Raw genomic sequence first — 57,671 nt, 5'->3', positions numbered from 1 at the left:
ACCAGCAGGCGACACTTTTTCTTAAATTCCTTAATAAAAAAGCAAAATTTGAGATCTATGCTGAATACGGAAGAAGAGACCATGCCTTGAATTGGCGAGATGCAATTTTAAATCCAGAACACTCGAGAGCCTATTTAATGGGATTTCAAAAATTGTTCTCTTTAAACAAAGAGAACAGCTACCTTCAAATCCGAAGTGAAATTCTTCACCAACAGGAATCTGTGAACAGGTACATACGCTATGAAGCTCTAGGAGGAAGAACTTCCTGGGCGACCCATTACCAAGTAAGAGGTTTTACCAACAGAGGCAAAGCCCTTGGCTCAGGAATTGGAACTGGAAGTAATAGTCAGACTTTCGAAGTTGCTGTTGTTGAGGGTTTCAACAAATTGGGGATAATGGTGGAACGGATCGCCAATCATCAAGATTTTTATTATAGGGCATTTGGGCAGGATGAAGAAATGCTCCCTTGGGTCGATCTTACTATTGGCGTGTTGGCAAACAAACAATGGAAGAACTTTTTATTAGGTTCCCAATTTCAATTAGTGAATGGAACAAATTACCAGTGGCAAAGCGATCCCGCAAGCACTGCATCTTTCCCCAAAGGAAAAGACTTAATGTCTTTTCATGGAACAATTAATTTGGTGTATTTATTGGGTGTAAATAAGTAAGACACCCTTTTCTTAATTTTAATAACAAGAAAGTATAATGAGAATTTTGGTTACGGGGACCGCAGGTTTTATTGGCATGCATTTGGCGAAAAAGCTGTTGGACAGGGGTGACGAGGTTGTAGGCTTAGATAGTATTAACGATTATTACGATGTAAGTTTAAAGAATGATCGGTTAAGAGTGACTGGGATAGAGCCAAATAACATTAGTTATGGAAAACCTATTGTTAGTATAAAATACCCGAATTACACCTTCGTTCAGCTAAAACTTGAAGATAAAGAGGGTTTATTCCAACTATTTAAAGAACAAAAAATTGATAAAGTAGTCAATTTGGCAGCGCAGGCTGGGGTTCGGTATTCATTGACAAACCCTGATGTGTATATACAATCCAATATAGTTGGATTTGGCAATATTTTGGAAGCTTGCCGGCATCATGAAATCCAGCACCTGGCCTATGCTTCCTCCAGTTCCATTTATGGCCTGAATACCGACATGCCTTTTTCTACCAGTCAAAATGTAGATCATCCTGTTTCTGTTTACGCTGCGTCTAAGAAGTCAAATGAGTTAATGGCGCATACTTACAGTCATCTTTTTGGACTACCTACAACCGGATTACGTTTTTTTACAGTGTATGGTCCATGGGGTAGACCAGATATGGCACTATTTCTGTTTACTAAAGCTATAATTGAAGGGAAACCTATTCAGGTTTTTAATTATGGAGAGATGCGCCGGGACTTTACCTATGTAGGAGACATCGTAGATGGAGTATTGAATGTGTTGGATAATCCTCCAAAACCTAATTTGAATTGGAACTTGGAAACAGGGGATGTTAGTAAATCTAAAGCTCCTTATGCAATTTACAACATAGGAAACTCAAACCCTGTTCGATTAATGGATTTTATTAAGGAAATAGAGGATTGTTTGGGGTTAAAGGCAAATGTTAATTTGCTTCCATTACAACCGGGAGATGTGCCAGCTACTTACGCAGATACAACACCTCTTGAGGAAGAGCTTGGTTATAAGCCGAATACGCCTCTAAGCTATGGTGTTGGGCAATTTGTTGAATGGTATAGAAGTTATTATAAAGTTTAAGGATTTATGGTGTTTATGAAATTTTATCGCAAAATTTTAATATTGTAAGGTCCTAATGTGTATTTTTGTGAAAATCTTTTACCTATGAATATTTTTCTGGCAACAGTTACTTCATTTTTCTTTGGTTTTTTAATGACGCCAGTCCTGATTTTGATTCTTAAAAAAATCAAATTTACTGAGGCCCCTGGAGGAAGGAGAATCCATGCTGGAAGTATCCCTTCAATGGGTGGGATTGCCATAGTTTTCGCCACCTTTGTGGGCTTATTTGCTTGGCTTAGTTTTGATCAAATAGTTGAAACGCGCTATTTTTTAGTTGGACTTGCAATTATGTTTTCAGTAGGCTTAAGAGATGATCTTATCGAGTTAACGGCTCTTCAAAAACTGGTTGGACAATCAATTCCAGCTTTTTTTGTTATCGTTATGGCTGATATCAGGATTTCTAGCTTGTATGGTTTTATGGGCGTTTATGAAATCCCATACCTTATCAGTGTTGCGGTTACTTTCTTTGCAATTTTAGTGCTAACCAATTCATTTAACCTCATAGATGGAGCAGATGGATTAGCAGGATCCTTAAGTTTGGTTACCCTAAGTATTCTCGGCTTTTGGTTTTATACAGCAGGGATGATTTCCTATAGCCTAATCTCTTTCACTTTAGTAGGTGGGATTTTTAGCATTTTTAGTATTTAATTGGCACCCTGCAAAAATCTTTATGGGGGATACCGGGTCACTAAGTGTGGGGTTTAGCCTTACCGTATTAGTGATTTTATTTGTAGATAAAACTGGTTTGATGGCTCCTTGGGAAGGATTGAAATTAAACGCTCCCTTTTCTGCCGGACTTGCTTTTTTGATTGTTCCTGTATATGATACCGTTAGGATATTTATTAAGAGGACAATGAATGGTAGGTCTCCTCTTAAACCAGACAAAAGCCATGTTCATCACTTTTTAATTAGAATGGGTTTACATCATGACCAGGTTTCTTTGGTTTTGGTGGTTGTCAAACTGTCATTTATTTCCATTGTGTTTTTTGGATATTCACTTAGTGATCATATTTTGCTACCTACCATTGCTATCATTGCTACTGTGTTAGGTATATGGATGGACAGGAAGACCTTGGAAAAAGTGAAAATTAATTGTAAAAATTCTCCTTCAGTTTCTGGCAAAAATGCCGACCGGGTTAAGAGACGTCAAAACAAACGCAAACCATCTATTGCGAAAAATATGTTTTCCAATAATAAGATTAATATGAATTGAATCTGAAATTTGCTTTTAGACTGATTCAAAAAAAGGCGTTGAGTATTCAACGCCTTTTTTTGTGCATAAGCCTTAATGTTAGGTTCGAGACCTTAGATATGTGGAAATGATTGCTTCTGCAATAGCCCCTTTGTCTAACCCCGCGAATTAAATATCACATATTTCAACACCTTGCTTTAAAGATGCAATTTTATCCGTTCTTTTTGGGATAAATTCCTGACCGATAAAGCCAGTATATCCGGTGTCCAAAATTGCCTTCACAATTGCGGGATAGTATAATTCCTGACTCTCATCTATTTCATTTCGACCAGGTACTCCTCCTGTATGGTAATGGGAAATATATGGGTGGAATTCTTTTATCGTAGCTATTACATCGCCTTCCATAATTTGCATGTGGTAGATGTCATACAGTAATTTCAAGTTTTCAGAGCCGACAGCCTTACACAATTCAACTCCCCAAGCAGTGTGATCAGCCTGATAATCTTTGTGATTCACTTTACTATTGAGCAGTTCCATGCACATTATTATGCCATGTTCTTCTGCAATAGGCATGATCTTTTTCAAACCCATAGCGCAGTTGGTTATGCCAATATTATCGTTCAAACCATTCCTATTGCCTGAAAAGCAAATGATTTGCTTGTAACCAGCAGCAGCCACTTTCGGGATTTCTTCTGCATAACTTTGGATCAATTCATCATGTAGCTCTGGATTATTCCACCCTTTCTCTATGCCTAATCCGGCTCCCCAAGGCATGGCACAATAAAGTCCGTATTTGGATAAAATTGGCCATTCTTCAGGTCCCGCCAATTCTATGGATTTCAATCCAATCTCTACAGCAGCCTTACACAAATCTTCAAATTCAATGTCATTGTAACACCATCGACAAACGGAATGGTTTACATTTCCTTTTAATTCAACTGGTAAATGAGATTCTGCTGCAGATAGCCGGTGAGACAATGAAGGCACTAGCATACTTGCCAGTCCTGTTCCTGCAATTTTTTTCAACACCTTTCTTCTATTGTTAAGATTTTTCATTGCTTTTTGTTTAGAATAAGCCAACCATGATTTTTTTTGATTCAAGTCGATTTTGTCCGATTTTTTCTTTTTACTTTGAAGTATTTTCGATACTTAGCTGGCCTTCTTTAATGACATTAAATAGGCTACCAAGTCTACCAATTCCTGAGTACTCATCGATTTCTCTAAACCGGTTGGCATCATGGAATTTTCAATTTGTTTCATCGAAGACATGTCACTTGTTTTGATGGCCATAGTGCTGCCTCCGGGTAGTTTCAAATCAATATCAGTTTCTGTTTGACTGCTAATGATACCGCCCAAAGTACTTCCATCTTTCATATGGATAAGGTATCCCTCATAGCCAAAACTAATTCCAGCATCAGGATGGATAATAGAAATGAATTGAGCCTCTTTAGATAGTTTACTGCCAATTTCAGATAACTTAGGGCCGAAATCCATGCCTGTGCTTCCTACCTGATGGCAAACAGCGCAATTGTTTTTAAAAACAACAAGCCCTTTTTCTCCGCTTCCTTCCATAGCCATCAATTCGCTCATGGAAGGAAGTGGGTTGTCTTCATCTTTCGAGTTGTCTAAATAACTAGCCGCTTCAGACCTGATATTTCTCCTCCAGGCACGGCTTACTCCCGAAACAGCTGATGCGATTAGTTTTGTTGGTAGCTTGTCTTCCTTTAGTAATTCCAACACCCGATCTTCTCCGCTATAACTCCCGCCAATTGCAGAGGCAGCTTCTTTTCTGACATTAATGGGTAATTTAGAATTGAATGTGATCTCTTCCAAAATAGCAATCGATTCATTGTTTCCTATTCCTTTTAAGGACGTCAATGTCGGATATATCCTTTTTTCATCTTTGCTGTAAAGTTCCTTAAGGATTATCTCTTTTCCTCCTTGATTTAGAAGTAAACTAATTGCAGTTTTCCCCATGTTATTGTCATTTTCATTGATAGCCATTTCCAGTAAACGCTGATTCTCTGAAGAATCTTTGAATTTATGAACCAACTCTAAATAGGCTTCAGTGCCATAGGTTTCGTTCAATGTGTTTCTCAAAGCTTCTTGTGCAAGAGGTGATCCCTTTAAATAAGGAGAGGGGAGATGGGTCAAAACCAGTCTTGTTAATCGTTTATTCGATTCCTGACTTTCTTTAGCCAATTGTTCTTTTTCAAGCATTTTTAATAAAGCACTTGATTTCCTTTTTGGTCAGGATTAAAGTCAAAGGCCCTAAAGTACCTCAACCTGTCGTCCATTGCTATTTTAGCATCTGAAGCCAAAATAGCTAGTTCAGGAATTGCTTCTCCGGTTCTGGATCTCCAAATGATATCTTGGCCAGCTTTACTGTTAATTACTTCCTTCCCTGCTTTTTTTAGCCATGTAGTATAGTATTTATCCCAATTACCTGTAGCGCCTATCCCCAATGCTTCCAGGTTCCACCTGTCTTCCCCGTCATGTTGCATGGCCAAAGTGGTCCAAAAAGAAGCTGCCTGTTCCCCATTATAATTTCTCAAAGCTATCGCTACTTCTCTTCTTACTTGAGGGGCTTTATCAGTAACTAATTTTTGAATTACTGGCTCCAGGTCAATGTCAGTTTGCCTGGCTGCTCGGAAAGCAGTAATCCGAATGTTTGGATTGTCATTTTCGAGCGCTTTTTCTATATACTTCTTGCTGTTGTCCTCTATTTTAGTAAGTAACCACAATGCTCTGGCCTTGAGTCTTGGGTTTTTGTTTTCATTAAAGACTTGCTCTAAGGCTGGTGCAGCATCATTGCCCATGGCTTTTAAGTTTTTCCAACCCTGATAGCGCATAGATAGATTAGGGTTTAATAAAGCTTCAATTGCTCCTTCCAATGTGTTTAAGTCATAGGTAGGGACCTTATAAGCCTCGCCTGGGCTGGAAACTCTAAATATTCTTCCCCTGTTTAAATCACCAGCCTGATGTCCACCAACTCCTGGATCATACCAATCAGCCACCATTAAAGATCCATCGGGGGCCACACAGACATCTGAAGGTCTAAACCATTGGTCCTTGCCTCCTTCCATGATGTTTTCTATAGTGGCTTTATAGCCAGCGCCATCATTTTGTACAGGGTAAGCCCTTACCACGTTTGGCCCTGCATCAGTATGGATCATTTGGTCCCAAAATACCTCTGGTAAAGCCCTACCTTCATATACCACCATGCCTGTCGGAGAACCTGCTCCTGTTTGTAAAAGATTAGGCACTACTCCGGGGTCATTTAAATGCCAATGTTGTAAGGGGATTTCTTTTTCCAAATTGGTTCTGTTGGCTTGCCAGCCTGCATTGGTGATTTCATCCTTATAACCAAAATTGCCATATTCCATTACATAATTGATCCGTACACCTTTATTGCCATCGTCATCATTGTCCGACTGCCACATGGTGCCATAAGAGTCCACAGCTACTTCATAATTATTCCTGAAATTTTGACCAAGAACTTCTATCTCTGAAAAATCAGTATTACTCCTGAAGACAAGCCCTTGTTTATAATTTTCAGGATTTATAGCTTTGCCGTTTTTATCTTTTAAAATAGCACCATTTTTGTCAGTGATGGTTCCTCCGGCATTTCCGAAATTAAAGTAGAATTTCCCATCAGGCCCAAATACAAATGCATGCATGCCATGGTCATGTTGTTCTCCACCAATTCCCTTAAAAATCACCTCTTTTTTATCTGCTTTATCATCCCCATCCGTATCCGTTAGAAGCCATACGTAAGGACTTTGGGAAACAATTACCTGATTACCCATTACCCATATGCCCAAAGGCGCGTTTAATTCTGGAGATTGGTAGAAGACAGTGCTTTTGTCTGAAACACCATCTCCATCAGTATCTTCTAGGATCAATATTCGATCCCCTTCTGGTTTGGTTTCATTTCCTGTTAATGCAGGTCTGTAATTGTAAGCCTCACAAATCCACACCCGACCTTTATGGTCAATGTCAATATTTGTGGGATTCGTAAGCGTAGGCTCAGCAGCAAAGAGAGTAACCTCTAATTGTTCGTTCACTGTAATACCTAGCAGCGCATTTTCTGGGTTTCGTTTTTCTTCTTCTGTTAACAGATCGAAAGAATGGATTGATTCTGGTTCTTTTTGTTTTCCTTACAGGAAACCCCCAATAGGAGGAATAGAAACAGCCCTAATGATTTTATTTGGAGTTTTTTGGCTATCATTATCAAAGTGGGATTGTCTATTGTTAATTATAATCTTTTAATAAAAAGAAATTTACATTATTTACCCAATAATAACAGCAATTTTTTTGCAGTTGGTTTACCATTTACACAAAACGTTGTTTGGCTTTCAATTGTCTTTGTTATTTTTAAAATTGGATTATAAAATAGATTCCCAATTTACTGTATTGGCCTTTTGTAGGAAGTGATTTTATCAGGATGTAGTTTATCTACCGCCTATTTTAGGTTAAATTCTAAAGAACAAGATGGTTCGAACCTATATTTGAGGTTTTTTTTTAAAAATAAATATCCGGTTTCTTGAAATAGAGAGCCGTGTTTTAATCAATTAACATTTTACCCATTTCACTGTGAAAAGAAGAAAATTTATTCAACAAGCAGGTATTATAACAGGGTTGGCTGGGATTGCGCCAATCCATGCCTTTTCTAATGATTTATTAGTTGCTAAAAAAGTACGAATAGGAATAGTTGGCGGGAGATTCGGTGCCTCATTCTTTTTTCATGAGCAGCCTAACTGCATTGTAGAGGCTGTAAGTGACCTAAGGGAGGATCGTAGAAATCACCTTAAGAAAACCTACAAATGTGAAAAAAGCTATAATTCCCTGGATGAGTTATTAAAAGACCCTAAAATTGATGCTGTTTTTCTAGCAACACCAGCTCCTGATCATGCCAGACATACAATTGCAAGCTTAAAAGCAGGGAAACATGTGCTGTGTGCAGTTCCCTTAGGTATGACCATTGAGGAATGTCAGGAAATAAAGGAAACAGTATTGAAAACTGGGAAAAACTTTATGATGGCAGAAACCAGTGTCTACATGCAGGGGACAATTTCAGCCAGGAAGTTTTATAAGGAGGGTCGTTTTGGAGAAATCTTTAGCGCAGCAGCAGAATACAACCATCCTGGTTTAGAAGTACTTTGGTTTGAAGATGGAAAGCCTACATGGAGACATGGTCTGGCGCCGATGAATTATCCTACGCATTGCACGGCTTTGCTGATAAGTGTTACAGGTGAAAGGTTAAAGAAAGTAAGCTGTCTAGGTTATGGCAAAGGAGAGGGTTTGTTGAAAAATAATCCCTACAACAATCCATTTTGGAATGAAACAGCTTTTTTTCAAACAGACCGAGGTCATCCTTTTAGGGTAGAAGTCAACTGGAAAGGGGCATTAAGGAATGCTGAAAGAGGAGAATGGAGAGGAGAGAAGATGAGTTTCTACCTTCCTACAGGGCACTCCAGTGAGCCCACTTTGGTAACCAACGCATCTGAAATGGGAAAAGATGATGCTGGCTTTGAACATACAAGGAATAAGGTAGAGCCTTATGAGATTCCTGAATGGTGGCAAACGGATATGCTTCCCGAGTCTATGAGGCATAAAAGTGGACATGATGGATCCCATACTTTTATTACCCATGAATTTATCCAGTCAATTGTGGAGGAACGGATGCCGGAAGTGAATATTTATGAAGCGCTTGCCTATACGGTTCCAGGTATTGTTGCCCATCAATCCTCTTTGAAAGGTGGTGAATTATTAACGATTCCTGACTTTGATGATTGATTAAAAAAGGAGAAGGAAATGACTTGAAAATTCCTCGATGGTGGTAACCGGATAGGCTATGCCTAGCTGTTTGGCTGCCAATTGATAAATGGCTTCTTTTTTCATCCCGGCATTGCGCATTTGCTGAATGGAATAGCTCCCGTTGGATTTGGAAAGTTTTTTTCCTTCTTCTTTAAATAATTGGTGATGGTAAAATGAGCTGTTGCCGAAACTGTTTTCTTTTAACTTGTTTGAAAGGTATACCTGCGCTATTGAAGAGGGCAATAGGTCCATGCCTCTAACAACTAGGTCAACACCATAGCTTAAATCATCCATCAAGGAAGCCAATTGGTAGCTTGCAAAGCTATCTTTTTTTTGAAGCATGAAGAATTCCATCGCACCTGGTAAGTGATATGTTGTTTGGCCTTTTGAATAAAGGTTTAATGAGATTGAATCGTCCTTTTGGGTTACCAATCTTAATGAAGTATGATTTTTCTTAAAAGGTAAGTTGCGTTGAATACAGGTTCCTGTACACCATCTCTTTGGGTGTCTTTTTAACAGCGTTTTTCGAGAACAATCACAGGCGAAAACCAAGTTGTTCTCCTTTAATTCTTCGATAGCGGCGCTGTACAATGCCTGCCTATGAATTTGAGAATAGTCTTGTTTAAATTCCTTTAAATTTCTTGGGCCCTCGTCGTAAGGTATTTCTAAAAAATCGATGGTGTCAAAAATATCCTGTATGTATTCTGATTTGACACGTTTCTGATCTAAATCATCGATGCGGAGAAGTATTTTGGCCCCATGCTTTTTGGCCAGGCTAACTGTGATGAAAAAAGAAATAACATTTCCCAAGTGAAGGTAACCACTAGGAGTAGGAGCCAATCTGGTTTTATTGAATTCGGTTGGATCCCTATTCATGGGTTTCGTTTAAGTTAACAGGGATAAACCTCGCAAACAATTCTTCTTTATACCAGCCTTCATCCTTAACTTTTTTAACAACCTCTCTATGATCAGAGTTGTAGGCATAATTTTCCATTTGCTCGCGACTGTTCCAATAACTGAATGTGGCTTGTTCTATTATTGGCCATTCTCCTATACCTTTGGTATATATCAATCCCTTGGCTTTTTCTATGGCAAGACTCGTTTTAGGGACAAAATTTAAAAATCTGAAAACTTTTTTAAATTTTACCCGAGCTCTGGTAATCACCATTATTGGCCCATCAGTTGTTTCATTTGAGGGAGTAAATGGTTTGGCTCCATACCAGGTGCCATGGCTTTGAATGCAATGCATCCAATAAGTAAAATTGCTTGAACATTGCTGGTTAAATCTGAGGTAACTTTCAGACAAGCTAAAGTTTTTAGCTGCATCCAGATCTTCCCATACCATTAATAATGCATAAGTTGAAAGGTCCGGTTTTAATGAAAAGCCAAAACCTCCGCCTGTCCCCATCAATTTAAAGAACTTTTTACCCTTGGCTTTTTTTAAAGGAGAGAGGGCCAGTTGCATTTGATTAAATGCCCACCAGCGGTTTTTTTCAGGATATTGAAAAAAGGTAATGGATACGATTTCCTTTGGTGCATTCATGGCATGGATAGGTCGAATTAATTCGATGCTGCATTCATTTTTACAAGTATAATCAAGCACTTTTGCATAACCATAAGCATCAATCAAAAACTTTTTTAATAATAACCCTAATTAAAAGGATGGCCATGGCGATGGTGGTGCCTGCAATTACGAATTCCATGTTGCATTTTGGTTTTTAGGTCCGTGATGAGGTAGCAATTGAATTGCGTGAGTAGCGTCGCAGAAATCCAATGGGCAACCAATTAACTAATGTTGTAACCCCAAAATAGTAATTATGGTTTATTTAAAGCTTCACAAAAAGTTAAATTTGACCTTTGCAATTCATTCGGTTTCTATATTACCTTTGTGAATTATTTAGAATCCATGGTGCAATTAAAAACAAGAAGAATTTCAGCAGGCGCTTTCTTTTTCCTTACAGGATTATGCTTTTCATCCTGGGCGTCCAGGATTCCCGATTTTCAGCAAAAATTTTCTTTGAGTGAAGGACAACTTGGCTCAGTGCTATTGGGTCTTCCTCTTGGTTCTTTACTTGCCTTACCTCTCGCCGCATGGGCAGTAGTGAAATTTGGCAGCAGGTCGGTAGTGATGGTCGGCTTGTCCTTGTATATTTTGGTATTGGTTGGAATTGGATTTTCAATGGATGCCTTTTTTCTAAGTGTGATGGTGTTTATTTTTGGCATGATAGGTAACATGATGAATATATCATTGAATACCCAGGCCTTAAACCTGGAAAAGGATTATGGTAGAAATATTTTAGGATCCTTACACGGTTTATGGAGTTTGGCCGGTTTTGCTGGGGCAGGTATCGGTGGACTTATGGTTTATTTTAAATTGTCTCCATTTCATCACTATTCAATTGTTTCTTTGATAGGTGTTTTTGTGATTTTTACTTTTCGGAATGGGTTTGTGCCTGAAGTTCAGGATAAATCAAATTCAGTAAAGGGGATGGTTTGGAGAAAGCCAGATAAAACACTTCTTAGACTCGGTATGGTAGGGTTTTGCGGGATGATGTGTGAAGGGTGTATGTTTGATTGGTCTGGGGTCTACATGAACAAAGTGGTGATGGCGCCAGCCTATTTGGTCCCGACGGGATACATTGCTTACATGGGATCTATGGCCATTGGTAGATTTGCTGCAGATAAATTAGCCCATCGTTTTGGGATGATAAGTGTATTACAAGGTTCTGGAATTTTGATTTTCTCTGGACTGGTACTGTCTATAGCATACCCTTTTGTTTATACGGTTATAATAGGATTTTTAATGGTAGGGCTTGGGACAGCAGCCATAGTGCCGCTTTGTTTTAGTCTGGCAGCCAATTCTACTTCATTGCCGACTGGCATTGCCATAGCTATGGTTTCCACGATTTCTTTTTTGGGTTTTTGCTAGGTCCTCCATTGATTGGTTTCATTGCCGAGTTGACAGGTTTAAAGGCTTCTTTCGCCTTGATGTCTTTGGTAGGCTTAATGGTTTCAATTTTAGTTTATTTAAGCAAAAAAAGTTTTATGCCTAAAGCTGCCTTATAAGATCCTTTTATATTTAAAATTAAGGCTATTGCATTTTAGAATTTAATCACTATTTTTACCAAAATTTAATACCATACCAAATCGGTAGGTTTTGTAGAATAATAAAAACACCTGGCATGCAGGAATCCTTGATTTCAAAAAAACTTTATTCAAAGGAAGAGATAAAAGTCCTCAACGAAAAGTACCGGGATTTATCGGTAGAGGAGCGCGTGGTACAGTTATACAAAGATTTTGATGCTGGCGATGTGATGCTCACAAGCTCTTTTGCGGCTACTTCAGCATTGTTATTGAGTGTATTCTCTAAAGGCAATTCAGAGCAAAAGATTTATTTCATTGATACGGGGTACCATTTCTCTGAAACCCTCGAGTATCGAGAAAAATTAACAGAATTGTACGGTTTAAATGTGGAATCTGTCAGTGCTGGTAAAGAAGATCATGAATTTACAAGTAAGAATACTACATGGAAAACTGATCCGGAATTGTGTTGCTCTATTAATAAAGTGAAACCACTTGAATTAATTAAAAGTAGATTTTCAGTTTGGGTTTCTGGTTTAATGAGTTGGCAAAGTGACCACCGATCCACGTTGGATATCTTTGAAGAACGAGGAGGGATTCTTAAGTTTTATCCTTTATTGGATGTTACTGAAGAGGAAAGAGATGCTTACATTAAAAAGCATGATCTCCCCTTTCATCCACTAATCGCTTTTGGATATCACTCTATTGGGTGTAAACATTGTACCGTTCCAGGAGCAGATAGAAGTGGCCGATGGAACAATAGCCCGAAAACGGAATGTGGGCTTCACCTTTAAGTATCGGATTTTTAATAGCTTCTGTGTAATATTAATAAATGAGTTTTTTAAAACAAAGCCTATCTTAACTTTTGGATGGGCTTTGCTTTTTGTATAGTTTTGGCGCTATAATAAACTTTAAACCCAATGAAAAAATCCCTGTTCTTACTTTCCCTCGTGGTTGTCTTTTTTGCCTGTAAACCTGAAAAGAAGGTTGAAATTATAGAATCACAAACGTCTCCATCTTTAGACTCCCTGAGTCAAGCTTTAGGTTGGCCTGAAGATTTGGCCATTCAGTATTTTTCTGGTCCGGACATAACGCCAAGTCCAGCCTGTTTAGCCGTATCTCCTTATGGGGAAGTATATGTAGGAGTGGATGCCATTGGCTCTCTTGGTAAAACGCCAGGAAAAGGGAGTATCGTGAAATTAATAGACAGTGACAACGATGGTCAGGCCGATATACATACTGTTTTTGCGACCGTAGACAATCCAAGAGGGATTATTTCACTAGGTGATAAATTGTTTGTACTTCATACGGTGTTTTCAAAGCAAGACAGTTTAGCTACTGGTATGGACTTGGTAGTGTTTGAAGACAAAGATGGCGATGGAATTGCAGATGGTCCATCAAAACCTTTAATACAGCACATTAGCTCACCTAAATTCTTACAAAGCAGAGGGACAGATCATGCTACCAACGGAATTCGTCTTGGTATAGATGGATGGATTTATATTGCAGTTGGAGATTTTGGTTTTCATGGGGCAGTAGATAGGGATGGAACCGAATTAACCATGTTAGGTGGTGGCGTTTTAAGGGTTCGCCCTGATGGTACCGAAATGGAAGTATATACCCATGGGTTAAGGAACATATACGATGTTGCCATTGATCCCTACATGAATATGTTTACCCGAGGCAATACCAATGACGGGGGTGGCTGGAACATTCGTTTTATTCATCAAATCCAGTCAGGTGAATATGGATACCCTGTCTTGTTTAAAAATTTTACGGAAGAGATTATTCCAGCCCTTATAGATGTTGGAGGTGGTTCAGGTACAGGAGCTTTATATCTTCAGGATGATCACTGGCCTACCAAATACAACAATAACCCACTGATGGCAGATTGGGGCAGAAGTCAAGTGTTTATTCACAAAGTGACCGAAGATGGCCCTTCTTATACACAGGCTGAAGAACCATTTTTCAAATTGCCTCAGGTTACAGACCTGGACATTGATGGATCTGGTAGAATGTTTATGGCCGCTTGGGATGGAGCTGGATATTCAGGGAATGTTGGTAAAGGTTATGTGGTCAGGGTTGTTCCCAAGGTGTTGGAATACAGTGAAGTGCCAAACCTCCCTACTTTAGATATTGATGATTTAGTGGATTTGCTTAGAGAGAATAGTGCCACCCTTAGGATTTATGCCCAACAGGAGCTGATAAAAAGAGGTTCTGAAGGTGCAGCGAATGAGGTTTGGGAATTGGCTACAGATGAAGATGCTGCTGATTATTCCAGAGTAGCAGCCATGTATGCTTATACTCAGATCAAAGGAGTAGAGGCAGTTCCTCAGTTGTTGACTTTAATGAATGATGCTCAACTCAAAGAATATGTAATTAGAGCGATTACTGATCGCAAAGATTTTATAGAGAAGCTAACCATTGCTCCCTTTGTGGAGGCATTGGAAGATCCGTCTGTAAGGGTAAAAGCGGCAGCCATCATTGCCCTGGGCCGAATTGGAGACAAGGCTGCTATACCTCAATTGTTAGCCACACATGTTCCTGACTCCTTCCAGGCTCCCAAATATGGGGAAGAAGGGCCTCATGCCACACCTAATGCTGATATAATATTGCCGCATTTGGCCGTAAGGGCATTAGTTAATTTGGAGGCGGACGAAGAAAGTTTAGCGGCAGTAGGTTCAGGGAATTCTAAATTAGGACTATGGGCTTTGCGTTACCTGCATTCCAAGGCTGCTGTAACTGGTTTGATCGCCAAATTCAATGGTGCTGGCACGGAGGAGCTTGAATTGAAGCAAGGGATATTGACTACTTTGGCAAGACTGTATACTCAAGAAGCACCCTACAATGGTTCTTGGTGGTGGGGAACCAGGCCTGATACACATGGACCCTATTATAAATCAGTATTGTGGTCTGAGTCTGCACAAATTAAAGACCTATTCAAGAAGCTTTGGGACAATGGATCTCAAAGTGAAAAAGATTTGATTGCAATGCTCAACGAGAAAAACAGAATGGGAATCACTGAATTTGGGGGCGATTTTTCTGTCACTGAAATTATTGAGGAATCAGAGGTGGATTTAGAGAAAATCAAAAATCAAAAAGGGCAAGTTGGAGCATCCTCAATAGAGGACATTCTTTTGGCGATGCAAGAGGTGAAGGGAGAAGCCATTAAAGGAGAAGCAATCTTTCAACAACAAGGTTGTAAAGCCTGCCATAGTATTTCTGCTGATGAGCAAATGAAGGGGCCTTTTATGGGGCAAATTGGGAGTATCATGAGCAGAGAGCAAATCGCTGAATCCATTTTAAAACCCAATGCTTCAATTTCTCAAGGATTTGCGACCGTCATGATATCAACTAAGGATGATAAGTCTTATGTAGGCTTCGTAACTGCCGAAAGTGCAGCACGTATTGTTATCCGAAACATTGCAGGACAAGCGTTTACTATTTTGACGGATAATATAAAGGAACGCACGGAGCTTGAGAATTCTATGATGCCAGTGGGATTGGCCAATGCGCTTTCTTACGAAGAATTTGCTTCCTTGATAACCTATCTCTCAGAGCAGAAATAAAGCATACCCATAAGCTGGGAAAACATAAACCCAATCAAAATCCTGACTAAATTTTCAGGATTTTGATTGGGTTAAATTTTAATATTTTTCTGAAGAATATTAGACAGCTATAAAACTTCAGATTAAAATTTGTTCTTAATCTTAGAAAACCAAGAGGGTGAATTACTTTCCTTATCATTGAATTGATCATCTCCTAATAACATGCCTAGAGGTTGGAGTGGTTCGTAATGATCACACACCACCTTAAGCATCGCAGCGAAAGGAAGAAACAAGATCATACCAGCCACACCCCAGACAGAGGCACCTATTATTAAGCTCAAAATAGCTGCAAGGGCATTGATGTTAACACTATTCCCTACTACTTTTGGACTTAAGAAATTACTTTCGATGACCTGAATAAGCCAAAACATTATCGCGACAGCTAGAGGTACCCAAAGTTCGTCTTTGGACATAAATGCATAAAGAACTGGGATACTTGCTCCAATTGTAGTACCTACATATGGGATGATGGATAGTGAGGCCGCGAGAAAACCAAAGAGGAAGGGATTGTCAAGACCAATGATCCATAAGCCGGTACTATTGGCAAACCCAAGAATGATGATTAAGGTAAGCATTCCGGACAAATACTTTTGACCAACCAATTGGATTTTTTTAAGCATGTTGTGGAATTCTGATTTATGGTTTTCTGGAGCAAAACGCTTGAAAGCAGCCACTAACCCTTCTTTATAAATCAAGAATAAAAACGTGTAAATAATCGTGGTAAAAAGACCAGTGAAAAAACTAGTGGTACTGCTAAAAGTAGAACCTAACATTTCTGAAGCACCGTCTTTTGCCCAGGCTTTCGCGTCATCAAGAATTTTTTCTTTTTCAAGGTTTCCTAAAAAGCTCACGTTTTCATTAAGGTAACCTATTGAATCGGTAAATAACTTCATCAATTTGTCTCCGAAATTGGTCAATTCATCAGAAAGTGAAATGATTTCTGCAGAGAAAAACGTAAATACCCCAATTATCACCAGAAAGAAAGTAATCAGGACCAAAAATGCAGAAAGAATAATGGGTATTCCCTTGCGCATGAGTATATTATGCAAGGGATGGAGGATGAAAGAGAGCAAAAGGGCAAAACATAAAGATATTAAAACACTCTTTGCCAACACCATGGCAAATAAAAGGAGGAAAACGAAAGCAAGCGGATAAAAGGCTTTTTGAAAGGAGAGTTGCATAAGTATCTTTATTACAATTTAAAGTTAAATAGTTTATATTTGTAATGAGAAAGAATTTAAAACTGAAAAAATATTTTTTCAGTTATTATATTTCGTGAAATCGACACATTTACTTAAGTTTACTTCTAATTGAAAGGATAACAAGAGTGTACGCTATTATTTTAGCTCGAAATTTGAAATTAGTCATGTAATTCTATTACTTAGGTTTCAAACGGATATCTAAGAAGTTTAAATATCATCTTAATTTCTTTATTCAAAGCCTCTTGTTTGCCATCTAAGGGTACAACCATTTTAAATTTTTAAGACTTTTTAGCTGAACTTTAATCAAAATGTTATTTAATTCTTTTGAATTTCTTTTAGGATTTTTACCAATTACCCTATTTGTATTTTATTTCTTTGGCCCAAAACTAAAGCCCCCTTTTACAGGTCTTTGGTTACTGCTATGTTCCCTCTTTTTTTATGGTTGGTGGAATCCTGCCTACCTGGCATTGATTCTATTTTCAATAGGCTTCAATTATTTCATTTCTAAAAGAATTTACCCGGGAAAGAAGAAAACACTTATCTTAGGTATAACTGTCAACTTACTAGGCATTGTATTTTTCAAATACACCGACTTTGTCATTTATAACCTAAACTTTATACCTGATCTTTCCTTAGGTTACCTTAACCTGGTACTTCCTCTGGGAATATCTTTTTATACTTTCCAACAAATTGCCTACCTGGTAGACAGTTATAAAGGGACACAGAAAGAGAAAAATTTATTTTCATATGGATTATTCGTATCCTTCTTTCCCCAATTAATAGCCGGCCCTATTGTTCATCATTCTGAAATGATGGGGCAGTTCCGAAAGCCAAACCTTACCAAGCTTAATTACGACCACCTTTCAAGAGGTTTGTTCATATTCATGATGGGCTTGGCCAAGAAAATAATTATAGCAGATAGTTTTGCTATAATAGCTAACAAAGGATATGCCAATATTAACTCTTTGGGTTCAGCAGAAGCCTGGGCTTCCTCTCTGGCTTATTCCCTGCAGCTTTATTTTGATTTTAGCGGGTATTCCGCTATGGCTATCGGGCTTGGACTTTTGTTTAATATTAAGCTTCCCCAAAATTTTAATTCTCCATACAAGTCCTTAAGCATAAAGGAGTTTTGGAGAAATTGGCACATGACTTTAAGTAGGTTTTTAAGGGATTATGTATACATCCCCCTAGGAGGAAACAAGAAAGGGAATTTTAGAACGGGCTTAAACCTTATGGCTACATTTCTCCTGGGAGGTATTTGGCATGGAGCCGGATGGACTTTTGTTTTCTGGGGATTCCTGCATGGGGCAGCATTGGTAATTCATAGAGAATGGTCGAAATTGGGTTTGAATTTACCCAAAGTTTTAGCGCTTTTTCTGACCTTTTTATTTGTGAACATTACTTGGGTATTTTTCAGAGCTGACTCCTGGGGTGGTTCATTAGAGATGTTACAAAGGATGTTTTATATTGTTCCAGCAAGAGAAGATTTTTTCTTGGTGAGTAATTTTTACGACCTGCCAGTTTGGATAGCAGGAGTAATATTGCTTTTTATGCCCAATGCCATCGAATTTGGAAGAAGGCTGAAGCCTACTTTTACTTATCTGGTGTTAAATCTCCTGTTATTTTTGATCAATGTGATTTATCTCAATTCCATTGTTAAGAATGACTTTTTATATTTTGACTTTTAGTCTATGGAAAAACAATTCAAAAAATATTTTCAGGTTTTACTCCTAGGTTTCGCTGGCATTTTACTGGTTTTTGGTTTTCTAAACTTTTTCTTGGATGTTTTTGGCTTGTTTGGTTTTAAGGACAAAGACAAAGTAAGGGTATATGGAGAAGAAAGGTTTTCGAAATACCTGATGACATTTGAATATGTTCCTCAAAACTTTGAAGGCATGATCTTGGGCCCGTCCCTATCTGCTAACCTAAACCCCAGTCATATTCAGGATAAAAATTATTTTAATGTAAGCCTTATGGGAGCCAGAATGGATAATATTCTGGCCTTAGCTTCCAATGTTATTGAAAACAATGGTACAATTAAGGAAGCGATTGTTTGTATTCATCCTTACGTTACGACCAATACAGGTGAGGAAGACTCGGACTTAATGAGCCCTGATACTTACTGGAAAGCGTTGGGTTCGGTAAATCTGCTAAGGGTATATGGCTTGGGAATTATTAGGAATTTCAACCTTTGGCCCAACAAATATCCAAAAAATCAGTATAACACAAATGGAAGCAATTCCTTTGAAGCATTATTCAGAGTAGCAGATGTGGCGGATAGAATAACGAAAGAAGTAAACAATGTGGATGTAAGCGAGTTTGAGATAGGTATCAGTCAAAGAAAGGATTTCGAGAAATTAATGACCTTGTTTCAAACAAATAACATCCGCACTTTCGTTTATTATCACCCGGTACCTTATCCCATTTACAAAGCTCATAGTGAGAGTATGGATAAATATTGGGAGGATATCCTCTCTGGGGTTAACAGCGACGGAGAGGGAATGTTGCGTTTTTATAATTTCAATAACCCTGAATTTTTGGTTTTCTAAAGAAGTAACCAATTACATTGACCACGGTCATTTAAGTAAAAAAGGTCAAGCGTTGTTGATTCAGGAAATCATGGTCAAGTGGGGGCAATTGGATTAAAAAGTAAACGTTTTAGTATTTATAAACCCATTGCCAGATTAATACAACTTTCCCAAAATGCAAAACATTGAGAATGGCAATTGCTATCCTTAATTTCTAAAGTATACATTTAAACAAAAAATAAAAAATGAAACGATTATCCAATATACTTTTTGCCCTATTTGTCTTTACTATGGTAGGTTGTACAACGGCAGATGTGAATAAGTTCTTGGCAGCAGCCAGTGAGTCCTCGGCTGCACTTACAGAAAGTGAAGTCGGAAATGGGTTAAAGGAAGCTTTGATAAAAGGAGTGACCGAAGGAGCAAATCTAGCATCAACCGAAGATGGGTTTTTTAAAAATGACCTGATAAGAATAGCGCTTCCTGAAGATGTTCAACGGGTAGAGTCTACGTTGAGAAATATTGGCCTTGGGTCTGAAGTAGACAAGGTGATTATGACGATCAATAGGGGTGCGGAAAGTGCTGCCAAGGAGGCAAAACCTATCTTTATTGCAGCGATCAAGCAGATGACCATTACGGATGCCTGGAATATATTGAAAGGGCAAGATGATGCTGCAACCCAATACTTACAAAGAACAACTACAGAGAAATTAACGGCCTTGTTTCAGCCACATGTTCAGGAATCCCTGGATCAGGTAGGTGCCACTAAATATTATGGAGACCTGGTAGGTAGGTACAATTCCTTTCCTACTACCTCCAAGAAATTAGATCCGGATTTGAATGCCTATGTTACGCAGATGGCTATTAATGGCCTTTTCCAGCTTGTGGCCCAGGAAGAAAAAGCCATACGTGAAAACCCTGCAGAAAGAACTACTGCATTGCTTAAGAGAGTATTCTCTGCCCAAGACAGTGCTGGGGAGTAAATGTAAACGAGTTAGAAGCGATCTCGCTTTTCAAGTAATCAGGGGTATCAATGCTGTTTAAACAACATTGATACCCCTGATTGTTTTTGGAGGCCAAAAATAGATTGGCAAGAGCTTTAAAAGAAGTAATTTAATTATTCCAGCTTACTAAACCGGTCATCTAAGAGTTTTAACCTTGTTATAGTTTTATCCCCATACTCATGGATTTTCGATTCAAAAGTGATCTTGCCCCAGTTGGCATCGATATGCTTCACAATTGAAGTGTATTGTCTACCGCCCTCCCAGGCAATCTGTAACTCTCCACTGTTATTGTCAAATGCCCAATTCCCATATAATTTGGTACTGGCTTTTCCATTGATAAGCGCATAGACTTTTCCGTCTGGCCTAAACTGAAAATCAATATAGCTTCCATACCTACTTTGCCAGTAGAAATTCGTTGCTGTTAATTTGGATTCAAAACTTTCCAATTGCTCTGAAGACAGGTTACTTGACCCATTGCAAGCCATTGTTGCAAATAGTATCAAAAAAAGGCAAAATGTACTTAGGTCTTTCATGCTTTAATTTTATTTAAATGATACAGGAATCATTCCGTTTGCAATATTGAAAGAAAATCATGAAACATCCTTTATGTGAGCTTAAAATTTGATGGGCCGGTAGTTGGGGTTTAGGTTGTCTTGTTAGTAGCGATGTCTTTGTGATCTTAGAGAACTTATGTATTGATGGTACTTTTGTATTAATTAGGAATACTAATTTTGTTATAAATAAGCGACTATCTTATACAAGTCACTTTTTGGTTTTTTTTAAATGTTTTAATGTCACAGTTTAAAATTGTAATGAAATATGAGATTTTTAAAGAATTGACTGAATTTGTGTAAAATTAGAATATTTTTGTTTGAAAATAAAAGGAACACCTTTAGCTAAAACTGAAATAAATGGGATCTTTAACAAGAGAGGACGTAATAAATCGTATTAATTCGCATTCACGTCCAGTAAATTTTAATGGATTGAACTTAGTCAGACTTGATCTAGAAAAGCTGAATTTTAAAGAAGCGGATTTGAGATGCGTGGATTTATGGCGAGCAATACTAAACGAAGCAGATTTAGAGGGAGCAGATTTAAGAAAAGCACACCTAAGAGAGGCGGATATGAGGAGTGTGGATTTACAAGATGCAGATTTACAAGATGCAGATTTAGGATTAGTGAATTTAGAGAAAGGGATTTTAGTAGGTGCTAAATTAATTGGTGCAGATTTAAGAGGGGCTAAGTTAATTGGTGCCAATCTTTCAGGAGCCAATTTAAGCGGAGCTAAATTATGTGGAGCAGATTTAAGCAATGCGAATTTAAATGATACCAATTTAGAAGATGTGGATTTGCGAGGTGCAATTTTGGAGAATGCAAGCTTAATAAGAGCAAATTTAAGGGGAGCAAACTTGGAGCTGGCAAAGTTGAAATCCGCGGATCTTAGAAAAACGAATTTAGAGAACTCTAACTTTTCAGGTTCAGATTTATCTTTTGTTAAGTTAATGAGGTCAAATGTAAAAGGGGCTAACTTCAAGAGAGCCAATTTAGAATCAGCTGAATTAGAAACAGTGGAGTATTTAAATACAGTCAATTTTGAGGGGGTATATTTGAGATGGGCAAAACTAAAAGGAATGAATTTGAGTGGTGTAAATATGTGTAAAGCAAATTTGGAGTCGGCAAATTTAATGAATACGATTTTATTGAAAGCTAACTTAGAAGGTGCATTTTTGAAACAAGCCAATTTGACTGGTGCAAATTTAAAAGGCGCTAATCTAAAAAGCGCCGACCTGAGGGCTGCTGATTTAGATAATGTAGACCTAACGGATGCTAATTTGGAGGGGGTTCAGAAATAGTATTTATATCTTTACGTCAACAGTACACAGCACGCTACCCGTAGAAAAGCGTCTCAGGGTGTGCCTTTTGCTTTTATAAGGGTTTTGTCTTATTTTTTAATCATGTTTTATAAAAGACTCACTACTTTAGAAAAAAAGCTGGCTTGGCTTAGAATGATATAAGACCATATCGCTTCTAGCTTTTAATTAGGATTGGATGATTTGGGTTTAACACTTTTGGATACAGAAGATGGAAAAAGAAGATGTGAGAAATGTATGGGGCGGATATGGAAAGTGTAACTAATAAAATGAACCAAGTGTTAACGACTTAACATTTGACTGTATATTTGTAATATGTATTATAGAAGAAAAATAGGGCTTTCAATTCTCGAACTATTTGGGGATCAACTGGAAAAGCTTCAGTTACAAAAGTTGCTATTTATTTTGTCCCAAAAACAAAATGAGCCAAGTTATTACTTCGTCCCTTATAAGTTTGGGTGCTTTTCGTTTCAAGCAAATGCCGATTTAGGCACTTTGAAAAAATATGGGTTGGTCACCGAAACAGAGAAAAATTGGAAGAATACGTCTGCCAAAAGTTATTTGAATGAACTCAAAAAAGAAGATTATGTAAACCTTTTTAAATTAAAGAAAGAGTTTGAAGGTAAAAGCTCAAGTGAATTGATACGTTATACCTATTTAAATTTTCCTTATTTCGCTACCAAGAGTCAAGTAGCCGGGACACACTTAAATCTTGATGAAGTATCAATTGTAAATTCCTATAAACCCACTTCGAATAAAAAGGGCCTTTTCACTATCGGTTATGAAGGTATATCTTTGGAGGAATACCTCAATAAACTCTTGATTGAAGATGTTAAGGTGCTTTGTGATGTTCGTAAAAATTCCAGAAGCATGAAGTTTGGTTTTAGCAAAAATCAATTAAAATCAGCTTGTGAAGGGTTGGGGATTCAGTTTATACATATTCCGGAAGTTGGTATTAATTCTGACAAACGAAAAGAACTTCATGTTCAGGCTGATTATGATGCCCTTTTTGAAGAATATAATCAAACTGTCATTCAAGAAACATTTGAGCAGCAAGATTTTTTAATTGATCTGATTCATAAAAACCAACGAGTGGCAATAACATGTTTTGAGGCAGATATATGCCAATGCCATAGATTGCACTTGGCAAATGCAGTGATGGCGAGACCTGAAGTAGATTTTGATCTTTTTCATATTTAATATTTTTCGACATGCCTAGAGAACGGATTTTATTAACAGTCACTACCTATCCGCTTCCCTCTAAAAGCTATGATGAACTAGTATGCACAGCTGGATTGCGGGAAGATGGCTCTTGGATCAGGGTTTATCCTATGCCCTTGAGTTTTCTCAAAGGACTTAAAAGCACAGGAAAAGTAAAATCAAGAAAATATACCTGGATAGAACTGAATTTGGACAAAAGATTGGATGATTTTCGCCCGGAAAGCCATTCGCTTACAGATTATGGGTTTAAGGACTTGAAAGTTGGAGAATCGCTTGATACAAAGCTTAATTGGGCTAAAAGAAAGGCGTTTGTTTAAAAAAAGTCTATACGAATCTAAACCGGTTGATAGAAGATTCTAAAGCTCCAAAAAATCTTTCCTTAGCTACTTTTAAACCCACTAAAATAAGACGATTAATTATAGAAAAAGATGAGGCAGATTGGAAGCCTATTTGGAAAGCCCTACAAGATCAGATAGATCTATTTCACGAACCGAATGAAGAGGCCAAAGAAATGTTTCCCAAAGTGCCCTGGAAATTCAAATATGAATTTGAAGATGATGAGGGTAGAGTTTCCAAGCTTATGATTGAAGACTGGGAGATTGGACAGCTGTATTGGAACTGTCTAAGAGATGCTAATGGAAACCCAGAGATAGCCAAGGAAAAAGTGAGAATGAAATATGAAACCGACTTTCTAGCAAATAAAGATATTTATTTTTTTATGGGGACGACCAAAGAATGGCATATGAGAAGAGCTAAAAATCCATTTGTAATTATTGGAGTTTTTTATCCGAAGCTTGAAATCCAAATATCACTTTTTGGATAATTATGTCAGATAACCCAAAAGAAATGCTTTATATAAAAGAATACCTTTTCTTGCAATTTGCTGGTTCAATAAATTGGTTTTCAGATTATCACTGTAGGAAACTAAGGCTTTGATCTGTAGATTGATTCTACATATTTTATTTTGTTAAATGGGATTGTTTTATATATAAAATTTTCTGCTACTGATATGTGTCAGTGGGTCAAATAAGATAAGGAATATTGATACTATCTTATTTTTTAAAAAAAAAATTGAATAGTAACACTTCTGAATAGACTTAAATCTAAACTTTATCTAAATCTGGGTAAATAATTAATTTATAATTGATTACGACGAATTGACCAAGAGTCAACATTTGGTATGGTTTATTAGTTTCGAACTTTCAATATTTAGAAAAAATCACCAACTTTACAGAGTTGGAAGGTCTAACAGAGAAAAGCCGATATTATATATCGGCTTTTCAAAAATCATCTATTTAAAATCATTATTTATGCTAGACACGATAATAAAAGTGTCCGAATGGTTTTTCTTATTAATTGGGACAATTTACCACATCATCCAATTAATACGATCACCCAAAGATTAACAGATGAAATCCTGCCTGCTTTGCTGGCAGGATTTTACTTTTCAAAGGTATCTTCTTTTGATTTTACTTCAAATAGAATTATAGTATTTTTTCTTATAAAGACAATTTTTTTCTTAAAACACTTGTAACTACGTTTCGTTTTGTTTGATTTATTTTGTGGTTCTGGAGGATTATAATTAATGGTATTGGTGTTTTATGTCATTGCATTTGCTTGACGGCAGGTTGACCAGTTCCGCCACCTGGCATTTGTCTTACGCCCAAAAGGGAACTCATAATAGATATTTTTGAATTTCTTGATTTCTCCAGACCGCAGAAAGCTACTATTTAAAAACGGTTTACCAAAAAACGCAAAAACCCCTTCAGATTTGCATCTAAAGGGGTTTTGTGTACCCAGGGCCGGAATCGAACCGGCACGCCCGAAGGCATTGGTGTTTGAGACCAACGCGTCTACCAGTTCCGCCACCTGGGCATTTCCATTCCTTGCTGAATGGGATGCAAATATGTGCAAAGAATTTTTCACAAACAAATATTTTACCTGCTTGCAACCGTGATTTTTTCGCTTTTTTATAGCCTGTCTTGGCTACCTGCTGATTTTTAAAGGTTTAATTAATCAGAAATTAGAAAAATTAAACTTCAAAATTGATCAAAATAGGACTGTCATACCGCATCCCTAATAAATCTGCCCCATGGCCATGGTTAATTCCAATTTCCAATAAACCCAAACTATTGAAGAATGCCCAGCAATCCCCAGGTTCTACTTCATTGTAATTGGTTTGGAGTTTTTGGACGGATTCTCTGCCAAAAACGATCTCAAATTTTCCGGGATTTAATTTTTCAAAGACTTCCTTAGGAATGTTGGTGATCAAATTGCCGTAAATGTCTACCCGAAGAACATAACCCACGATTTGTTTTTTACTAGCTTTGAAGTGGCGCCCCATCATTTTTTTAATGGCCTGCAAAGGACCTCCGAAATCATGTATGGCTGCTCCACTGGCCACTTTAGCAGCTATTGGCGCAAGAATATCTTTGGCAGGAAAGGAACTGTTCTTAACGTGGATGTCCGAAAATTTCACAATTATCCCCGGGTCATGGTCGGCCAACATACTTAGCACCCCATTGTTAGGTCCTATGAATATATGTTCGTTAAGCTTGATGCCTATATAACCATCAGTAATACTACTAGTGGTATTTAGTGCAACAAGGTGAACAGTTCCCTTGGGGAAATCGTTAAAGGTAGAGCGAAGTAAAAATGCAGCATGCGCAATGTCGTATAAGGCAATTTCATGACTTATGTCTACAATTGACAATTGGGGATTAATGGATAGCATTTTAGCCTTGACTACTGGTACATAGTAGTCTGAGTTTCCAAAATCCGAAATGAATGTTACCAAAGCCATATAAGTAAGTCAATTAAAAATTCGTACTTTTGCGTTAAGGATGCACAAAAATAGGTATTTTTAATTTGTTATTAGAATTAGCTAAACAGAAGAAAATATATTGGTAGAAAAAGTCATAACATTGGAAAATATTTCCCTCCTGGACTTCTTAGGATCGGAAAATGAAAATATCAGGCAGATTTCTGCGGCCTTTCCCCAAAGTAAAATTGTTTCCCGGGGCAATGAAATAAGAATCAAAGGTCGAGCACCTGAGATTCTTAAAATTAACGACATCTTAAACATGCTCCTGGAGCATTTTAGCCGTTATGGTCAAGTCACTCCTGAGAATGTAAAAGAATACATTGAACTAGAAGGTAACCCTCAAGTTAAGGCTGAAAGCAATAACTCCATCATTCTCTACGGAAACAAAGGAGTGATCGTTAGGCCGAAATCACCCAATCAGAAAAAACTTGTAGACTCCTCTTTTAAAAATGATCTTGTCTTTGCGCTAGGACCTGCAGGAACAGGTAAAACCTATATTGCTGTGGCGCTAGCTGTCAGGGCATTGAAAAATAGAGAGGTGAAGCGTATTATTATCACCAGACCTGCTGTAGAAGCTGGGGAAAACCTTGGGTTTCTTCCTGGTGATCTGCAGGAAAAACTTGATCCTTACTTAAGACCCATCTATGATGCCTTAGCAGATATGGTGCCTACTGAGAAGCTTAGGTTTTACCAGGAAAACAGGGTGATTGAAATAGCACCATTGGCTTATATGAGAGGAAGGACGCTTCATGATGCCTTCGTTCTGTTGGATGAAGCGCAGAATACTACTTCGGAACAAATTAAGATGTTCTTGACCAGAATGGGGCCTAATTCCAAGGTGATTATCACAGGAGATCAATCGCAAGTGGATTTACCTTCACGTCAAAAATCAGGTCTTCGGGAATCGCTTAGGATTCTTAAAGGGGTGAAAGGCATAGGTGTGGTGAATCTTTCAGGCAATGATGTGGTAAGGCATAAGCTTGTGAAGTCTATCATTGAAGCTTACGAGAAAAATGAGGTCGAAGTACAGCCTTCCAAATGAGTTTAACAGTCAGCAAAATCAATGATGCGCTTTCCTTAGAGAAAGCCTTTTATATCCGTGAACAGGTTTTTGTAAAAGAACAAAATGTAGTGGCGGAGGAGGAGTATGATGAATTTGAAACCATAGCTACCCACTTTATTGTTCAGGATGCTGAGCAGGGAGTGGGGACAGCCAGGTGGAGGTTTACAAATTCTGGCATTAAACTTGAAAGGTTTGCTGTATTAAAGACCTACAGAAGTCATGGTGTTGGTAGTATGTTAGTGAAAGCTGTACTAGAAGATGTTTTGTCCAACCCTTCAAATAAAATAAAACGATATATTTGCATGGTCAAGTTACTGCGCTAGGCTTGTATGAGAAATTTGGATTTGAGAAAAAGGGCGAACTTTTTGTAGAATGCAACATCGAGCATTACCTGATGCAGTATAAATCAGGAGAGAAATTTTAAACAGAGTTATTTACTTTTAAGCAAACAGTTTTTTTATGAAAAATTTTATAGGTGCGCTGATATTGGTAGTGATTGTAGGTTTGGGCAGTTTTCAAGCCAAGGCACAGTCAATTGAAGACCCGGTAATTCCAGAAAATGAAGTGAAATTAAACATTTTTAATACTATTTTTATTGGCTCTCTGGAGCTAGGGTACGAGCATTTTCTGGATAGAAATCAATCCATTGGTTTCGGGATGACTTTTATGGATCGATTTGCTTATGTTTCTGATACAGGAGATGGACAGGATTTTAAATCGACAAGTGCTACGATAGCATACAATTACTATTTTGTCACAGAATCGAATCCTTCAGGATTTTATGTTTTTCCTTTTTTAAAATATAGAACCGGTTCATTTACTGAGGTGTTTGATAATGATCAAATTATTGAAACATCTCTAAATAGTTTTATTATTGGTTTTGGTGGTGGTTATAAATGGGTTCACAATGATAAATTTGCGTTGGGACCTTATGTTAGCATTGCCAGAGGATTTAATAGTGAAGTGTCTGACAGATTTGACCCTGTTGAGTTCAATGCTGGGTTTACAGTTGGATTCAGGTTTTAATTAGTTGATTTTCAGGTGTCAAACGCCTGATTTTTTTTGTTTCGTTGATTTTATGATCAAAGTTGGTTAAATTAATTTCTGATTCCTTGGGTTGAATTTTTTGATCAAGGTGAAGGGGAGTGGCAAGTACAATTGTTTTTTTGTCCCTGTTGTCACAAATAGTGCCAACGATTTAACCAAAATTGTACTGTTTTCAATTGCTTCCAATGGATTTGGTCCTATTATACCCCACCCTTAATTAGGGCAGGTAGATAGGTAGGGTTTCTGAATTGGTGTTTCAGAGGAAATTGTATGCAGTAGGGTTTTAAGCAGTTTTGGTTTTCAATCATGAAATTCAATGAATTCCCCTTTATTAGGTATACTGTCTTTTTCGTTTTGGGGGTTCTTCTATATCCTTTAACGAAGGAGTTTTTGAGTGCTTTGCTTTTGCCAGGTTTGTTGTTTTGCTTGGGAGCATATTTCATTTTAGCAATTGTTTACAGCCCGGAAAGAAAGTGGTTTTTTCAAGTTTCGCTTCCTGTTTTAGCTTACTTAAGTTTGATTTTTTCAGGCATGTTTGTGGCCTCTTCCAGAGATGTCGACTTAATGCCTGAGCACTTGGTTCATTTTCCTAAAATAAAAACTATTTAGCAGAAGTGCAGGAGGCTGATCAAATCAAGCCAAATAGCAAGGGGAATTTGGTTTTTGTATATGCCATAGAAAATAGTGAGGGTTGGAAGCCCGCCAGTGGTCAAGTTCAAATTTATCATCAATCCTCAAAACCACTACTACCAGGGACGACCATTCTAATAAAAGGGGCACCACAATTAATTCCGACGCCCACTAATCCATCTATGTTTGATTATTCGACTTATATGGAAAGAAAAGGAGTGTATTTCACCCATTTTATTGGAGAGAAGTTCAGCGTTTTATCAACGCCCCAAAAGGCTTCCTGGTCGTCAACAGTGATAGCCTGGAGACAATACCTGGCAGATAAAATTGGTACCTATATTGAAAATCCCCATGCTGTTCAGATTTCAACAGCCTTGTTGCTCGGGCAAAAAAATGACATGGATACCAATTTAAAGGATGCCTATGCTACTGCTGGCGCCATGCATATTTTAGCCGTTTCTGGTTTGCATGTAGGGATTATTTATGGTTTTTTCTTCCTCATTTTTAAGCCAAGTCAAAAGAAAGGATTTAAAAGAGTATTCTATTTAAGTTTGATAATGGTGATTATCTGGTTTTATGCGATTCTGACCGGGCTTTCACCCTCAGTGCTAAGATCTGCCACCATGTTCACTTTTATCTGCTTCGCACAAATGAAGTCCCGAAGCCCTTCCATATTCAATCCTTTGGCCCTGTCGGCTTTGGTATTGTTGCTTTATGACCCCTTTTTGATTTACGCTGTAGGGTTCCAATTAAGTTATGCAGCCTTAATGGGGATATTGCTGTTTCAGCCTCTGATTAGGAAACTATGGCATCCTGAAAAGAAATGGCTAAGGTATCTTTGGGACATTACCAGTGTTGGTCTAGCGGCTCAGTTAACCACTTTCCCTCTTGCGGTGTATTATTTCCACATTTTCCCTACCTATTTTATCCTTACCAATTTACTGGCCATACCTGCCGCATTTGTTATCATGTCTATTGGTGTTCCTTTTTTGTTGTTTGCTGCTATACCCTATTTGGCTTCAATCCTGGGTTGGCTGATGGAGATGGCTATTCGCCTATTGAATTATGGGATTTTTGGACTGCAAGCGCTTCCCTTCGCTAAAATGGATAATCTTTACTTGTACTTGCCTGAAATGATCCTGTTTTGGAGCTTTCTCTTCTTTCTTTTTCATTGGATAGATGGAAGGAAAAGTATCAGCTGACAGCTATGATTGTTTTGGTTTTTGCATTCGGGATTTATAGACTTTATGTTGGGATTGAAAGGGTTTCTAAAGATTATTTGATCATTTACAACCTTAAAAAAGGGGGTGTTTTCGATTACCTTCACAAAGGGCAATTGTTTGCAATGGAAAGTGAGGTTGATGCTGCTGAATTAAAGTACAGTATTACTCCCCACAGAATCAAGGAAATGGGGATGCCTGTAAATCGTCTTGCTTTTTCGGAAGAGACTGGAAATTATAAAATTGCCCTACCAGGAAGAAGGGATGTCCTTTTAGATAAAAAGACTTTTCTTCCTGTTGATTTATCAGGGATTGAATTGCTTTTTTGGAAAGATGGAAAGTGGTGGCGCAAGGAAGAATTTCCTTTGCAAGGTGCTATTTCTGAGGGAGCCATTAAAATAACTTTCAACAATAAGGAATCCCCCTTGTGATTGGGTCTGATGAAGCGTAATTTGGATAAAAATTACATTCATGCTAAAGGACTCATTGCCACAATATGGATAAGCTAGATACTTCAGCACTGGCAATTTTAAAAAAGTATTTTGGGTACCAAGACTTTCGTCCCCTTCAAGGGGAGATAGTTGACGCTATCGCGGAAGGAAAGGATGCCTTGGTTTTGCTGCCTACTGGTGGAGGGAAATCCATTTGTTTTCAGGTTCCAGCCTTGATGAAAGAAGGTTTGTGTCTGGTGATAAGTCCTTTGATTGCCTTAATGAAAGATCAGGTTGACCAGTTGAAAGGCAGGGGAATTAAAGCCATGGCAATTCATTCTGGCCTTAGAAAAAGGGAAATAGATACCCTTCTTGACAATTGCGTTTATGGTGATTATAAATTTTTATATGTTTCTCCTGAAAGGCTTAAAACTGAAATTTTTTTAGAACGGTTTAAAAAAATGAATATTAACCTCATAGCGGTGGATGAAGCCCATTGCATTTCTCAATGGGGATATGATTTCAGGCCGTCCTATTTGGAAATAGTTGCCATTAGAGCAATTTTCCCAAAGGTGCCCGTGGTTGCATTAACTGCTTCTGCTACAATGAATGTGAGAACAGATATAATCGAAAAACTTGAGCTTAAAGAACCTTCCGTTTTTGTTAAATCATTTAGGAGAGATAATTTATCTTATGCGGTTAGGTGGGTTGAAAATAAATTAGAGAAAGCAGTCGAGATTCTTCAAAAGGTGCCTGGGAGTGCTATTATTTACACCAGAAGTAGAAAGGGAACTAAAGAAACTGCCCAGTACCTACAACAACTAGGAGTGTCAGCGACCTACTATCATGCGGGTTTGGATCAGAATATCAGGAATGAGCGCCAAATGGATTGGATAAGGGGAGAGGTAAGAGTAATGGTCGCCACCAATGCATTTGGAATGGGGATAGATAAGTCCGATGTGCGAGCAGTGATCCACCTTGACCTTCCTGAAAACCTTGAAAATTACTATCAGGAAGCTGGAAGAGCAGGGCGAGATGGGATCAAGGCTTTTGCTGTACTCTTGGTAAGGGAACAAGACTGTATAACATTGGAAGAAATGGCCGAGATAGCCTATCCGCCAGAGGAGATGCTGAAAAAGGTTTATCAATGCCTGGCAAATTATTACAGGTTAGCTGTGGGTAGCGCTCAAATGACAAGTTTTGATTTTGACTTTCTGGATTTTACCAGGTCGTATAATTTGGCTATTCCTCTCACTTACAATTCCATAAAAGTACTGCAGGAAGAAGCCTTTCTTCTTTTTTCAGAAAGCGTATTTCTTCCTTCTTCTTTACATTTTTTGGTTTCGCAAAGCAAATTGTATGAAGCGCAAATTGCTTATGCAAAGTTAGACCCTTTGATAAAGCTATTGCTAAGATTGCATGGAGGAGAATTGTTTGTGAGTTATATCAGAATCAAGGAAAGCAAGATTGCACAATTGTTAAATACCTCTGAGAAAGAAGTGGTTGGCATGTTGAAGAAAATGGATGAACTTGGCTTGGTGGATTTTTCCGGAAAAAAGGACCAGCCCCAAATTACCTTTATTACACCAAGACTTGACGCAGGATCTTTACCATTAAATAAAAAGAGAATTAAAGAAAGAAGACTACAAGCAATTGGAAAAGCTCAGAAAATAATTGAATATGCTAAAAATAATAAAATTTGCCGAACGCTTCAGATTGTAAATTATTTTGGAGAAGAAAGTGATTTTTACTGTGGTATTTGTGACAATTGCATTCAAAACAAAAAGAAAATAATAGAGCGATAATTAGTAAAAATCTCATTCAAAAAATACTTAAAACTTTAGAACAGGGAGAGGCGTTTTCATTAGAGGAATTGTTTTGTGAGATCGATGAAACTTTAGATGATTTTTCTGTAGGTTTGATTAGAGAAATGGAAGATGAAGGTTTGATTTCCAGCGAAAAGAATGGCGTAATCAAAAAGAAATGAAATTTATTGACAACTTATTAGATAAACTATTCACAGGTAATAGCAATCGGGCAGTTATCAGGGAGAATTTTACCCGCTCAGAAAGTGAAGAGCAGGAGGTGTCCTTGTGGTTGACTGGAGAAGAGGGTGAGGAAGTTTTGAAAATGATTTACGACAACTATCATTTTAAACGTGCTGGAATTAATAAAGACCCCGAAGTTCACGTATACCATACTTCCTATGCCAATGGTTTTGCGGTTACCTATTCACAGCCATTCAATACGGATACTTTCACTAAACTCTTTTTGGTTTAGGCCAGCAGATGCTTGGGATGGGCTATAGAATGGTAAGTATGGACCGTAAAATTGATGAAATAAATGACCAGGTAAGAACTACTGAAAAGTTGTATTTTAAACCGCTAATTTCAGTGGATGACTTATCAGATAAAATAAATCAGCTATTTGGCAATGTAAGTATAGAGAAGATTTCCCTTGACAATAAACCCAACTATCTTAAAGTTCTGGTTACATTGTATTCCGACAGGCAATACCATGAAGCCAAATCTTTTGACCAGTTTATGGATAAATTATTCAAAGCAGATTAGTATATGGACAGAGAAAATCTAAAGTGCTTGATAGAGAATTACAGGACACCATTTGAGGAAGAAAAAGCCATGGTGCCTGCCTTTTTGGATCTTTTAAATGACCCTGACGCATTTAAAAGAGAAAGAATTAATGGGCATTTTACGGCCTCAGCATGGATAGTCAATAAACGACGCACCCATACCTTGTTAACCTTGCATAAGAAACTTCAGCGTTGGTTACAGTTGGGAGGGCATGCAGACGGAAATGAAAACCTTGTTGAAGTGGCACTTAAAGAAGCCGAGGAAGAAAGTGGCTTGCAGTCCATTCGATTGGTGGACAAGTCTATTTTTGACCTGGACAGGCACGTAATCCCAGCAAGTAAGAAAGATGAAAGACATTTTCATTATGACGTTAGGTTTCTTATCGAGGCAGAAATGGATGAGCCTCTTATTATAAGCCCTGAAAGTAAGGACCTTGCTTGGGTAGGGTTTGACCTGACGGCAGAATTAGTAGGTTTTAATGAATCGATATTAAGAATGTTAGAAAAGACCAGTAAATCTGAAATCCTCATTTAGGATACTCGGATGTACTTGTATTTTGTTCAATCCTTATGTGGGTTGTGGTCTAAGTAATTCTTATCTTTGCAAAAAAAATGAAATGTATAAAAATATATGGAGTAGCATCATAGCCCTGTTTTTACTTGTTTCCTGTCAGCCATCTTCAGAAGAATTGTTTGAAGCTGGTATAGGAGCTTTAGATAAACAGGATTTTGATACCGCAATTGAGCATCTTAATAGACTAGTAGAAAAAGATACGGCACATGCACCTGCATGGAATGCCAGAGGAGTGATTTTTTTCCAAACAGGTAAATTAGATGATGCTGTTGAGTCCTTTTCCCGCTCTATCGAAGTGGATGAAAACAATTACAAGCCCTTTTTTAACAGGGGGAATGTATACATGGAAAAGGAGGAATACAAAAAAGCACTAATTGATTATAATCGTGCCAATGGACTCGATTTCAATCAGATGGATATTTATTACAATCGTGGACTGGCTCTTTTGGGACTGGAAATGTACGATGATGCCCTGATCGATTTTGATAAAGCATTGCATGCTGACCCTCAGCAACCGCAAGTATTGTTCAACAAGGCCAAAGCGCTTCTTGGGAACAATGACCCTTTAAATGCCATAGCAACACTTGAGGCATTAACGACTATCGATACTCGAAACGGAGCGGCCTTTTACCTTCTGGGTGTAACGGAAATGAGCGCTTTGGGTAAAAAAGCTGAAGGTTGTGAACACCTTCAAACGGCACTTTCCTTAGGGTATACCCAAGCGAAAGATTGGTTGGACGAATTCTGTGCTGAATAATGGCTGAGATAGGAAAAGATATTATAAAATCGGCAGCATTATTGACATCGGGGGAACTCGTAGCCATACCTACCGAAACAGTCTATGGATTAGCAGGAAATGCACTGGACGAAAAAGCAGTATTGCAAATTTTTAAGTCTAAAAACAGGCCGAGTTTTGACCCTTTAATTGTACATCTGGCAGGAATTGATCAGGTGTATGATTATGTCGAATTTATACCTGATGAGTTAAAAGCCCTGGCAGATGCGTTTTGGCCTGGAGCACTTACTTTATTGCTTCCTAAAAAAGATATAATTCCCGATTTGGTAACCAGCGGATTGGGAAGAGTAGGGGTTAGGGTGCCAAACCATCCTCTCACCAGGAGTCTGTTGGAATTATTGGACTTTCCTTTGGCTGCGCCAAGTGCCAACCCATTCGGATACATTAGTCCCACCAGCGCCAGCCATGTTCAGCACCACCTTGGGAAGGAATTGGCTTATATTTTGGATGGAGGACTTTGTGAAGTTGGCCTGGAAAGTACCATTGTAGGTATGGAGCAAGGTCAGGTTATCATTTATCGTTTAGGAGGAGTTTCCGTTGGTGCGATTGAAGAGGTTGTTGGGAAAGTTTTAATTTTGCCACAATCAAGTAGTAATCCCCAATCTCCCGGAATGCTAAAAAGTCATTATGCACCTAGGAAGCCAATGGTTTTAGGGGATTTGGATGAACTGATGCAGCAGTATCAGCATGAAAAAGAAGGGGTTGCTATCCTTTCCTTCAGGCGTTCTTTCCCCGATATACCCGCATCCAATCAAGTAGCATTAAGTAGTTCTGGAGATTATGATGAGGCAGCCAGGAATCTTTTTTCTGCCATGCGCGAATTGGATGAAACCAATGCCACCTTAATTTTAGCTGAAGAATTACCAGAAATACATTTGGGAAAAGCAATAAATGATAGGCTAAGGCGGGCTGCTGCCAAATAAAATGTTTATTTTTGACGCATATATTAAACCTACAACGCATGAACAATCGGATCAAAACAGTAGATAACGTTGATTTTAGTGGTAAAAAAGCACTTGTGAGAGTGGATTTTAATGTGCCTCTGGACGATCAATACACAATAACTGACAATACTAGAATAGTAGCAGCATTGCCAACGATCAAAAAAATCCTTAAGGATGGTGGATCGGTAATTCTTATGTCTCACCTTGGAAGACCTAAATCTGGTCCAGAAGACAAGTTTTCGTTGAGACACATTGTCACTGAATTGAATAAAGAGCTAGATTTATCAGTGAAGTTTGCCAAGGATTGCATAGGAATTGAAGCAACACAGCTAGCTACAAGTTTAAATCCAGGTGAAGTTTTACTTTTAGAAAACCTTCGTTTTCACAAAGAAGAAGAAAAAGGAGACAAAGATTTTGCAGAAAAATTATCAAAACTAGGAGACATTTATGTCAATGATGCTTTTGGAACTGCCCACAGGGCGCATGCTTCCACTGCTATTGTTGCTGAATTCTTCAATGATAAAGTAGCTGGTTATTTGATGCAAGCAGAATTGGAAAATGCGGAGAAAGTATTGGGTTCACCAGAAAGGCCATTTACAGCCATTATGGGTGGAGCTAAGATTTCTGATAAAATCCTTCTTATAGACAAGTTGCTTGACAAAGTGGACAACCTGATTATCGGTGGTGGAATGTCTTACACCTTTGCGAAAGCACTGGGTGGCACTATAGGTGACTCCTTATTAGAGGAAGATAAAATGCCACTTGCACTAGAGCTTTTAGAGAAAGCCAAGCAAAAAAATGTTAATCTGATTTTGCCAGATGACACAATTATTTCCACTGATTTCGCCAACGATGCTGAGCAAAAAACAGCCAAAAAAGGACAAATTCCTGATGGTTGGATGGGCTTAGACATTGGACCTGAAACCTGTGTTAAATTTGCAAAAGTAATAAAAGATTCCAAAACTGTTCTATGGAATGGTCCAATGGGTGTTTTTGAAATGAGTAGCTTTGAGAAAGGTACCAAAGCAGTTGCAGAGGCAGTTGTTGAGGCTACTGAAAAGGGAACCTTTTCACTTATAGGTGGTGGTGATTCAGCTGCTGCTGTTAATAAATTTGGCTATGGCGAACAAGTTTCATTTGTATCTACAGGTGGAGGCGCATTGCTTGAATTGATGGAAGGTAAAGTCTTGCCTGGTGTAAAAGCTTTAGAGCCATAAGAAGTATTAAAATTATTCAGGAAGTACTTTTCTGAAAAAATTAATCCTGAAAGTAGAGGTTTTTTATGCTAAACCTTCACTTTCAGGATTATTGATATAATGTAATTAAAGCGACACCGTTACTACTTTAAATGGTGTCGGCTTTTTTATATTTCAGTCGTCTACTCGCATTTATTATTGCAGTTGCAATTGGAGTAATCACCTATCCATCCAAAAATGCCAACCTGTTTCAGGTATTGATAAGGTAGCACTGGAAGCATATAAGTAATTGTTGCCCTTTATAGGGTAATAATGCATGTTTCTGGCTTGATTTACATTTGAATTATGTCCATAGAAATTCATCATCTATCAAAACGTTTTGGGGACCAGCAAGTCCTCAATAATGTAAGCTTCCAGGCAAACCCCGGACAGGTGTTGGGTTTTTTGGGACCAAATGGTGCTGGGAAATCGACCACGATGAAAATCATAACTGGTTTTCTACAGGCTGATTCAGGTGAAGCCTTGGTCAACGGCATTTCGGTGAAGCAGCATCCCATAGCTATCAGCAAATTGATAGGGTATCTGCCTGAACACAATCCTTTGTATGATGAAATGTACATCCCCGAGTTTTTATCTTTTATAGGGGGGCTTTACCAGATGAAGAGAAGTCTGCGCATTGAAAGGGTGAAAGTTGTGATGGCACAGTGTGGGCTTACTGAAGAGCGACACAAAAGAATAGGTAACTTGTCTAAAGGTTACAAGCAAAGGGTTGGCTTGGCTAAAAGCCTGGTGCATGACCCTGAAATTATTATACTGGATGAGCCTACCACGGGCTTGGACCCAAATCAACTGGTAGAAATCAGGCAACTTATTAAAGATATTAGCAAAAATAAAACACTTGTTTTGAGCACCCATATCATGCAGGAAGTTGAAATTCTGTGTGACAAAGTAGTTATTATTAATAAAGGCAAGGTAGTGGCACAAGATTCTCTACAAAACCTTAAGGCATCCGCAGGAAAATCTGTAGTTTTATTAGAAACCGAGGAGACCCTGCCGGAGGAATGGTTAAATGGCCTTTCTTACAATACATTAGATAGGAAAGGACCAGGATTAATGGCTTTCTCATGTAAGGATCCTAAAAAATTAAGACTTGAGATTTTTGAAATGATTCAAAAGTATAACCTAAATTTGATAAGCATCAGGCAAGAAGAAAAAAACCTGGAATCAGTCTTTCACAGCTTGACCCAAAGTTAAAGATATGTACAGTCTGTTTATAAAAGAAGTCAATGCTTTTTTCAGCAATCTGTCTGCCTATCTGATTACTTCCATTTTTTTAATTTCATTGGGTTTGATAGTTTGGGTGTTTCCAGGCACTAGTGTTTTGGACTATGGCTATGCTGATCTAGATCCATTGTTTAGTTATACCCCTTTTGTTTTATTTTCTTGCTGCCAGCCATCACCATGAGAATGGTAGCTGAAGAGCGGAAAACGGGCACCTGGGAATTGCTAAAAACTTCCCCATTAAAAAATTACCAAATTGTTGTTGCCAAATACCTGGCCGCTTTGGTGCTTTTGTTCTTCTCATTGATTCCCACACTAGTCTATTATTTCAGTATCGTTCAATTGGGAGATACAATAGGGAATATTGACAGTGCAGGTTTTTTTGGTGCCTATATCGGTTTGTTCTTAGTCGGAGCATTGTTTGCTGCAGTGGGCTTGTTTAGTTCCTGCATTACCTCTAATCAAATCGTTTCCTTTGTTGTAGCAGTGTTTTTATCCTTCTTGCTTTATGGAGGGATAAGCGCTTTGGCGGTATTGGCTTCAGGCGATTTAGCAGTTTTATTAACTGGATTGGGTACAGATTTTCATTATGAACAAATGGGTAGAGGGGTTATTGTTTCTGAAAACATTTACTATTTTTTGGGAATGATACTTTCCTTTTGGTTTGTTCATGGATTTTGATCAATAGGGATGAATAGAAAATACAGCTCCCTATTATTTGGGATATTCGCTTTAGTGCTGATATGGTTTTTGGTTGCCAATCTAGAGAAATGGTGGTCCTTTAGACTGGACATGACCGAAGAAGGGAAATACAGCATAGGTCAGGCTAGTCTGGATGTGTTAGAGGACATGGATGGCCCATTGGAGATAGATGTCTTATTGGCTGGAGATCTCCCTCCTGGTATGGTTCGTTTTCAAAGAAATATAGAACAGATACTAAAAACTTTCCGCTCCTATAGCCGGGAGGAGATTATTATCAATTACCTGGATCCACTTCAAATAGCTTCTGACAGTAGTGAGCGATATATTCTAAAACTTGCGGACTATGGCATTAACCCCACCAATTTGCATAGTAATCAGAATGGGGCTCAGTCTACGCAGCTTATATTTCCAGGCGTTGTTTTGAGGTCTTCTACCAGAGAGATTGGTGTGCTGTTATTAAAAGGAGAATTGGGTATGGGACCCGAGGAAACCCTGAACTTATCCATAGAGAATCTTGAGTTTGAGATTGGGCAGGCGATAAAGCGTTTGTACACGAGGAACAAGCGGGCTATAGGGATAATTATCGGGCAGGGCGAGATGGATGAAGATGAGGGCTATGGTATGGTGGAAGCGCTGAACGAAGATTTTGAAGTGTATAAAGTACCATTTGACCAAGCCAAAAGTGTTGAAGACCTATTGACATTTGAGGTGTTGATCGTGGCAGGTCCCAAAAAAGCCTATGGAGTGAGAGAGAAATACCTGCTGGACCAATTTTTAATGTACGGTGGTAATGTCCTGTTTCTGATGGATGAGATGGCCGTAAACCTCGAAATGGCTGGAGGGAATGGTACAGTGGCCATGCCTTTCGACACAGGATTGGATGACTTGCTTTTTCGGTATGGCGTTAGGATCAATAAGGACCTTATTCAGGATTTAAATTTCGGATACTACCCAGTAGTTTCAGGAGAATATGGCAATCAACCTCAGATAGTGCCTTTGCCATGGCCTTTTTATGTACAGGCAGGAAAAATGGCGAACCATCCCATCACGAAAGGTTTGGACGTGGTTGAGTTTCGTTTTGTAAGTTCTATTGATACGGTTAAAGCGGATAATGTCATAAAAACTCCTTTGATTTTCTCAAGCGATTACACCAGAAGAGAAAGTGCACCGGCCAGAGTTGCCTTTAAAGACATGGCCGTTGAGCCCGATGTAAGAGCGTTCAATAGCGGAAGTCTCCCATTGGCTTATTTATTAGAAGGGAAGTTTACTTCCTTTTTCAAAAACCGTTTTGTACCAGATGAATTTGATAAAAATAAGTTTCTACCTGAAAGCAATGGAGGGAGGATTTTAATCACCGGAGACGCAGATGTTATTAAAAGTTGGATTCACCCCCAGGACGATCAGCCTTTGCCTTTGGGTAACAATCCATTTGCTGAAAGTAAAACGGCGAATAGAACTTTCTTACAGAATACCATAAATTACATGGTGGCCCCTAATGGGATAATTGCAAGTAAGTCCAAGAGTTTTGAAATCAGGCCGCTAAACAAAGTGAAAGTAAAACAGCAGAAATCGATGTGGCAGGTAATCAATGTTGTGGTTCCTGTGATTGTAGTTATACTGATTGGCTGGTTCAAACAGTTTCTTAGAAAAAGAAAATATGCTAAATGATGGGGATTCAAGCCGATTTTCAAAAATCAATTTAATTTTATCCTATCAAATCAAAACCTAATGAGGGCATTTGTGATTTTATTTATAACTTTACCCTGTTAAATCCATCGAAATTAAAATTTATGCCTTATTTGGTTATAAGCAATGACTAAAAACGCTAAATTTGTCGTTACTTAATTGTATCGTGGATTCTACGATAATTTTTAATGTGACTGAATTATAAAAAACATACATATGAAATTTATTGTTTCTTCTTCCTCACTTTTGAAGCATCTCTCCGCAATAAATGGGGTGGTAACAACAAACCCTGTTGTGCCAATTTTAGAGAACTTTCTTTTTGAAATATTGGATAGCAAGCTTACGGTAACGGCTTCTGATTTGCAAACATCAATGATGACCGAAATTGAGGTGGAGGCAAAGGAAGACGGCAATATTGCAGTTCCTGCAAAAATATTGATTGAAACACTTAAAAATCTCCCAGAACAACCTGTTACTTTTAGTATCGATAAGGAGACCTATAGTATAGAAATCAGTTCTGACAATGGGCGATATAAATTGGCTGGAGAAAACGCTACTGACTTTCCACGAATCCCGAGCGTAACCAATGCTTCTACTGTGGAAATGTCGACAGATGTTTTGAGCAGTGCGATTGCCAATACGATATTTGCGACAAGTAACGATGAGTTGAGACCTGCCATGACAGGGGTGTTTATTAACCTCAGCAGTACCAACACTACTTTTGTTGCCACGGATGGACATCGTTTGATTCGTTATAGAAGGGTTGATATCGCCTCCCCTGAGGCTACCAGTATCATTGTTCCAAGGAAAGCCTTAAACCTTCTTAAATCTACACTTCCAACTGAGAATGTACCAGTAAGTGTTGAGTTCAATGCGAGTAACGCCTATTTTAAGTTCAACAATATCAAGATGATTTGTAGACTAATTGATGAGCGTTTCCCAGATTATGAAAACGTAATTCCTGCGGACAATAACAATGACATGGTGATCAACAGACAAGAGTTTTTGGGCTCTTTAAGAAGGATCGCAATATATGCCAATAAGACTACGCACCAGGTAAGATTGAAACTTACAGGTAGTGAATTACAGATCTCAGCTGAAGACCTGGACTTTTCTAACGAAGCCAACGAAAGACTTTCCTGCGAACACGAAGGAGAGGATATAGAAATTGGTTTCAACGCTAAGTTTTTAGTAGAAATGCTAAACAATATTTCAGCGAAGGAAGTGACAATGAAATTTAGTGCGCCAAATAGAGCTGGTTTGATTTTGCCTTCTGATCTGAATGAAAATGAAGACATTCTGATGTTGGTTATGCCAGTGATGTTGAGTAACTACGTATAAAAATTCAATCTTTTTAAATATTGAAAGCCCGGTTTATCCGGGCTTTTTTTGTGCTTTTTTTTTATAAACTTGGGTGATTTATTACCAGGGATTTCAGCCACCTTCTCAATCACTTCTTCAGAAAAGCAGATTGAATTTCCATATCTCCTCTAACTCGTTGCGGAATAAAGCCGGCTAAAGTGTTGTTAGAGAATTTGACCTAGCCCAATAATACCTGGCCTAGTGTATCAATTCAGGGCATAGATCAATTTTATTCATCTCAAAAACCAACTCTAGCAAGTAAACTATTTTTCGTTTGGATAAGTCTAGCATGAAATTTGAACTTTTCCTTTGAATATTTGTCTGAAAACAAACCAACTATAGTTATGAATAATCTATCTGATAAAAAAATAGCTTTAATTACTGAAAATGGATTTGAAGAAATAGAGTTCACCTCTCCGAAAAAGGCCTTGGAAGATCAAGGGGCAATTGTGGAAGTCATTTCCCCAAATAAAGGAAGTGTTAAGTCATGGAAGGATGGAAATTGGGGAAGAGATTTTAAGGTTGATAAGACAATAGAAGAAGCCAATTCCGACGATTACCATGCTGTACTCATTCCTGGAGGAGTCCTGAATCCGGATAAATTGCGTACCAATAAAAAGGCCATTCAATTCATTAAAGGTTTTTTCGCCAAGGGTAAACCGGTTGCTTCCATTTGCCATGGGCCTCAGGTATTGATAGAGACAGGGGCATTGGCAGGTAGGAAAATGACTTCTTTTCCATCCATAAAACAAGACATCATCAATGCAGGAGCAGAGTGGATTGATCAGGATTGTGTTTGTGATCAAGCTTTGGTTACCTCAAGATCTCCAAAAGACCTGGAGGCATTTAATAAAAAGATGATAGAAGAAATTGGAGAAGGCAAACATGAAAGTCAGAAAACCCTATAAGCAACCTATTTCTAAGTTTAATTTAGAATTAGAAGGTAGATCATGTCTGTCTCTTGTATCAAACGCTTCAAATACTATGAAATCGAGCTATAACGGCTTTATTTGGTTGCTTGTGATAAGCTTGCTTCTTGGGTCCTGTCATACCGAAAAGCTTTTCAAGGGTAAAAATCCGTATGAGAATTATGCTGATGCCTTAAAAAACACAGGGCTTGAGGAGTATAAAATTATTCAACAATGGATGAGCAATGGGCAGGTAAATGCCGCAGGTAATTTAAAAACTCAAAATTTGCCTCACTCCGAAATGGTCTACTTCGATCCTGCTATGGCTGAGGCAGTGTTCTGGTTATATGAAGTAGAAGAGGGAAGCAAGGTCTCGATTAATGTGAATGCAATCGGGGATAGTAGCACTGTTTATTTTTTAGATGTGTTCAGAAATTCAATTAGTGGTTATTCATCCCATGTTTACTCAAAAGATCAACAAACGATAGCGTATACCGCACAGGAAAATGAAAATCATTTATTAAGAATTCAGCCTGAACTACTGGGAGGAGGGATGGTTGAGGTCAGTATCAATGTCTCAGGATCCATTGCTTTCCCTATTTCTAATATGGATGCGCGTCAGATTTCGAGTTTCTGGGGAGATGCAAGAGGAGGAAGCCGAAGGCATGAAGGAGTTGATATATTTGCTAAAAGAGGCACTCCCGTGCGTGCAGTGGTACCTGGAAGGGTGAATAGATCTAGTCAAAATCGATTGGGGGGAAAGGTGGTCTGGCTAAATGGTGGTAGTTATAATTACTATTATGCGCACCTTGATAGTCAGCTGGTAAGTATTGGACAAAGTGTAAAGGTGGGAGACACCTTGGGATTGGTAGGGAATACGGGCAATGCCATAACTACGGCTCCTCATTTACATTTCGGGATTTACAGGAAAGGAAGGGGCGCTAAAAATCCTTTGCCCTTTTTACAGTTGTCGAAAAAAACAGAAGAAATTATTGTCTCCGATACGGTATTATTGAAGAATTACGGGGTTTTTTCTGCGCAAGCTGGGAATTTACGTGCTTCTCCTGCACTTAATGCCAAAATTATTGGCACCTATTCAGAAAACACTTATTTCGATATCATGGGCAAAAGTGGTGCATGGTTTAGAATAAGATTGCCAGATCAGACAATCGGTTTTGCACACGAGACTATCCTTAGTATAGTTGAAAAAGATAGCCCTGAAATTGAGATTAAAGCCGTTGATTTGGTGTTTCAGGATTGGATGAAATCCTGGCCAATACCCACTGACTATTTTATCGGTAAGGGAAATGTATTGGGCTATTTTAAGGACATGGCCTATGTTCAATTAAAAACAGGCCCAAAAATATGGATGCCTGTAAAATAACGTTTATCCCTGGTTTTAATTGGTAATTAGTAATCGTAATCGCTTTGCGCATGAGCAGGGTTTTGCCTTCTAATGGGTGAAATATCCTGGGCCCTTCCATAGATTTATGGTAATCTAGGGAAGGGCCCAGTTTAGTCTTGTTAAATAGCTTAGTGGCTAAAAGGAAATCTTAATCTCTTTTACTTCTTATTTACTTCCACATTTGTAAACCAGATGATTTTTTCTCCATTTTTCATCCCATGATCAAGGGCTATTTTAATACCGCCAAAATCTTTCTCATTCTCCCAGGTGAAAGCTCGGCCTTCTGCAGCATTGCCTTTTCTGAAAACCCATTCTTTGATCATTTTATTGTCGTCCACATAGACGTCATAAGCATCTCCAGGTGTGTAGCCATCTTCATTGTTGTAAAGTATGGTGAGTTTGGTTGTCGTTTCGTTGTTGATAGGAGAGCTTTGTCCCTCAGTTATTTCTGTAGTAAAACCTTCATCCCATGCCAATTGAAAAGGGAATAAAAGCCAGTATTTGTCATTTATAAATTTATGATCAATGTCTTTATTTTGATCAGATTTTTCTGAAATAAGATACGTTGCGCTGGTGTCTGCATCTGAGTAGCTAACCTCTCCTTTTACAAGGTCCCACTTCCAGTCTCTAACCATCACAGTAGCACTGTCTCTTCTTACATTCCAGGTATAAGAAATCGATTGAACCTCATCCAATTGATCATAACCATAGGCTTGAGCGATTTGCATGGGAAGGGTGTCAGTGGCCACACTTTTGTCATTTTCACATCCTACTAGGACAATCATGGAGAACAATATTGAGTAAAGCGCCTTTTTCATTTTTTATTTGTTTTGGTCAGTATAGACTAATGTAAGCATAAAACACCAGCTACAATTAGCGGTAGTTCTTTTTATTGTTTATTGTGGAGCCATTGGTACTTTTTCCCAGGAAAAGCTTTAACAAAACCAAGGAATTCTAAATTGAGAAGCTTAACAGCCAGTGTACTAATGGGTAGATTTAAATCATGGCTTAGCCAATTTACTTCTACTTCTTTTTTGTCAAATATCCTTTCCAGGATTTTTGTCTCAAGTGGGTCGAGTAAAGAGGTGTCAGGGAAAACCTGCTGGGCCAATGATTCACCTGAATTTAAATTCCACGACAAGGAATCCACGATTTCTTTGGAGCTCATGTATATTCCAGCTTTCATATTTCTGATAAGGTCATTGCAACCTTCACTGTATTTAGACTGAAGGTTTCCCGGTACAGCAAAGACTTCTCGGTTATAACTGTAAGCTATTTCAGCCGTAATCAGAGCGCCTCCTTTTTTAGCTGCTTCCACTACAACTAGAGCATCCGCCAACCCAGCAATGATGCGGTTTCTTTGGGGAAAATTACCAGGACTCATTTCTGTTCCGAGTTTGTACTCGGTCAGTAAGCCCCCATTCTCTTTCATTTGTTCAGCTATTTTCTTATGAATCGACGGATAGATGGTGTTGAGGTCAGAACCCATGACGCCTATGGTAGGTAGATTTCTAGCTATGGCGGCTCTGTGTGCTTCTACATCTATTCCATAGGCAAGTCCACTGATGATGGTTGGTTGAAACCTCGACAGTTCTTCTGTAATTTGTTGCGTTACATTCTTGCCATATTTAGTGGCTTTCCTAGTGCCTACAATTCCCACTGTTCTTTCTGGGTTGAGGCTTAAATTACCTCTACTAAAAAGAATAGGAGGACTATCAGGAATGGCTTTTAACCGACCAGGGTAATTATCCTCCATGAAACAATGAATTTGAATTTCATGCTGGTTTGCGGCATCTATTATCTTTTCTGCCTCGGTAAGGTAGCTGGTTCTTTGTTTTCTGTAAGCAAGCAACTTGGGGCCAATGCCCTGAATTCTTTCTAGTTTGCCACGGGGTAAATTGAAAAATGCTTCTGCCGAGTCGCAGTGTAGGATGATTTTCTTGTAAATACTAGGACCTAGTTTGGGGATCAAACTGAGTGCTACCTGGTATAGGTAGTCCTTATTCTGTATGCTGTTCATTCAGATTATTTTTGATTTCTGTCAAAAAACCTCTGATTTCATTTAGCCTTTGGATCATTGCTGCTTTGTCCTGAACCTTATGCATATCCCTTTTAATAATCTCTTGGGCACCTGTGAGCGTGTAACCTTTTTCTTTTACCAGATGAAAAATCAACTGAATCTTTTCAATGTCGTCTATGGTAAATCTGCGGTTTCCTTTTTTGTCTTTTTTGGGTTTGATGATATCGAATTCCCCTTCCCAATACCTGATCAGTGAGGTAGCAACCTTAAATCTCTCAGCCACTTCGCCGATGGAATAATATTTTTTTTCGATATCTTTTTCTTTGTATGGCAATTCTTTGGTATTTTTTCAATCAAAAATATAAAAATTATCCCTTATATAGAAAACAATTGCCTCTAATAATTCTATAAAACCTACTAAACTTCTTTTATATCAAAAAAGCCCTTTCCCCAAATAGTGAGGAAAGGGCTTTTCTTATTGGTTTTAATGATTTATGAAAGCGATTGATTTTCTCTTGAGGCCAGTTCCAGAATTTTATCAAATTCGGTTGGTTCCAGGTCTTTAAAGAAGTAATTGACAGGATTGACGTATTTGCCCTCCTTCATTACTTCATAATGAACATGGGGAGCTGTTGAGGAGCCTGTATTGCCTACAGTACCTATTTTATCTCCTCTTTTAATTTTGTTCCCAACTTTCACATTGAAATCATTCATGTGTGCATACCTGGTTTTAAAACCAAAGCCATGATCTATAATGATAGACTTGCCATAGCCTCCAAATTCTGTTCTTACCTGTTCTACCACTCCATCTCCAGTAGAATAGATCGGAGTGCCTTTAGGTGCAGAAAAATCTATACCTGTGTGCATCTTCTTCACCTTAAGAATAGGATGTAGTCGTATGCCGTAGCCTGAAGCAAGCCTCTTTAGTTCTTCATTGTGAATTGGCTGAATAGCAGGGATAGAAGCCCAATACTCCTCCTTGTTGAGTGCCGTTTCAGACAATTCATTGTAGGATTCCCATTGAATGAAAAGCTGTTTTTTAATGTTTCTACCTTGTTGGCAACAGATATTATCATTTTGCCCTGATTAAGGCCTTTTTCTTTTATATCTATAAATCTATCAGAACCGCCATAACCCGCATTCCTGACAGAACTTGGAATGGGTTCAGATTCGAAAATAACGCGGTATAGGTTATCATCTCTTTCCTGAAGGTCACCCATCATGGTATTCAATTGAGCTACTTCCTTCTCAAGAAGTTCATAATAGAGGTTAAGCTCCTTGTTTTCCCTTTTCAGAATCAATTCTTTAGGACTGTCAAAATAATAATGGAAAACGATAAGTATTCCGACAGCTAATATTGAAGACAAGGATAAAAATCCTAATACACCCAGTGTTACATCCCATTTGCTCTTAACATACCTTTCGTATTTGCAGGTTTTGGGATCGTAATAATATTTTATTCTACTCATTTAACAAATAGTACGTTAAAACTTCTAATTTTGTAATCCGAAAAAACCCAGGAGATTAAGCTACTTTGTAGGGAAGTAGATAGTTGGGAGTTTGGTTACAAAGATAATTCAAAAACTTTAAATATTCCAAGTAATTCATTCTAAGGTAAATAAACATGAATTCCAAACAAATAAGAAGCCATTTCATTGATTTTTTTCAATCTAAAGCGCATCAGTTTGTTCCATCTGCTCCAATAGTTGTGAAAAACGATCCAACATTGATGTTTACCAATGCTGGAATGAATCAATTTAAGGATTATTTTTTAGGGAACGAAAACCCAGATCATATTCGGGTTACTAACAGTCAAAAGTGCCTTAGAGTTTCCGGAAAGCACAATGATTTGGAAGAAGTAGGTGTAGACACCTATCACCATACCATGTTCGAAATGATGGGCAATTGGTCCTTTGGTGATTATTTTAAAAAGGATGCGATCAATTGGGCATGGGAATTATTGACTGAAGTTTACCAATTGCCTAAAGATAGGTTGTACATCACTGTTTTTGGCGGTGATAAGGACGATAAGTTAGAAGAAGATAGAGAAGCTTTTGGCTATTGGGAAGAATTGGTAGACAAGGACAGTATTCTTTATTGTTCCAAAAAAGACAATTTCTGGGAAATGGGAGAGACCGGTCCTTGTGGGCCCTGCTCAGAAATTCATTTCGACATGCGGTCTTTGGAAGAAATTCAAAAGACACCTGGAAGGGAACTGGTCAATGAAGACCACCCTCAGGTTATAGAAATATGGAATTTGGTTTTCATGCAGTACAACCGATTTGCAGACGGACATTTAAAAGAATTGCCTGCAAAGCATGTTGATACTGGATTGGGCCTTGAAAGATTGGTGAGGGTAATCCAACAAAAGTCTTCCAACTACGACACTGATTTATTCGCACCATTTATAGCTAAAATGGAAAATATATCAGGCTTCACTTATGGGAATTCTGAGAAAATAGACATTGCATTTCGTGTAATTGTAGACCATATAAGAGCGATATCCTTTACCATTGCTGATGGACAGTTGCCATCTAATAACAAAGCAGGGTATGTGATCAGGAGGATTCTAAGAAGGGCTGTACGCTATGGCTATACTTTCCTGGACCTCAAAACACCATTCTTGTTTCAATTGGTGCCTGTATTGGCAGAGAAATTTGGGGAGTTTTACCCGGAAATAAATTTGCAGCAAGAATTTATCGGCAAAGTAATCCAGGAAGAGGAGTTGGCATTTTTGAGGACCTTGGATAAGGGACTGAAAAATCTTGAAAACATTCAAAAGTCATTGGCAACCAAAAATGAGAAAACCATTTCAGGAGAGGTGGCGTTTGAGTTGTATGATACGTACGGATTTCCATTGGACCTTACTTCATTGATCGCAAGGGAAAATGGCCTTAGCGTAGATGAAAAAGGCTTTTCAGTAGCGATGAAAGCTCAAAAGGACAGGTCGAGGTCAGCATCTAAACTTGAGACTGGTGATTGGATCAATGTGAATGATGAAGAGAGCTCTGTATTTGTAGGCTATGATACTTTGAGGGCGACGGCTCAAATTATAAAATACCGGAAGATCAAAGATAAAAACAAGGACAGGTTTCAGCTGGTCTTGACAGAAACCCCCTTCTATGCCGAAAGTGGTGGACAAGTAGGGGATACTGGGATCCTTTCAAATGAGGAAGAAAGCATTGTGGTTGTAGATACCACAAAAGAAAATGACCTGATTGTACACTGGGTAGAAGCATTACCTAAAAATCCAGAGGCAGACTTTACGGGAATAGTAGATGCTAAAAAGCGTGGTTTGATTAAAAGTAACCATACTGCAACCCACCTTTTACAGTCTGCATTGAAGCAGGTGGTCGGAGATCATGTGCAACAAAAAGGGTCGCTGGTAAATGATAAAGTTTTAAGGTTTGACTTTTCTCATTTTGCTAAATTAACACCAGAGGAAATACTTAAGGTGGAAGACATCGTTAATAGTAGAGTAAGGACAAATATCCTGCTGGACGAGAAAAGAAATGTGCCAATAGATGCAGCGAAAGCAATGGGTGCAACGGCACTTTTTGGAGAAAAATATGGAGAGCAGGTTCGGGTAATTACTTTTGACCCTTCCTTTTCTGTTGAATTGTGTGGGGGAACCCACGTAACTTCCACAGGCGAAATAGGAATGTTCAAAATTATTTCCGAAAGTTCAATTGCTGCAGGCGTTAGGAGGATAGAGGCGGTGACAGCTTCTGGAGCTGAAGAGTATGTTAGACGGCAGTTTGAGCTTTTAGAAAACATCCAGGAAACGCTAAAGCATCCCCGGGATATTGTGGCAGCTATAGAAGGATTAATGACTGAGAGGGCTTCTTTAAGGAAAGAAATCGAGGGATTGAACCTAAAAGCTACCGATGAAATAAAAGAAACGTTAAAAAGTGAGGTAAAATCCTTCAACGGTTACAACTTAATATTAGGATTGATTAAATTGCCTAATGCTGAGGCCTTAAAAAAGCTTTCTTTTGAATTGAAAAATGAAATTGAAAATTTAGTAGCTGTATTGGCAGCAGATATTAATGGCAAACCTCAATTAGCAATTGTGGTAAGCGATTTGCTTGTAAAAGACAAAGGTTTACATGCAGGCAAAATGGTGAAGGAATTAGCAATTGAGATCAAAGGTGGAGGAGGAGGTCAGCCCTTTTATGCAACAGCTGGAGGGAAAGATTCCTCAGGTTTGCCCAATGCTTTGGATAAAGCTGAAACGTTGCTTCACCAGGCCTTAAAATAATTTAGCGGAATTCAATTTTGTCATGGGCAATGCCCTGATATTTTGAAACGATAACTGTAATAATTTAAAGATGATTGAAGAGAAGTCCACTACCTTAACGGCAGAAAACCTCAAGAAAAAGTACGAGATGGTGATAGGGCTGGAAGTCCACGCACAGTTGCTTACCAAAAGTAAGATGTACACTTCTGATGCCAATAGCTATGGGAAGATGCCAAACACCAATATATCGGTGATTACATTGGGACACCCTGGTACCTTGCCTAAAGTAAATAGAAAAGCGGTAGAGTTTGCTGTGAAAATGGGATTGGCATGTAATTCTTCTATTACAAGGAGAAATGTATTTGCCCGTAAAAATTATTTTTACCCTGATTTACCAAAAGGATACCAATTGACACAGGATAAAAATCCTATCTGTGTAGGTGGTTTTGTCCCTATTACTTTGAGTAGTGGGGAGAAAAAAGAGGTGGCACTAACCCGAATCCATATGGAAGAAGATGCGGGTAAGTCCATGCACCTGGCAGGAGAAGTGGATACCCTCGTTGATTTCAACAGGGCTGGTGTACCATTGATAGAAATAGTGACAGAGCCTGATATGCGCTCTTCAGAAGAAGCCTACAATCTCCTTTCAGAGATTAAGAAATTGGTCGTCTATCTGGATGTCTGTGATGGTAACATGGAAGAAGGTTCTTTGAGATGTGATGCGAATGTTTCGGTGAGACTTAGAGGAGATAAAGAACTGGGTAAGAAGGTGGAAGTGAAAAACATGAACTCTTTCCGAAATGTGGTAAGGGCTGTTGAGCACGAATACGACAGGCAAATTGGATTACTTGAAAAAGGTGAAATTATAATTTCAGAGACCAGAACTTTTGATGCGACGACTGGACTTACAGCAAGCATGAGAACCAAGGAAGACCTTAACGATTACAGGTATTTCCCAGAGCCGGATTTGAGTCCGGTAGTTATTTCTGAAGAATGGTTGTCTTCAATTAAGGCTGAGCTTCCAGTTCTGCCCCGTCAATTATTTGACAAGTTTGTAAATACTTACGGACTTCCTGAATACGATGCAGGAGTATTGACCGACCAAAAGGAAATAGCTTTATGGTTTGAGTCGTTGTGTAAGGAAACCAATAACTTTAAAGCAGCTTCAAATTGGATGATGGGTCCAATTAAGTCGTATTTAAATGAATTGACATTAAAGATCGAAGATTTCCCTTTAAATGAATCACAAATCGCTGCATTGATAGCCTTGATCGATGAAGGGAAAGTAAGTTATACAGTAGCGTCTCAAAAAGTTTACCCTGAGTTAATCGCTCACCCGGATAAAACACCATTTGAGATAGCTAAGGAATTAAATTTAATTCAAGATAGTGATGAGGATTCGATAAGACCTTTGATCGAGGAGGTTTTAACCCAGAATGCAGCAAAAGTACAAGAGTACAGGTCTGGAAAAAAAGGGCTTATGGGCATGTTTATGGGGCAGGTAATGAAAAAGTCTCAGGGAAAAGCAGATCCCAAGGTTGCCAGCAAAATTTTAACAGAATTATTGGATAATTGATTTTATGAGATTCTTAACCAGAAGTGTATTTTCGATAATGTTGTCAACCATGCTGCTATATGCATGTGGAGAAGGAAAGCAAGAAGTATTTGACGGCAAAGTAACCATCTCCGGGAAATTGAAGAATATCCCAGAGGGAGATGTAATCCTATCCCAATATGATGTAGACAAAATCTCAGTCCTTGATACCTTAGAGATTGGTAAAGGTGGTACATTTAGCCATGAGCTTACTGTAGACAATCCTAATTTTTATGACCTTGATTTGTTTGGCGAAAAGACTATTCGATTGGCTTTATTTGAGGAGGATGTTGAAATAAAGTATGATTTTGAATCTGAGAAGCTTGATGTTACTGGTTCTAAAGACAGTGAGTTATTATTTAATATAGATGAGCTGACTGTAAAATATCAGGAAGAGACCAATGAGTTGAATTCCGCTTTTTACGAAGCAATGACAGCGAAAGACCAAGACAAAGTTCAGGAAATCCGTGAGCAGGCGATGGTTATGGGAATGAACCATGCGGAGAACGTAAAAGATATAATTTCAAAAACGGAAGGAAGTTTTGCTGCATTGGCAGGATTAGGAATGTTGGACCCTGGAGCAGATTTTAATTTTATGGACAGTGTGGTAGTTGCTCTTGGAGATAAATACCCTGACATGAAATTAATTAGTACATGGAAGCAGGAGTTGAATGAAATGAGAGCCCTTTCTATTGGTCAGCCGGCACCTGAGATTTCACTCCCCAACCCTGAAGGAAAAGTTGTAAACCTTTCTGATTTAAAGGGTAAATATGTGATGATTGATTTTTGGGCTGGATGGTGCAAACCTTGCCGTGATGAAAACCCAAATGTGTTAAGACTCTATAACCAATACAAAGAAGATGGATTTGAAGTGTTTGGTGTATCTCTTGACAGAACCAGAGACATGTGGACAAAAGCTATAGCAGAAGATGGTTTGACATGGACTCAAGTATCTGATTTGAAATATTTCAATTCAGAGGCAGCAGCCAAGTATCAAATTAATGCGATTCCTGCAACTTACTTGCTAGATCCGAACGGTAACATTATTGCCAAGGATTTAAGAGGTAAATCTTTGGAAAAGAAATTGTCTGAAATTTTCGATTAAATTGTGTAATTACCGTTAAAAAAAACTTTCATACATTACGATATATAATGATATATTAGCATTTTGTATGAATACATCATCAATTCATAACATTTTGTGCGTTTTAAGAAATTATTACCTATAATTGAGGATGTTTACTTAAAAAAGACAGATTGTTAATTTTGATAAATATAAATTGAAACCAACATTAGTGCCGTTCATTACTTAAATTGTGCAGATTAAAGAAAATCAAACTATCTTAAAAAAAACACTTAAATCAATCATCTACTACATCGTAAAAATCTTGGGAATTATGGGGCCATTTAAATTAAAACCCATCCTTATACAAGGTTTTTACAATTAACTTAAAAACCATTCAATTCATATGAAAAAAAGGAACCTAAAATTCCCCTTTACACGGTCATTGACTGTAATGCTATTTGTCTTATTAGCTATGGGAGCTTGTAAAAGCAAGAAAAAAGTGGTTGAGGCCCCGCCTGCACCTGTGCCAGTTGAAGAGCCTGCACCAGCCCCAAAACCAGCACCACAGCCATCAGCTGAAGAGGTAGCAGTTGGGAAATTAGAAAATTACTTCAATGCAGTAGCCAATGCTTCAAGTTTGCAAAGTGCTAACAATACAATAAGAGAAGCGTTAGGTATGTTTTCTAATCAAAATACGCCTGTTCTAATTGTGATTCATGAAGAATCCGGAAGGAAAGATTATGATGAGCCTACTACCATTGAAAGGTATCTTAACTATCTTAAAGACACCAAGAAGAACCTGAACTTTATCAGCGATATCAGAATGGATGGATCCGGAAAAGTTACCGAATTAGAATTAAGAAGAAGATAATTTAAAAAACTATAGAAAGTAAGTTATTATGAAAAAATATATTTTATCCCTGCTTATCTTTTTCCTGGCAACAAGTATTTCCGTTTTCGCACAGGATGAGAGCATCAGCCCACAAAGAAAGCAAGCAATTGACTCTCTTGCCTTAGAAAAAGTTAAAGATTTAAGTAAATACATCAGTATCATCGGAAGTAAAGAAACACAGTTTTCTGAAGCTACCAGGGTAATGGATAGAGCTGAAGAGCTTTTCGCTCCTGATGCTGAAATGGGTGTTTCATCTGTTAATACCAATGAGGTTGCTTATTACAAAATCAGAAGGTATTTTGAAAGACTAATGGCTTTGAATTACGACAGGGTGAACATCAGCTGGTATGATATTCATTATATCTCTGACTTGGAGAGACAGCCTGACGGAAGGTACGTAGGCGTTATTACGATCTACCAAAGGTTTGAAGGAACTTCACAAGAAGCAGGGTTGAACTACAGAGATACCACTAAAAAGGATATTACAATCTATGTAGAGAAAAAGCAGACTCAGATTTCAGGTAGAACCATTGAATTCTGGGATGTGTTGTTGGGAGATGTGAGAGTGACTGAAACATCAGCATGAGAATAGTATTTGTTACGTTAATTACCATAATCTTATCAAATTTTTTCCGCGCCGGGGCAGACTTTCAATAGCTCCGGCCGGATTGTTGATGATGGCAGGTTTGCTGCCGCTACCAAACAAGTCAACCAATTTTTCAGAAGATTTAATGCAGAGGAAAGCAAAGAAGGAGATGTAAGATATTACCCAGGAGATGAGAAATACCACGATCTCGCCCTGAGGAAGTCTTTTATTAATATTCTCTTCGATAATGAAACCTCTGGGATTAGCAATGACCTAAAAAGAGATTTTATAGGTTTTGTAACATCCGAAACCTACCCCCAATATCTCAACTTCCACAGAGGAGAATGGTTTGCAGAACTTAATTCTGTTTTCACTTATAATGGAAAAAGACAGGATGTGGTACTGTTTTTGAAGTTACAACCTCAAGGATTGGGATACGAGTGGGTCATAGAGAATGTAAACTTCCCTCCATTTAAAGCCGCGTTTGATAAACCCAAAGGCGACGAGAAAAAATTTCTTCACCCTTTAAGTCATGAATTGGGTTTTATGAACCTGAGGAGGGCTATCGTAGACAATCCTAAACCGGAGTCTTACACTCCGGATGGTTATGAACCAGATTACCTTACATTATTTCTATTTGAAATAAAAAGTAAAAGGCTGAAATTTGAAACAGTGAAAGATACCAAATTCCACTTTTTTCAAATTGATAAATGGTATTTTGAGTTAGGACAATTCAATAGACCTGGTTTTAATACTGGGTGGTTGATTGCCAATTTGATGAAATTGGAGGAAGGCGATAAAGAAATTATATTGAACTACATCTATGACAGGGATTAAAGTAAATGCATTTCTCCTGATTTTATTTTTTGTTATGCTCCAAAAATCCTGGCTCAGGATCTTGGAGGATACACCAAACAGGAGATTAAAGATTTTAGCCAGCAGGCAGAAGATCAAGTCCGTTTCTTACAATATTTTCTTAATACCGTCGGTAGTGGTGAAACCTCTGCCAGGGATAAAGATGTTATCATTAGGGAAAGCTATAAAAAAATCTTCCGGGATGAGAATGTACAGATAGAAGACGATTTGCTACTTGATAGGCAGGTTATTACCAATAAAAGTGTAGTAGCTTATTTAAAAGACATTGAGTTTTTCTTCAAAGATGCTGCTTTCGAGTTTAAGATAAAGGAGGTAAAACCAAAGGTAAATGATAACGACGATCTGTTTTTTGAGATATCGTTGGATAGAACACTTACTGGTTTGGGTCTCGAAAATGAAAGCATAGAAAACACTAAGCGCCGCTTTGTAGAAATCAATCTGGACAGGAATTCAAACGAACTGAAAATTGCGAGTATTTATACGACCAAGCTAAGTCGAGATGATGAGCTGTTGGAATGGTGGAGTGGCCTTTCTCTTGAATGGGAAACACTGCTAAGAGAGAAATTTGCTATTACTGATGATTCTGTTCAGCTTGATATGTTGTACAAAATATCGGCACTAGATACCCTTGATCTATCAGGCAATAAGTTGCTGGTAGATATAGCTCCTATACATGTGTTTAGGGATTTGACCTATGTAGACATTAGTCACACACAGATTCAGGAATTGAGCCCAATAAGCAATATTACATTTCTTTCTTATTTGGATATATCCAATACGCCAGCTGTTGATATTCAATTTATCAAATATTCAGATAAGCTGAAGTACCTTGATATCTCAGGTACAAAAGTGACCAATATCGATGAACTAACCAGTCTCAAAAACCTACAAACCTTTAAAGCCTCAAAGGCGCCATTAAGAGGGTTTGGGGTATTGGAAAGCTTTACCCAGCTTGAAACGCTGGACCTTGAGGAAAGTGGTTTCAATAATATCGAAAACTTAAAAAACTTATCTCAACTAAAGGAATTGAATATACGAGGAAACTACCTGATCAACTTTGGGTTTTTGTCTGAGTTGAAACAATTGGAGGAAATCAACCTTGAGGAGACTAATATTCTTGACCTGTCTCCTTTGGCTTCTTTACCTTCACTTTGGCGGGTAAATATCAACGGTACAGAAGTGAGTCAGCTAGACCCAATAAATGGATCTAAATCCGTAAAAAGGATATATGCAGACCGAACCAGTATTTCTGAAAATGCTGCAGATATATTTGCGAGAAACAATAGAGGCATTCTACTAATACATATGGTGGAAAACCTTCAGACCTGGTGGCAAACACTTCCTGATGGTTGGAACCAGGTTTTTGTAGAAAAATTACCAGCACTAGGACAAGGTAAACCCACAATTGAAGCCCTTTCTACTTTGGTGAACATGGACTCCTTGAATTTGGACAATAGCAAAGTGGTAAATTTAAGACCTGCACTAAAGTTTAAAAGTGTTACTTTCTTATCATTTGAAAACACCATGATAGAAGACCTTTCTCCATTGGCAGAAATGAAAAATTTGTTGCACATTAATGGAGATTTTAGCGCAGTTACCAACGTTAAAGCATTACAGGAATTAACGGGTCTAAAGCGGCTTTCTTTTCAAGGGACCAATATAGAATCCGTTGAGCCACTTAAAAGTCTTCCTTCTTTGGATTTTATTAATCTGGACAATACAAAAGTGCCAGAGTGGGATGTGCAAGAGCTTGCTGGTTTATTGCCACAAACCAATGTGATATTTAGAACGGAAGCTTTGTTATCCTGGTGGGAAAATTTGAATTCTGATTGGAAAAGCTTATTTTCAAGGTACTATGACCTGGAAGAGCATCCCGATACCTGGGCATTGCATCAAGCTACTTCTAGTGTTAAACTTGAAATTGGTGGGGATAACATTTTAAATTTAGAACCCCTTCTAGTCTTCTTTAATATAAGAGAATTACAAATTAATAATGTTCCGCTCCAAGATCCATCAGCCATTGCCAGGTTAGAAAAGCTTGAGGTACTTGAAATCACAGAGTCTCCTTTTAGAGATTTGACAGTTGTAACGCCTCTGTCAATGCTTGAGACACTAAATGTATCCAATACTGCTGTTAGTGAGCTTGAGCCTATAAGCAATCTTAAAAGGCTAAAGCATTTGAATTTGTCTGGGACCAATATATCGAATCTTAAAGGCCTTGAAATGCTGTATGACCTTCGAACATTGGATATTGCCAGTACTGGGGTGAGAAGTGTGAAGCAAATCACCCATCTTCTTAATTTGGAAAGATTGGTTTGTTTTAATACCAGGCTTAGTTCACGAAGTGTTGAGAAATTTCAAAACGAATTACCAAACTGTGAAGTGCGGTATTATTAGAGTATAAAAAACATATAGGC

The 57,671-nt window shown here is 38.2% G+C and carries 52 protein-coding genes, 1 tRNA gene and 2 pseudogenes (1 of these 55 running past the window's edge); 42 read left to right on the top strand and 13 right to left on the bottom strand.

Annotated elements, in window-relative coordinates; all coding sequences use genetic code 11:
• The 4 genes from ADICYQ_RS14800 to ADICYQ_RS28770 all read left to right on the top strand — a co-directional run.
• Positions 1 to 668: the 3' end of a capsule assembly Wzi family protein gene (locus ADICYQ_RS14800; protein ID WP_020889467.1), read on the top strand. 1,006 nt of this gene lie to the left of the window's left edge; only the last 668 of its 1,674 coding nucleotides appear in the window; the start codon falls outside the window, past its left edge; it ends in the stop codon at positions 666 to 668.
• A gap of 37 nt (positions 669 to 705) precedes the next feature.
• Positions 706 to 1,758 (top strand): NAD-dependent epimerase, encoded by a 1,053-nt coding sequence (locus ADICYQ_RS14795; protein ID WP_020889466.1) that lies wholly within the window; start codon positions 706 to 708, stop codon positions 1,756 to 1,758.
• An 84-nt stretch (positions 1,759 to 1,842) separates the two neighbouring features.
• Positions 1,843 to 2,445: a glycosyltransferase family 4 protein gene (locus ADICYQ_RS28775; protein WP_020889465.1), complete on the top strand. Its 603-nt coding sequence runs from the start codon at positions 1,843 to 1,845 to the stop codon at positions 2,443 to 2,445.
• Positions 2,446 to 2,467: 22 nt separating this feature from the next.
• Positions 2,468 to 3,010: an MraY family glycosyltransferase gene (locus ADICYQ_RS28770; protein ID WP_235114694.1), complete on the top strand. Its 543-nt coding sequence runs from the start codon at positions 2,468 to 2,470 to the stop codon at positions 3,008 to 3,010.
• 147 nt (positions 3,011 to 3,157) lie between these two features.
• Here the strand turns inward: ADICYQ_RS28770 and ADICYQ_RS14785 are convergent, their stop codons facing one another.
• The 3 genes from ADICYQ_RS14785 to ADICYQ_RS28760 all read right to left on the bottom strand — a co-directional run bounded on the left by ADICYQ_RS14785 (position 3,158) and on the right by ADICYQ_RS28760 (position 7,056).
• Positions 3,158 to 4,045, bottom strand: coding sequence for a hydroxypyruvate isomerase family protein (locus ADICYQ_RS14785; RefSeq protein ID WP_040416533.1), 888 nt, complete (start codon positions 4,043 to 4,045; stop codon positions 3,158 to 3,160).
• Between the two features lie 93 nt (positions 4,046 to 4,138).
• Entirely contained in the window at positions 4,139 to 5,209 is a 1,071-nt protein-coding gene (locus tag ADICYQ_RS28765; RefSeq protein WP_020889462.1) for a c-type cytochrome, read from the bottom strand.
• 2 nt (positions 5,210 to 5,211) lie between these two features.
• The gene (locus ADICYQ_RS28760) at positions 5,212 to 7,056 is read right to left on the bottom strand and encodes a PVC-type heme-binding CxxCH protein (RefSeq protein WP_051160232.1); all 1,845 of its coding nucleotides are present in this window, start codon (positions 7,054 to 7,056) and stop codon (positions 5,212 to 5,214) included.
• A gap of 529 nt (positions 7,057 to 7,585) precedes the next feature.
• On the opposite strand from ADICYQ_RS28760, the gene ADICYQ_RS14770 reads away from it, so the two are divergent.
• Positions 7,586 to 8,788, top strand: a complete 1,203-nt coding sequence (locus tag ADICYQ_RS14770) for a Gfo/Idh/MocA family protein (RefSeq protein WP_020889458.1) — start codon at positions 7,586 to 7,588, stop codon at positions 8,786 to 8,788.
• Here the strand turns inward: ADICYQ_RS14770 and ADICYQ_RS14765 are convergent, their stop codons facing one another.
• Both ADICYQ_RS14765 and ADICYQ_RS14760 read right to left on the bottom strand, forming a co-directional pair.
• Entirely contained in the window at positions 8,789 to 9,685 is an 897-nt protein-coding gene (locus ADICYQ_RS14765; RefSeq protein WP_020889457.1) for a glutamate--tRNA ligase family protein, read from the bottom strand. It lies immediately after the preceding gene.
• Positions 9,678 to 10,439 carry a hypothetical protein gene (locus tag ADICYQ_RS14760; RefSeq protein ID WP_020889456.1) on the bottom strand — a complete coding sequence of 254 codons (762 nt, stop codon included), beginning with the start codon at positions 10,437 to 10,439 and terminating at the stop codon, positions 9,678 to 9,680. Before ADICYQ_RS14760 ends, ADICYQ_RS14765 begins: the two co-directional genes overlap by 8 nt.
• Positions 10,440 to 10,715: 276 nt before the next feature.
• Here ADICYQ_RS14760 and ADICYQ_RS14755 point away from each other — a divergent pair, with 276 nt between their 5' ends.
• The 3 genes from ADICYQ_RS14755 (at position 10,716) to ADICYQ_RS14745 (ending at position 15,459) form a co-directional block, all read left to right on the top strand.
• Entirely contained in the window at positions 10,716 to 11,738 is a 1,023-nt protein-coding gene (locus ADICYQ_RS14755) for an MFS transporter (RefSeq protein WP_316929314.1), read from the top strand.
• Positions 11,739 to 11,991: 253 nt separating this feature from the next.
• Complete coding sequence (locus ADICYQ_RS14750; protein WP_020889453.1) at positions 11,992 to 12,684, top strand: phosphoadenylyl-sulfate reductase; 693 nt, start codon at positions 11,992 to 11,994, stop codon at positions 12,682 to 12,684.
• A gap of 126 nt (positions 12,685 to 12,810) precedes the next feature.
• Complete coding sequence (locus ADICYQ_RS14745) at positions 12,811 to 15,459, top strand: DUF7133 domain-containing protein (RefSeq protein WP_020889452.1); 2,649 nt, start codon at positions 12,811 to 12,813, stop codon at positions 15,457 to 15,459.
• A gap of 122 nt (positions 15,460 to 15,581) precedes the next feature.
• Here ADICYQ_RS14745 and ADICYQ_RS14740 read toward each other — a convergent pair whose 3' ends face one another.
• Positions 15,582 to 16,679, bottom strand: coding sequence for an AI-2E family transporter (locus ADICYQ_RS14740; protein WP_040416488.1), 1,098 nt, complete (start codon positions 16,677 to 16,679; stop codon positions 15,582 to 15,584).
• A gap of 329 nt (positions 16,680 to 17,008) precedes the next feature.
• Here ADICYQ_RS14740 and ADICYQ_RS14735 point away from each other — a divergent pair, with 329 nt between their 5' ends.
• The 3 genes from ADICYQ_RS14735 to ADICYQ_RS14725 all read left to right on the top strand — a co-directional run bounded on the left by ADICYQ_RS14735 (position 17,009) and on the right by ADICYQ_RS14725 (position 20,208).
• Positions 17,009 to 18,388, top strand: a complete 1,380-nt coding sequence (locus ADICYQ_RS14735; protein ID WP_020889449.1) for an MBOAT family O-acyltransferase — start codon at positions 17,009 to 17,011, stop codon at positions 18,386 to 18,388.
• 3 nt (positions 18,389 to 18,391) lie between these two features.
• Positions 18,392 to 19,249 carry a hypothetical protein gene (locus ADICYQ_RS14730; protein WP_020889448.1) on the top strand — a complete coding sequence of 286 codons (858 nt, stop codon included), beginning with the start codon at positions 18,392 to 18,394 and terminating at the stop codon, positions 19,247 to 19,249.
• Between the two features lie 224 nt (positions 19,250 to 19,473).
• Complete coding sequence (locus ADICYQ_RS14725) at positions 19,474 to 20,208, top strand: DUF4197 domain-containing protein (RefSeq protein WP_040416485.1); 735 nt, start codon at positions 19,474 to 19,476, stop codon at positions 20,206 to 20,208.
• Positions 20,209 to 20,342: 134 nt separating this feature from the next.
• Here the strand turns inward: ADICYQ_RS14725 and ADICYQ_RS14720 are convergent, their stop codons facing one another.
• On the bottom strand, positions 20,343 to 20,762 hold the full coding sequence (locus ADICYQ_RS14720; RefSeq protein ID WP_040416482.1) for a hypothetical protein: 420 nt from the start codon (positions 20,760 to 20,762) through the stop codon (positions 20,343 to 20,345).
• A gap of 378 nt (positions 20,763 to 21,140) precedes the next feature.
• Here ADICYQ_RS14720 and ADICYQ_RS14715 point away from each other — a divergent pair, with 378 nt between their 5' ends.
• From ADICYQ_RS14715 to ADICYQ_RS27755, 4 genes are all read left to right on the top strand, one after another.
• The gene (locus ADICYQ_RS14715) at positions 21,141 to 22,082 is read left to right on the top strand and encodes a pentapeptide repeat-containing protein (RefSeq protein ID WP_051160231.1); all 942 of its coding nucleotides are present in this window, start codon (positions 21,141 to 21,143) and stop codon (positions 22,080 to 22,082) included.
• Between the two features lie 579 nt (positions 22,083 to 22,661).
• Positions 22,662 to 23,300: a DUF488 domain-containing protein gene (locus ADICYQ_RS14710; RefSeq protein WP_235114689.1), complete on the top strand. Its 639-nt coding sequence runs from the start codon at positions 22,662 to 22,664 to the stop codon at positions 23,298 to 23,300.
• 11 nt (positions 23,301 to 23,311) lie between these two features.
• Positions 23,312 to 23,638 carry a DUF8758 domain-containing protein gene (locus ADICYQ_RS27760; protein ID WP_152520291.1) on the top strand — a complete coding sequence of 109 codons (327 nt, stop codon included), beginning with the start codon at positions 23,312 to 23,314 and terminating at the stop codon, positions 23,636 to 23,638.
• A 26-nt stretch (positions 23,639 to 23,664) separates the two neighbouring features.
• Positions 23,665 to 24,144, top strand: a complete 480-nt coding sequence (locus ADICYQ_RS27755; RefSeq protein WP_020889441.1) for a DUF8757 domain-containing protein — start codon at positions 23,665 to 23,667, stop codon at positions 24,142 to 24,144.
• Between the two features lie 970 nt (positions 24,145 to 25,114).
• Here the strand turns inward: ADICYQ_RS27755 and ADICYQ_RS14695 are convergent.
• Together ADICYQ_RS14695 and ADICYQ_RS14690 are read right to left on the bottom strand one after the other, a co-directional pair.
• A tRNA-Leu gene (locus ADICYQ_RS14695) sits at positions 25,115 to 25,196 on the bottom strand.
• 157 nt (positions 25,197 to 25,353) lie between these two features.
• Positions 25,354 to 26,124, bottom strand: coding sequence for an SAM hydrolase/SAM-dependent halogenase family protein (locus ADICYQ_RS14690; protein WP_020889439.1), 771 nt, complete (start codon positions 26,122 to 26,124; stop codon positions 25,354 to 25,356).
• A 100-nt stretch (positions 26,125 to 26,224) separates the two neighbouring features.
• On the opposite strand from ADICYQ_RS14690, the gene ADICYQ_RS14685 reads away from it, so the two are divergent.
• The 20 genes from ADICYQ_RS14685 to ADICYQ_RS14600 all read left to right on the top strand — a co-directional run bounded on the left by ADICYQ_RS14685 (position 26,225) and on the right by ADICYQ_RS14600 (position 43,959).
• Positions 26,225 to 27,187, top strand: coding sequence for a PhoH family protein (locus ADICYQ_RS14685; protein WP_020889438.1), 963 nt, complete (start codon positions 26,225 to 26,227; stop codon positions 27,185 to 27,187).
• Complete coding sequence (locus ADICYQ_RS14680; protein WP_020889437.1) at positions 27,184 to 27,531, top strand: GNAT family N-acetyltransferase; 348 nt, start codon at positions 27,184 to 27,186, stop codon at positions 27,529 to 27,531. Before ADICYQ_RS14685 ends, ADICYQ_RS14680 begins: the two co-directional genes overlap by 4 nt.
• A gap of 136 nt (positions 27,532 to 27,667) precedes the next feature.
• Positions 27,668 to 28,234, top strand: a complete 567-nt coding sequence (locus ADICYQ_RS14675; protein ID WP_020889435.1) for a hypothetical protein — start codon at positions 27,668 to 27,670, stop codon at positions 28,232 to 28,234.
• A 327-nt stretch (positions 28,235 to 28,561) separates the two neighbouring features.
• On the top strand, positions 28,562 to 28,864 hold the full coding sequence (locus ADICYQ_RS14670; protein WP_040416479.1) for a hypothetical protein: 303 nt from the start codon (positions 28,562 to 28,564) through the stop codon (positions 28,862 to 28,864).
• Between the two features lie 5 nt (positions 28,865 to 28,869).
• Positions 28,870 to 30,087 carry a ComEC/Rec2 family competence protein gene (locus ADICYQ_RS14665; RefSeq protein WP_040416477.1) on the top strand — a complete coding sequence of 406 codons (1,218 nt, stop codon included), beginning with the start codon at positions 28,870 to 28,872 and terminating at the stop codon, positions 30,085 to 30,087.
• Positions 30,030 to 30,536: a hypothetical protein gene (locus ADICYQ_RS14660; RefSeq protein WP_152520491.1), complete on the top strand. Its 507-nt coding sequence runs from the start codon at positions 30,030 to 30,032 to the stop codon at positions 30,534 to 30,536. Before ADICYQ_RS14665 ends, ADICYQ_RS14660 begins: the two co-directional genes overlap by 58 nt.
• 65 nt (positions 30,537 to 30,601) lie before the next feature.
• Positions 30,602 to 32,341 (top strand): RecQ family ATP-dependent DNA helicase, encoded by a 1,740-nt coding sequence (locus tag ADICYQ_RS14655; protein WP_020889429.1) that lies wholly within the window; start codon positions 30,602 to 30,604, stop codon positions 32,339 to 32,341.
• Complete coding sequence (locus tag ADICYQ_RS28755; RefSeq protein ID WP_235114688.1) at positions 32,305 to 32,523, top strand: hypothetical protein; 219 nt, start codon at positions 32,305 to 32,307, stop codon at positions 32,521 to 32,523. The genes ADICYQ_RS14655 and ADICYQ_RS28755 overlap by 37 nt, the downstream gene beginning before the upstream one ends.
• Positions 32,520 to 32,816 (top strand): regulator of G-protein signaling domain-containing protein, encoded by a 297-nt coding sequence (locus ADICYQ_RS28750; protein ID WP_020889427.1) that lies wholly within the window; start codon positions 32,520 to 32,522, stop codon positions 32,814 to 32,816. The genes ADICYQ_RS28755 and ADICYQ_RS28750 overlap by 4 nt, the downstream gene beginning before the upstream one ends.
• Positions 32,817 to 32,854: 38 nt before the next feature.
• The gene (locus tag ADICYQ_RS28745; protein ID WP_235114687.1) at positions 32,855 to 33,106 is read left to right on the top strand and encodes a hypothetical protein; all 252 of its coding nucleotides are present in this window, start codon (positions 32,855 to 32,857) and stop codon (positions 33,104 to 33,106) included.
• A gap of 3 nt (positions 33,107 to 33,109) precedes the next feature.
• Positions 33,110 to 33,661 carry an NUDIX hydrolase gene (locus ADICYQ_RS14645; RefSeq protein WP_020889425.1) on the top strand — a complete coding sequence of 184 codons (552 nt, stop codon included), beginning with the start codon at positions 33,110 to 33,112 and terminating at the stop codon, positions 33,659 to 33,661.
• 82 nt (positions 33,662 to 33,743) lie between these two features.
• A complete protein-coding gene (locus tag ADICYQ_RS14640) occupies positions 33,744 to 34,457 on the top strand; it encodes a tetratricopeptide repeat protein (RefSeq protein WP_020889424.1) in 714 nt (237 codons plus the stop codon).
• Complete coding sequence (locus ADICYQ_RS14635; RefSeq protein WP_020889423.1) at positions 34,457 to 35,419, top strand: L-threonylcarbamoyladenylate synthase; 963 nt, start codon at positions 34,457 to 34,459, stop codon at positions 35,417 to 35,419. Before ADICYQ_RS14640 ends, ADICYQ_RS14635 begins: the two co-directional genes overlap by 1 nt.
• A gap of 38 nt (positions 35,420 to 35,457) precedes the next feature.
• Positions 35,458 to 36,657, top strand: a complete 1,200-nt coding sequence (locus ADICYQ_RS14630; RefSeq protein ID WP_020889422.1) for a phosphoglycerate kinase — start codon at positions 35,458 to 35,460, stop codon at positions 36,655 to 36,657.
• 324 nt (positions 36,658 to 36,981) lie between these two features.
• A complete protein-coding gene (gene gldA, locus ADICYQ_RS14625; RefSeq protein ID WP_040416475.1) occupies positions 36,982 to 37,890 on the top strand; it encodes a gliding motility-associated ABC transporter ATP-binding subunit GldA in 909 nt (302 codons plus the stop codon).
• A gap of 189 nt (positions 37,891 to 38,079) precedes the next feature.
• Positions 38,080 to 38,598: an ABC transporter permease gene (locus tag ADICYQ_RS14620; RefSeq protein WP_316929313.1), complete on the top strand. Its 519-nt coding sequence runs from the start codon at positions 38,080 to 38,082 to the stop codon at positions 38,596 to 38,598.
• A 9-nt stretch (positions 38,599 to 38,607) separates the two neighbouring features.
• Entirely contained in the window at positions 38,608 to 40,287 is a 1,680-nt protein-coding gene (gldG, locus tag ADICYQ_RS14615; protein WP_040416473.1) for a gliding motility-associated ABC transporter substrate-binding protein GldG, read from the top strand.
• Positions 40,288 to 40,521: 234 nt separating this feature from the next.
• A complete protein-coding gene (gene dnaN, locus ADICYQ_RS14610) occupies positions 40,522 to 41,646 on the top strand; it encodes a DNA polymerase III subunit beta (RefSeq protein ID WP_020889415.1) in 1,125 nt (374 codons plus the stop codon).
• A gap of 365 nt (positions 41,647 to 42,011) precedes the next feature.
• Entirely contained in the window at positions 42,012 to 42,575 is a 564-nt protein-coding gene (locus ADICYQ_RS14605) for a type 1 glutamine amidotransferase domain-containing protein (protein ID WP_040416470.1), read from the top strand.
• A gap of 76 nt (positions 42,576 to 42,651) precedes the next feature.
• Positions 42,652 to 43,959, top strand: coding sequence for a M23 family metallopeptidase (locus ADICYQ_RS14600; protein ID WP_020889412.1), 1,308 nt, complete (start codon positions 42,652 to 42,654; stop codon positions 43,957 to 43,959).
• A gap of 179 nt (positions 43,960 to 44,138) precedes the next feature.
• On the opposite strand, the gene ADICYQ_RS14595 is transcribed toward ADICYQ_RS14600, so the two are convergent.
• The 4 genes and pseudogenes from ADICYQ_RS14595 to ADICYQ_RS14580 all read right to left on the bottom strand — a co-directional run bounded on the left by ADICYQ_RS14595 (position 44,139) and on the right by ADICYQ_RS14580 (position 47,469).
• Positions 44,139 to 44,798, bottom strand: coding sequence for a hypothetical protein (locus ADICYQ_RS14595; RefSeq protein WP_040416467.1), 660 nt, complete (start codon positions 44,796 to 44,798; stop codon positions 44,139 to 44,141).
• Positions 44,799 to 44,869: 71 nt separating this feature from the next.
• A complete protein-coding gene (gene dprA, locus ADICYQ_RS14590) occupies positions 44,870 to 46,000 on the bottom strand; it encodes a DNA-processing protein DprA (protein WP_020889410.1) in 1,131 nt (376 codons plus the stop codon).
• The gene (locus ADICYQ_RS14585; RefSeq protein WP_020889409.1) at positions 45,981 to 46,334 is read right to left on the bottom strand and encodes a MerR family transcriptional regulator; all 354 of its coding nucleotides are present in this window, start codon (positions 46,332 to 46,334) and stop codon (positions 45,981 to 45,983) included. The genes dprA and ADICYQ_RS14585 overlap by 20 nt, the downstream gene beginning before the upstream one ends.
• 158 nt (positions 46,335 to 46,492) lie before the next feature.
• Positions 46,493 to 47,469 (bottom strand): annotated as a pseudogene (locus ADICYQ_RS14580) (peptidoglycan DD-metalloendopeptidase family protein).
• Positions 47,470 to 47,624: 155 nt separating this feature from the next.
• Between ADICYQ_RS14580 and alaS the strand changes: the two are divergent.
• From alaS to ADICYQ_RS14545, 7 genes and pseudogenes are all read left to right on the top strand, one after another.
• The gene (alaS, locus tag ADICYQ_RS14575) at positions 47,625 to 50,261 is read left to right on the top strand and encodes an alanine--tRNA ligase (RefSeq protein WP_020889406.1); all 2,637 of its coding nucleotides are present in this window, start codon (positions 47,625 to 47,627) and stop codon (positions 50,259 to 50,261) included.
• Positions 50,262 to 50,331: 70 nt separating this feature from the next.
• The gene (gatB, locus tag ADICYQ_RS14570) at positions 50,332 to 51,816 is read left to right on the top strand and encodes an Asp-tRNA(Asn)/Glu-tRNA(Gln) amidotransferase subunit GatB (RefSeq protein WP_020889405.1); all 1,485 of its coding nucleotides are present in this window, start codon (positions 50,332 to 50,334) and stop codon (positions 51,814 to 51,816) included.
• A 4-nt stretch (positions 51,817 to 51,820) separates the two neighbouring features.
• Entirely contained in the window at positions 51,821 to 52,939 is a 1,119-nt protein-coding gene (locus ADICYQ_RS14565; RefSeq protein WP_040416464.1) for a TlpA disulfide reductase family protein, read from the top strand.
• Positions 52,940 to 53,303: 364 nt separating this feature from the next.
• Positions 53,304 to 53,771, top strand: coding sequence for a hypothetical protein (locus ADICYQ_RS14560; protein ID WP_040416461.1), 468 nt, complete (start codon positions 53,304 to 53,306; stop codon positions 53,769 to 53,771).
• A 28-nt stretch (positions 53,772 to 53,799) separates the two neighbouring features.
• Positions 53,800 to 54,378, top strand: a complete 579-nt coding sequence (locus ADICYQ_RS14555) for a hypothetical protein (RefSeq protein WP_020889401.1) — start codon at positions 53,800 to 53,802, stop codon at positions 54,376 to 54,378.
• Positions 54,375 to 55,215: pseudogene (locus tag ADICYQ_RS14550) on the top strand (hypothetical protein). The gene ADICYQ_RS14555 and the pseudogene ADICYQ_RS14550 overlap by 4 nt, the downstream one beginning before the upstream one ends.
• 246 nt (positions 55,216 to 55,461) lie before the next feature.
• Positions 55,462 to 57,651 (top strand): leucine-rich repeat domain-containing protein, encoded by a 2,190-nt coding sequence (locus tag ADICYQ_RS14545; RefSeq protein ID WP_020889399.1) that lies wholly within the window; start codon positions 55,462 to 55,464, stop codon positions 57,649 to 57,651.
• Positions 57,652 to 57,671 lie beyond the last annotated feature (20 nt).

The organism is Cyclobacterium qasimii M12-11B, assembly GCF_000427295.1.
GTDB lineage: Bacteria > Bacteroidota > Bacteroidia > Cytophagales > Cyclobacteriaceae > Cyclobacterium > Cyclobacterium qasimii.
This window is presented reverse-complemented; position numbering and strand designations above follow the sequence as displayed.

What these genes read in the sequence shown, in the direction of transcription:
- ADICYQ_RS14785 (WP_040416533.1), bottom strand. Translation starts at nt 4,045, where the DNA reads ATGAAAAATCTTAACAATAGAAGAAAGGTGTTGAAAAAAATTGCAGGA.
- ADICYQ_RS14600 (WP_020889412.1), top strand. Translation starts at nt 42,652, where the DNA reads ATGAAATCGAGCTATAACGGCTTTATTTGGTTGCTTGTGATAAGCTTG.
- ADICYQ_RS14560 (WP_040416461.1), top strand. Translation starts at nt 53,304, where the DNA reads ATGAAAAAAAGGAACCTAAAATTCCCCTTTACACGGTCATTGACTGTA.
- ADICYQ_RS14635 (WP_020889423.1), top strand. Translation starts at nt 34,457, where the DNA reads ATGGCTGAGATAGGAAAAGATATTATAAAATCGGCAGCATTATTGACA.
- ADICYQ_RS14725 (WP_040416485.1), top strand. Translation starts at nt 19,474, where the DNA reads ATGAAACGATTATCCAATATACTTTTTGCCCTATTTGTCTTTACTATG.
- ADICYQ_RS14645 (WP_020889425.1), top strand. Translation starts at nt 33,110, where the DNA reads ATGGACAGAGAAAATCTAAAGTGCTTGATAGAGAATTACAGGACACCA.
- ADICYQ_RS14730 (WP_020889448.1), top strand. Translation starts at nt 18,392, where the DNA reads ATGGAAAAACAATTCAAAAAATATTTTCAGGTTTTACTCCTAGGTTTC.
- ADICYQ_RS14715 (WP_051160231.1), top strand. Translation starts at nt 21,141, where the DNA reads ATGGGATCTTTAACAAGAGAGGACGTAATAAATCGTATTAATTCGCAT.
- ADICYQ_RS14735 (WP_020889449.1), top strand. Translation starts at nt 17,009, where the DNA reads ATGTTATTTAATTCTTTTGAATTTCTTTTAGGATTTTTACCAATTACC.
- ADICYQ_RS28745 (WP_235114687.1), top strand. Translation starts at nt 32,855, where the DNA reads ATGGACCGTAAAATTGATGAAATAAATGACCAGGTAAGAACTACTGAA.
- ADICYQ_RS14605 (WP_040416470.1), top strand. Translation starts at nt 42,012, where the DNA reads ATGAATAATCTATCTGATAAAAAAATAGCTTTAATTACTGAAAATGGA.
- ADICYQ_RS14740 (WP_040416488.1), bottom strand. Translation starts at nt 16,679, where the DNA reads ATGCAACTCTCCTTTCAAAAAGCCTTTTATCCGCTTGCTTTCGTTTTC.
- ADICYQ_RS14755 (WP_316929314.1), top strand. Translation starts at nt 10,716, where the DNA reads ATGGTGCAATTAAAAACAAGAAGAATTTCAGCAGGCGCTTTCTTTTTC.
- ADICYQ_RS14675 (WP_020889435.1), top strand. Translation starts at nt 27,668, where the DNA reads ATGAAAAATTTTATAGGTGCGCTGATATTGGTAGTGATTGTAGGTTTG.
- ADICYQ_RS14795 (WP_020889466.1), top strand. Translation starts at nt 706, where the DNA reads ATGAGAATTTTGGTTACGGGGACCGCAGGTTTTATTGGCATGCATTTG.
- gatB (WP_020889405.1), top strand. Translation starts at nt 50,332, where the DNA reads ATGATTGAAGAGAAGTCCACTACCTTAACGGCAGAAAACCTCAAGAAA.
- ADICYQ_RS28775 (WP_020889465.1), top strand. Translation starts at nt 1,843, where the DNA reads ATGAATATTTTTCTGGCAACAGTTACTTCATTTTTCTTTGGTTTTTTA.
- ADICYQ_RS14630 (WP_020889422.1), top strand. Translation starts at nt 35,458, where the DNA reads ATGAACAATCGGATCAAAACAGTAGATAACGTTGATTTTAGTGGTAAA.
- ADICYQ_RS14655 (WP_020889429.1), top strand. Translation starts at nt 30,602, where the DNA reads ATGGATAAGCTAGATACTTCAGCACTGGCAATTTTAAAAAAGTATTTT.
- ADICYQ_RS14595 (WP_040416467.1), bottom strand. Translation starts at nt 44,798, where the DNA reads ATGAAAAAGGCGCTTTACTCAATATTGTTCTCCATGATTGTCCTAGTA.
- ADICYQ_RS28765 (WP_020889462.1), bottom strand. Translation starts at nt 5,209, where the DNA reads ATGCTTGAAAAAGAACAATTGGCTAAAGAAAGTCAGGAATCGAATAAA.
- alaS (WP_020889406.1), top strand. Translation starts at nt 47,625, where the DNA reads ATGAATTCCAAACAAATAAGAAGCCATTTCATTGATTTTTTTCAATCT.
- ADICYQ_RS14720 (WP_040416482.1), bottom strand. Translation starts at nt 20,762, where the DNA reads ATGAAAGACCTAAGTACATTTTGCCTTTTTTTGATACTATTTGCAACA.
- ADICYQ_RS14745 (WP_020889452.1), top strand. Translation starts at nt 12,811, where the DNA reads ATGAAAAAATCCCTGTTCTTACTTTCCCTCGTGGTTGTCTTTTTTGCC.
- ADICYQ_RS28770 (WP_235114694.1), top strand. Translation starts at nt 2,468, where the DNA reads ATGGGGGATACCGGGTCACTAAGTGTGGGGTTTAGCCTTACCGTATTA.
- ADICYQ_RS14750 (WP_020889453.1), top strand. Translation starts at nt 11,992, where the DNA reads ATGCAGGAATCCTTGATTTCAAAAAAACTTTATTCAAAGGAAGAGATA.
- dprA (WP_020889410.1), bottom strand. Translation starts at nt 46,000, where the DNA reads ATGAACAGCATACAGAATAAGGACTACCTATACCAGGTAGCACTCAGT.
- gldA (WP_040416475.1), top strand. Translation starts at nt 36,982, where the DNA reads ATGTCCATAGAAATTCATCATCTATCAAAACGTTTTGGGGACCAGCAA.
- ADICYQ_RS14640 (WP_020889424.1), top strand. Translation starts at nt 33,744, where the DNA reads ATGTATAAAAATATATGGAGTAGCATCATAGCCCTGTTTTTACTTGTT.
- ADICYQ_RS14565 (WP_040416464.1), top strand. Translation starts at nt 51,821, where the DNA reads ATGAGATTCTTAACCAGAAGTGTATTTTCGATAATGTTGTCAACCATG.
- ADICYQ_RS14670 (WP_040416479.1), top strand. Translation starts at nt 28,562, where the DNA reads ATGAAATTCAATGAATTCCCCTTTATTAGGTATACTGTCTTTTTCGTT.
- gldG (WP_040416473.1), top strand. Translation starts at nt 38,608, where the DNA reads ATGAATAGAAAATACAGCTCCCTATTATTTGGGATATTCGCTTTAGTG.
- ADICYQ_RS28750 (WP_020889427.1), top strand. Translation starts at nt 32,520, where the DNA reads ATGAAATTTATTGACAACTTATTAGATAAACTATTCACAGGTAATAGC.
- ADICYQ_RS27760 (WP_152520291.1), top strand. Translation starts at nt 23,312, where the DNA reads ATGCCTAGAGAACGGATTTTATTAACAGTCACTACCTATCCGCTTCCC.
- ADICYQ_RS14680 (WP_020889437.1), top strand. Translation starts at nt 27,184, where the DNA reads ATGAGTTTAACAGTCAGCAAAATCAATGATGCGCTTTCCTTAGAGAAA.
- ADICYQ_RS14555 (WP_020889401.1), top strand. Translation starts at nt 53,800, where the DNA reads ATGAAAAAATATATTTTATCCCTGCTTATCTTTTTCCTGGCAACAAGT.
- ADICYQ_RS14765 (WP_020889457.1), bottom strand. Translation starts at nt 9,685, where the DNA reads ATGAATAGGGATCCAACCGAATTCAATAAAACCAGATTGGCTCCTACT.
- ADICYQ_RS14690 (WP_020889439.1), bottom strand. Translation starts at nt 26,124, where the DNA reads ATGGCTTTGGTAACATTCATTTCGGATTTTGGAAACTCAGACTACTAT.
- dnaN (WP_020889415.1), top strand. Translation starts at nt 40,522, where the DNA reads ATGAAATTTATTGTTTCTTCTTCCTCACTTTTGAAGCATCTCTCCGCA.